The sequence below is a fragment of the Streptomyces sp. NPDC101234 genome, assembly GCF_044767525.1.
GTDB classification, from domain to species: Bacteria; Actinomycetota; Actinomycetes; order Streptomycetales; family Streptomycetaceae; genus Streptomyces; species Streptomyces sasae.
In genome coordinates this window covers 271990-328058 of record NZ_JBIWOA010000007.1, presented here as the reverse complement: position 1 = coordinate 328058, position 56069 = coordinate 271990, and the positions used below count along the sequence as shown (strand labels likewise).

At 71.8% G+C, this 56069-nt stretch carries 53 protein-coding genes and 1 pseudogene (1 of these 54 running past the window's edge); 28 read left to right on the top strand and 26 right to left on the bottom strand.

Features of this window, described 5'->3' with window-relative positions; translation table 11 throughout:
- Positions 1 to 306 carry the 3' portion of a lytic polysaccharide monooxygenase gene (locus tag ACIRR9_RS15960; RefSeq protein WP_403751592.1) on the top strand. 639 nt of this gene lie to the left of the window's left edge, so 306 of the gene's 945 nt are visible here — the last part of the coding sequence; its start codon lies beyond the left edge, outside the window; its stop codon occupies positions 304 to 306.
- A 17-nt stretch (positions 307 to 323) separates the two neighbouring features.
- Here ACIRR9_RS15960 and ACIRR9_RS15955 read toward each other — a convergent pair whose 3' ends face one another.
- Positions 324 to 968: a Tat pathway signal sequence domain protein gene (locus tag ACIRR9_RS15955; protein WP_403751590.1), complete on the bottom strand. Its 645-nt coding sequence runs from the start codon at positions 966 to 968 to the stop codon at positions 324 to 326.
- Positions 969 to 1575: 607 nt separating this feature from the next.
- Here ACIRR9_RS15955 and ACIRR9_RS15950 point away from each other — a divergent pair.
- The 3 genes from ACIRR9_RS15950 to ACIRR9_RS15940 all read left to right on the top strand — a co-directional run bounded on the left by ACIRR9_RS15950 (position 1576) and on the right by ACIRR9_RS15940 (position 3889).
- Positions 1576 to 2274, top strand: coding sequence for a DUF6230 family protein (locus ACIRR9_RS15950; RefSeq protein ID WP_365351956.1), 699 nt, complete (start codon positions 1576 to 1578; stop codon positions 2272 to 2274).
- Positions 2274 to 2726: a DUF6114 domain-containing protein gene (locus ACIRR9_RS15945; RefSeq protein ID WP_403751588.1), complete on the top strand. Its 453-nt coding sequence runs from the start codon at positions 2274 to 2276 to the stop codon at positions 2724 to 2726. Before ACIRR9_RS15950 ends, ACIRR9_RS15945 begins: the two co-directional genes overlap by 1 nt.
- Before the next feature lie 197 nt (positions 2727 to 2923).
- The gene (locus ACIRR9_RS15940; RefSeq protein ID WP_403751586.1) at positions 2924 to 3889 is read left to right on the top strand and encodes a sporulation protein; all 966 of its coding nucleotides are present in this window, start codon (positions 2924 to 2926) and stop codon (positions 3887 to 3889) included.
- Between the two features lie 40 nt (positions 3890 to 3929).
- Here the strand turns inward: ACIRR9_RS15940 and tatA are convergent, their stop codons facing one another.
- From tatA to ACIRR9_RS15925, 3 genes are all read right to left on the bottom strand, one after another.
- Entirely contained in the window at positions 3930 to 4190 is a 261-nt protein-coding gene (tatA, locus tag ACIRR9_RS15935; RefSeq protein ID WP_403751584.1) for a Sec-independent protein translocase subunit TatA, read from the bottom strand.
- Between the two features lie 90 nt (positions 4191 to 4280).
- The gene (locus ACIRR9_RS15930) at positions 4281 to 7061 is read right to left on the bottom strand and encodes an HAD-IC family P-type ATPase (protein ID WP_403751582.1); all 2781 of its coding nucleotides are present in this window, start codon (positions 7059 to 7061) and stop codon (positions 4281 to 4283) included.
- Positions 7051 to 7413: an ArsR/SmtB family transcription factor gene (locus ACIRR9_RS15925; RefSeq protein WP_384569728.1), complete on the bottom strand. Its 363-nt coding sequence runs from the start codon at positions 7411 to 7413 to the stop codon at positions 7051 to 7053. The genes ACIRR9_RS15930 and ACIRR9_RS15925 overlap by 11 nt, the downstream gene beginning before the upstream one ends.
- Before the next feature lie 150 nt (positions 7414 to 7563).
- Between ACIRR9_RS15925 and ACIRR9_RS15920 the strand changes: the two genes are divergently transcribed.
- Positions 7564 to 8019, top strand: coding sequence for a TerB family tellurite resistance protein (locus ACIRR9_RS15920; RefSeq protein WP_365351944.1), 456 nt, complete (start codon positions 7564 to 7566; stop codon positions 8017 to 8019).
- Between the two features lie 298 nt (positions 8020 to 8317).
- Here the strand turns inward: ACIRR9_RS15920 and ACIRR9_RS15915 are convergent, their stop codons facing one another.
- On the bottom strand, positions 8318 to 9802 hold the full coding sequence (locus ACIRR9_RS15915) for an aromatic amino acid lyase (RefSeq protein ID WP_403751579.1): 1485 nt from the start codon (positions 9800 to 9802) through the stop codon (positions 8318 to 8320).
- Between the two features lie 24 nt (positions 9803 to 9826).
- Entirely contained in the window at positions 9827 to 10792 is a 966-nt protein-coding gene (locus ACIRR9_RS15910) for an ABC transporter substrate-binding protein (protein WP_403751577.1), read from the bottom strand.
- Positions 10793 to 11111: 319 nt separating this feature from the next.
- Here ACIRR9_RS15910 and ACIRR9_RS15905 point away from each other — a divergent pair, with 319 nt between their 5' ends.
- Genes ACIRR9_RS15905 through ACIRR9_RS15890 form a run of 4 tightly spaced genes read left to right on the top strand, consistent with a single transcriptional unit; the run spans position 11112 to position 15141 of the window.
- The gene (locus ACIRR9_RS15905; protein ID WP_403751575.1) at positions 11112 to 13634 is read left to right on the top strand and encodes an ATP-binding protein; all 2523 of its coding nucleotides are present in this window, start codon (positions 11112 to 11114) and stop codon (positions 13632 to 13634) included.
- A complete protein-coding gene (locus ACIRR9_RS15900) occupies positions 13631 to 14107 on the top strand; it encodes a roadblock/LC7 domain-containing protein (RefSeq protein WP_365351939.1) in 477 nt (158 codons plus the stop codon). Before ACIRR9_RS15905 ends, ACIRR9_RS15900 begins: the two co-directional genes overlap by 4 nt.
- A 34-nt stretch (positions 14108 to 14141) precedes the next feature.
- Entirely contained in the window at positions 14142 to 14558 is a 417-nt protein-coding gene (locus ACIRR9_RS15895; protein ID WP_403751573.1) for a DUF742 domain-containing protein, read from the top strand.
- Entirely contained in the window at positions 14545 to 15141 is a 597-nt protein-coding gene (locus tag ACIRR9_RS15890) for an ATP/GTP-binding protein (RefSeq protein ID WP_123973141.1), read from the top strand. The genes ACIRR9_RS15895 and ACIRR9_RS15890 overlap by 14 nt, the downstream gene beginning before the upstream one ends.
- Before the next feature lie 93 nt (positions 15142 to 15234).
- On the opposite strand, the gene ACIRR9_RS15885 is transcribed toward ACIRR9_RS15890, so the two are convergent.
- The 4 genes from ACIRR9_RS15885 to ACIRR9_RS15870 form a co-directional block, all read right to left on the bottom strand.
- On the bottom strand, positions 15235 to 15900 hold the full coding sequence (locus ACIRR9_RS15885; protein WP_403751571.1) for an ABC transporter permease: 666 nt from the start codon (positions 15898 to 15900) through the stop codon (positions 15235 to 15237).
- Positions 15897 to 16547, bottom strand: a complete 651-nt coding sequence (locus ACIRR9_RS15880; RefSeq protein ID WP_365351934.1) for an ABC transporter permease subunit — start codon at positions 16545 to 16547, stop codon at positions 15897 to 15899. The genes ACIRR9_RS15885 and ACIRR9_RS15880 overlap by 4 nt, the downstream gene beginning before the upstream one ends.
- A complete protein-coding gene (locus ACIRR9_RS15875; protein WP_403751569.1) occupies positions 16544 to 17674 on the bottom strand; it encodes an ABC transporter ATP-binding protein in 1131 nt (376 codons plus the stop codon). Before ACIRR9_RS15875 ends, ACIRR9_RS15880 begins: the two co-directional genes overlap by 4 nt.
- Before the next feature lie 152 nt (positions 17675 to 17826).
- Entirely contained in the window at positions 17827 to 20475 is a 2649-nt protein-coding gene (locus ACIRR9_RS15870; protein ID WP_403751567.1) for an ATP/GTP-binding protein, read from the bottom strand.
- Positions 20476 to 20877: 402 nt separating this feature from the next.
- Here ACIRR9_RS15870 and ACIRR9_RS15865 point away from each other — a divergent pair, with 402 nt between their 5' ends.
- Positions 20878 to 21153: a hypothetical protein gene (locus ACIRR9_RS15865; RefSeq protein ID WP_403751565.1), complete on the top strand. Its 276-nt coding sequence runs from the start codon at positions 20878 to 20880 to the stop codon at positions 21151 to 21153.
- On the opposite strand, the gene ACIRR9_RS15860 is transcribed toward ACIRR9_RS15865, so the two are convergent.
- Positions 21146 to 21904: a zeta toxin family protein gene (locus tag ACIRR9_RS15860; protein WP_403751563.1), complete on the bottom strand. Its 759-nt coding sequence runs from the start codon at positions 21902 to 21904 to the stop codon at positions 21146 to 21148. The two genes, ACIRR9_RS15865 and ACIRR9_RS15860, sit on opposite strands and share 8 nt — an antisense overlap.
- Positions 21905 to 22381: 477 nt before the next feature.
- On the opposite strand from ACIRR9_RS15860, the gene ACIRR9_RS15855 reads away from it, so the two are divergent.
- Both ACIRR9_RS15855 and ACIRR9_RS15850 read left to right on the top strand, forming a co-directional pair.
- On the top strand, positions 22382 to 23227 hold the full coding sequence (locus ACIRR9_RS15855; RefSeq protein WP_403751561.1) for a dolichyl-phosphate beta-glucosyltransferase: 846 nt from the start codon (positions 22382 to 22384) through the stop codon (positions 23225 to 23227).
- The gene (locus ACIRR9_RS15850; protein WP_403751559.1) at positions 23224 to 25407 is read left to right on the top strand and encodes an ArnT family glycosyltransferase; all 2184 of its coding nucleotides are present in this window, start codon (positions 23224 to 23226) and stop codon (positions 25405 to 25407) included. Before ACIRR9_RS15855 ends, ACIRR9_RS15850 begins: the two co-directional genes overlap by 4 nt.
- 63 nt (positions 25408 to 25470) lie before the next feature.
- Here the strand turns inward: ACIRR9_RS15850 and ACIRR9_RS15845 are convergent, their stop codons facing one another.
- From ACIRR9_RS15845 to ACIRR9_RS15835, 3 genes are read right to left on the bottom strand one after another with little or no spacing between them, the layout of a single operon-like run.
- On the bottom strand, positions 25471 to 26193 hold the full coding sequence (locus ACIRR9_RS15845; RefSeq protein ID WP_403751557.1) for an FAD:protein FMN transferase: 723 nt from the start codon (positions 26191 to 26193) through the stop codon (positions 25471 to 25473).
- 2 nt (positions 26194 to 26195) lie between these two features.
- A complete protein-coding gene (locus ACIRR9_RS15840) occupies positions 26196 to 26915 on the bottom strand; it encodes an FMN-binding protein (protein ID WP_403751555.1) in 720 nt (239 codons plus the stop codon).
- Positions 26916 to 26925: 10 nt separating this feature from the next.
- Complete coding sequence (locus tag ACIRR9_RS15835) at positions 26926 to 28263, bottom strand: ferric reductase-like transmembrane domain-containing protein (RefSeq protein ID WP_403751553.1); 1338 nt, start codon at positions 28261 to 28263, stop codon at positions 26926 to 26928.
- Positions 28264 to 28414: 151 nt separating this feature from the next.
- Here ACIRR9_RS15835 and ACIRR9_RS15830 point away from each other — a divergent pair, with 151 nt between their 5' ends.
- Both ACIRR9_RS15830 and ACIRR9_RS15825 read left to right on the top strand, forming a co-directional pair.
- Complete coding sequence (locus ACIRR9_RS15830) at positions 28415 to 29110, top strand: response regulator transcription factor (RefSeq protein WP_365351513.1); 696 nt, start codon at positions 28415 to 28417, stop codon at positions 29108 to 29110.
- Entirely contained in the window at positions 29107 to 30561 is a 1455-nt protein-coding gene (locus ACIRR9_RS15825; RefSeq protein WP_403751551.1) for a sensor histidine kinase, read from the top strand. Before ACIRR9_RS15830 ends, ACIRR9_RS15825 begins: the two co-directional genes overlap by 4 nt.
- A 46-nt stretch (positions 30562 to 30607) precedes the next feature.
- Here the strand turns inward: ACIRR9_RS15825 and ACIRR9_RS15820 are convergent.
- The 4 genes and pseudogenes from ACIRR9_RS15820 to ACIRR9_RS15805 all read right to left on the bottom strand — a co-directional run.
- Positions 30608 to 31576: pseudogene (locus ACIRR9_RS15820) on the bottom strand (sigma-70 family RNA polymerase sigma factor); the annotation flags it as partial.
- 19 nt (positions 31577 to 31595) lie between these two features.
- The gene (locus tag ACIRR9_RS15815; RefSeq protein ID WP_403751549.1) at positions 31596 to 32336 is read right to left on the bottom strand and encodes an SDR family oxidoreductase; all 741 of its coding nucleotides are present in this window, start codon (positions 32334 to 32336) and stop codon (positions 31596 to 31598) included.
- A gap of 145 nt (positions 32337 to 32481) precedes the next feature.
- Positions 32482 to 33792: a PP2C family protein-serine/threonine phosphatase gene (locus ACIRR9_RS15810; RefSeq protein WP_403751547.1), complete on the bottom strand. Its 1311-nt coding sequence runs from the start codon at positions 33790 to 33792 to the stop codon at positions 32482 to 32484.
- A gap of 115 nt (positions 33793 to 33907) precedes the next feature.
- Positions 33908 to 34300, bottom strand: coding sequence for an ArsR/SmtB family transcription factor (locus ACIRR9_RS15805; protein ID WP_403751545.1), 393 nt, complete (start codon positions 34298 to 34300; stop codon positions 33908 to 33910).
- 97 nt (positions 34301 to 34397) lie between these two features.
- Between ACIRR9_RS15805 and ACIRR9_RS15800 the strand changes: the two genes are divergently transcribed.
- Positions 34398 to 35663 carry an MFS transporter gene (locus ACIRR9_RS15800; protein WP_403751543.1) on the top strand — a complete coding sequence of 422 codons (1266 nt, stop codon included), beginning with the start codon at positions 34398 to 34400 and terminating at the stop codon, positions 35661 to 35663.
- 59 nt (positions 35664 to 35722) lie between these two features.
- Here the strand turns inward: ACIRR9_RS15800 and msrB are convergent, their stop codons facing one another.
- The 4 genes from msrB to ACIRR9_RS15780 all read right to left on the bottom strand — a co-directional run bounded on the left by msrB (position 35723) and on the right by ACIRR9_RS15780 (position 39127).
- The gene (msrB, locus tag ACIRR9_RS15795) at positions 35723 to 36130 is read right to left on the bottom strand and encodes a peptide-methionine (R)-S-oxide reductase MsrB (protein WP_316772161.1); all 408 of its coding nucleotides are present in this window, start codon (positions 36128 to 36130) and stop codon (positions 35723 to 35725) included.
- A 13-nt stretch (positions 36131 to 36143) separates the two neighbouring features.
- Complete coding sequence (gene murC / locus ACIRR9_RS15790) at positions 36144 to 37532, bottom strand: UDP-N-acetylmuramate--L-alanine ligase (protein WP_403751540.1); 1389 nt, start codon at positions 37530 to 37532, stop codon at positions 36144 to 36146.
- 208 nt (positions 37533 to 37740) lie between these two features.
- Positions 37741 to 38214, bottom strand: coding sequence for an indole-3-glycerol phosphate synthase (locus ACIRR9_RS15785; protein ID WP_123973156.1), 474 nt, complete (start codon positions 38212 to 38214; stop codon positions 37741 to 37743).
- 154 nt (positions 38215 to 38368) lie between these two features.
- Positions 38369 to 39127: a pyrimidine reductase family protein gene (locus ACIRR9_RS15780; RefSeq protein WP_403751538.1), complete on the bottom strand. Its 759-nt coding sequence runs from the start codon at positions 39125 to 39127 to the stop codon at positions 38369 to 38371.
- 235 nt (positions 39128 to 39362) lie between these two features.
- Here ACIRR9_RS15780 and zapE point away from each other — a divergent pair, with 235 nt between their 5' ends.
- From zapE to ACIRR9_RS15745, 7 genes are all read left to right on the top strand, one after another.
- Positions 39363 to 40469, top strand: coding sequence for a cell division protein ZapE (zapE, locus tag ACIRR9_RS15775; RefSeq protein ID WP_403751536.1), 1107 nt, complete (start codon positions 39363 to 39365; stop codon positions 40467 to 40469).
- A gap of 194 nt (positions 40470 to 40663) precedes the next feature.
- On the top strand, positions 40664 to 41059 hold the full coding sequence (locus ACIRR9_RS15770; RefSeq protein ID WP_403751534.1) for a hypothetical protein: 396 nt from the start codon (positions 40664 to 40666) through the stop codon (positions 41057 to 41059).
- Between the two features lie 92 nt (positions 41060 to 41151).
- A complete protein-coding gene (locus ACIRR9_RS15765; protein ID WP_384576034.1) occupies positions 41152 to 41730 on the top strand; it encodes a carbonic anhydrase in 579 nt (192 codons plus the stop codon).
- 8 nt (positions 41731 to 41738) lie between these two features.
- On the top strand, positions 41739 to 43238 hold the full coding sequence (locus tag ACIRR9_RS15760; protein WP_403751532.1) for a SulP family inorganic anion transporter: 1500 nt from the start codon (positions 41739 to 41741) through the stop codon (positions 43236 to 43238).
- A 161-nt stretch (positions 43239 to 43399) separates the two neighbouring features.
- Positions 43400 to 44230, top strand: coding sequence for a slipin family protein (locus ACIRR9_RS15755; protein WP_403751530.1), 831 nt, complete (start codon positions 43400 to 43402; stop codon positions 44228 to 44230).
- A 52-nt stretch (positions 44231 to 44282) separates the two neighbouring features.
- Positions 44283 to 45134, top strand: a complete 852-nt coding sequence (locus tag ACIRR9_RS15750; protein ID WP_403751528.1) for a polysaccharide deacetylase family protein — start codon at positions 44283 to 44285, stop codon at positions 45132 to 45134.
- Between the two features lie 18 nt (positions 45135 to 45152).
- The gene (locus tag ACIRR9_RS15745; RefSeq protein WP_403751526.1) at positions 45153 to 45344 is read left to right on the top strand and encodes a hypothetical protein; all 192 of its coding nucleotides are present in this window, start codon (positions 45153 to 45155) and stop codon (positions 45342 to 45344) included.
- Here ACIRR9_RS15745 and ACIRR9_RS15740 read toward each other — a convergent pair.
- Positions 45336 to 46007 (bottom strand): ABC transporter, encoded by a 672-nt coding sequence (locus ACIRR9_RS15740; RefSeq protein ID WP_403751524.1) that lies wholly within the window; start codon positions 46005 to 46007, stop codon positions 45336 to 45338. The two genes, ACIRR9_RS15745 and ACIRR9_RS15740, sit on opposite strands and share 9 nt — an antisense overlap.
- Positions 46004 to 46876 carry an ATP-binding cassette domain-containing protein gene (locus ACIRR9_RS15735; protein ID WP_403751522.1) on the bottom strand — a complete coding sequence of 291 codons (873 nt, stop codon included), beginning with the start codon at positions 46874 to 46876 and terminating at the stop codon, positions 46004 to 46006. Before ACIRR9_RS15735 ends, ACIRR9_RS15740 begins: the two co-directional genes overlap by 4 nt.
- A gap of 131 nt (positions 46877 to 47007) precedes the next feature.
- On the opposite strand from ACIRR9_RS15735, the gene ACIRR9_RS15730 reads away from it, so the two are divergent.
- The 6 genes from ACIRR9_RS15730 to ACIRR9_RS15705 all read left to right on the top strand — a co-directional run bounded on the left by ACIRR9_RS15730 (position 47008) and on the right by ACIRR9_RS15705 (position 53850).
- Positions 47008 to 47724, top strand: a complete 717-nt coding sequence (locus tag ACIRR9_RS15730) for a peptidyl-tRNA hydrolase (RefSeq protein WP_403751520.1) — start codon at positions 47008 to 47010, stop codon at positions 47722 to 47724.
- Positions 47725 to 47829: 105 nt separating this feature from the next.
- Positions 47830 to 48621, top strand: coding sequence for a DUF4142 domain-containing protein (locus tag ACIRR9_RS15725; protein ID WP_403751518.1), 792 nt, complete (start codon positions 47830 to 47832; stop codon positions 48619 to 48621).
- Between the two features lie 128 nt (positions 48622 to 48749).
- Positions 48750 to 50039 (top strand): DUF692 domain-containing protein, encoded by a 1290-nt coding sequence (locus ACIRR9_RS15720; RefSeq protein ID WP_403751715.1) that lies wholly within the window; start codon positions 48750 to 48752, stop codon positions 50037 to 50039.
- Between the two features lie 335 nt (positions 50040 to 50374).
- Complete coding sequence (locus tag ACIRR9_RS15715; RefSeq protein ID WP_403751516.1) at positions 50375 to 51178, top strand: DUF4142 domain-containing protein; 804 nt, start codon at positions 50375 to 50377, stop codon at positions 51176 to 51178.
- A 96-nt stretch (positions 51179 to 51274) separates the two neighbouring features.
- On the top strand, positions 51275 to 52054 hold the full coding sequence (locus ACIRR9_RS15710) for a TIGR04222 domain-containing membrane protein (RefSeq protein ID WP_384576003.1): 780 nt from the start codon (positions 51275 to 51277) through the stop codon (positions 52052 to 52054).
- 152 nt (positions 52055 to 52206) lie between these two features.
- The gene (locus ACIRR9_RS15705; RefSeq protein ID WP_403751514.1) at positions 52207 to 53850 is read left to right on the top strand and encodes an alpha/beta hydrolase; all 1644 of its coding nucleotides are present in this window, start codon (positions 52207 to 52209) and stop codon (positions 53848 to 53850) included.
- Positions 53851 to 53863: 13 nt separating this feature from the next.
- On the opposite strand, the gene hemQ is transcribed toward ACIRR9_RS15705, so the two are convergent.
- Positions 53864 to 54595 (bottom strand): hydrogen peroxide-dependent heme synthase, encoded by a 732-nt coding sequence (gene hemQ / locus ACIRR9_RS15700; protein WP_365351538.1) that lies wholly within the window; start codon positions 54593 to 54595, stop codon positions 53864 to 53866.
- Between the two features lie 5 nt (positions 54596 to 54600).
- Positions 54601 to 56052, bottom strand: coding sequence for a protoporphyrinogen oxidase (gene hemG / locus ACIRR9_RS15695; protein WP_403751512.1), 1452 nt, complete (start codon positions 56050 to 56052; stop codon positions 54601 to 54603).
- Between the last annotated feature and the right edge of the window lie 17 nt (positions 56053 to 56069).

Sequence of the window (56069 nt, the reverse complement as noted above, 5' to 3'; positions counted from 1 at the left end):
AAGGACACGCAGAAGAACTCGAAGGACGCGGGCGGGACAGGCGCGTCGACGGCGAGCTCCAAGCCGCGGACAAGTGCCACTCCCGCTCCCGGCACCGCGGGGAGCACCGGCTCCCCGGCACGGCAGACGACGGCGGCGACCCCGGTCGCCCCAACGACCGGAACCGCCGCCGCCGACAGCACTCCCGTGGCCTCCGACACGAACTCCGGTTCGGGCCCGTCGGCGCCACTGATGGCGGGCGGCGCCGCCGCGGTGTTGGTACTCACCGGGGGCGTCGCCCTGGCCTTGCGTCTGCGTCGACGCTAACGGCCTTTGTAACAAGGTTAGTTGGTGTAGACGGCGGCGCCGTTGTCGGTGACCGGGGCGTACTTCGCGGTGAAGTAGCCGGCGGACGGGCAGAGGATGGAGCCGGAGCTCTTCGTGAACGCCTGGCTGCTGAAGTTGACACTGGTGTCGCTGTTGTCGGTCGTGCCGGTCAGGCTGGAGGCCTGGTAGACACAGGTGATGCTGCCCAGCAGGGTGGTCAGCTTGACCGTGGTCTGGATGGTCGAGCCGCTCGCCGGGGTGACCGTGAGCGCACCGCCCGAGGCGACCGCGTTGGTGTACGGCAGGTTGTCGACCGTGATGCTGGAGACGCCGGTCACACCGGTCACGTTGCTGGTGCAGCTGCTGAAGGTCTGTCCGGTGACCGACTCGGTGGCGGTACCGGGGGCGGCGGGGTTGTCGGTGACCGTCGCGGTGAAGGTCGAGGCCGAGCAGGTGATGCCGCTGGTGCTGGTGGCGCTGGAGTAGAGGGTGGCTTTGGTGCCGCTGGCCAGCGACGCGCTGAGGGTGTCACCGACCGCGACGGCGGTGCCGCCGGCGCTGCCCGTGGTGAGCACGGCGCCGTCGGCGGAGGCGGGAACGGCGACCGCGAGCGAGAGGGCGGCGACGGTTCCGGCAATGGTGAGAATGGATCGCGTACGCATGCGGGATTGCCTCTTTCTTCGGGGGACTTGCGTGAGGTGGGGGGCTTCGGGGGGCGCGTATACGACGCCAGCCGTTGCCGGCCCGTGACGCCTTCTCCGTACGTGACGGACCGGCAACGGCAGCCGAGCCGGTCACCGGCCGAAAGCCTGGGGGGGTTAGGCCTCCGGCCGGGCCGGTTGATGGCGATCGGGCACGGCCCCTGGGGGGAAGCGACCGTGCCGCCGCCGTTGATGCCGAGCGGACATCGAGGAGGCCGGGAAGCGGCCGATGCCGCTCGGCGGATCCGGCGCCACGGATCCGAATGAAACCAGGGAGAGTTGTAGACCTGATCAACCGTCAACGTCAAGGCCGATCAAGGGAGTTGAGAAACCGATCAAGGGAATGCAAGGTCGGAACACAACTGACGCATATTCAACACCCTTTTTTCACAACTGCCTTGACCCTGAAAAGTAACCGCCGGTAACTTTCGGCATGGCTACTGCTGCGTAACGAGAAAGCCCTTGCGTCCGCCGGGAGTTGTGAGGAGGCGTGCGCGGCAGCCGCTGTCCGCGCCAGGACAACGGGCCAGTGAAGCCCAACCCGCGTGACTAATGCATGGGAGCAGACATGGCCTCGTCCCCGGACGTTCCGTCCGCCGACAACACGCCAGAGAACCCGGGAAGCGGTTCTCTTTCCGACACATCAGAGACCACCGGAACCACCGGGGGGCAGCAGAGACGAGGACGGGTCCGGGCCCGCCGGGCCGCCGTCATGGCCGTGCCGGCCACGCTGGGCCTCGCCGGCCTCGCGGTCCTGACCGCCCAGGGGGCGCTGGGGGTCTCGTTCTCCATCTCCGGCATGCCCTTCACGGTCACCGCCAAGTCGCTCGACGGCACCGGCTTCGAGCAGTTCGGCGCGCTCGACTCCATGGCCGACAACAGCCCGAACGCCGGTGACACCGGCGGTCAGGTGCTGGTCGTCACCTCCGCGATCAAGAACGCGACCCTGGACAGCCTGTGCCAGAGCGTGGACCTCGGCGGCACCAACCTGCTCATCAAGGCGGGCAGCGGCTCGTCGAAGGTGCAGGCGACCAACCTGACCACCGACTCGACCGAGCTGTCGGGTGACGCGTCGTTCAACAACATCGAGATCGGCAACGACGCGAGCACCCTCACCAAGGCCGGGGTCAAGGGACCTCTGGGCGTCTTCAGCCAGCAGGCCGACACCGTGCACATCGACAACCTGCGGCAGACCAACTACGCCACCACCGCCGGTGTGTTCAAGCTTCCCGGCCTGAAACTGAGCTTCAGCAGCTCGGGTTGCTGATGTCCGGCACAGACACTCCCCATGAGGGGTGGCGGCCCGCCTTCCGCGGTTGGCGGGCCCGTCGGCCGTTCCCGGGCGGGCTGCTGCTGACCCTGGGCGGCGCGTGGATCCTGCTCACGGAGAAGGCCTCGCTGAAGGTCGTCATCCATATCGGCATGACGGGTCTGGTGGGCTATCTGCTGCCGGTGGTCATGGTGGTGTGCGGCCTGCTGACCCTCTTCAGCCCCTCGCAGCGCCTCTTCTACTCCATCCTCGGCGTCCTCTGCTCGCTGGGCTCCTGGGTCACCTCCAACATGGGCGGTTTCTTCATCGGCCTCGCTCTCGGGGTCGTCGGCAGCTGCATGATCTTCGGCTGGCTGCCGGACCAGGAGCCCCGCGTGAGCCGCCGGCAACGCCGCAAGGCCGCGCGGGCGACCGTGCAGGGCATCGGAGACGGTGCGGAAGCAGTCTGAGGCCACGAATGAGGCGGACCGATGTGATTCGGTCCGCCTCTTCTGTGTGTACGGGGGCCTGCCCGGCGCCGGGGCGCGGGTACGCCGAACAGGTGACTTGGGAACTTCTTTGCCGTTGTGGTGAGTTCATCGGGCAGCCGGGTGGCGTGGTGCCGTCCGGGTGTGAGTGATGAGTGCGGCGAAGGAGCGGCGGCTTCATGGTGTTCAAACGGCTGCTGGGGGCGATCGGGATCGGCGGGCCCTCGGTGGACACGGTGCTGGACGGCGGTCCGGTGGTGCCCGGCGGGTCGGTGTCGGGGCGGGTGCGCCTGAAGGGCGGCTCGGCGGCGGTGGAGGTCGAGCACATCGGCCTGGAACTGCTCGCGCGCGTGGAGGCGGAGCACGAGGAGGGGGAGAGCGAGGGCGCGGTCGTCTTCGAGCGGTTCACCGTGGGCGGCGGGTTCCGGCTCGGGGCGGAGGAAGAGCGGGAGGTCCCGTTCAGTGTGCCGCTGCCGTGGGAGACGCCGGTCACCGAGCTGTACGGCCAGCCGCTGGGCATCGTGCTCGGGGTACGCACGGAGGTCGGGGTGGCCGGCGCCCGGGACAAGGGCGACCTGGACCCGCTCACCGTCGCACCGCTGCCGGTCCAGGAGGCGATCCTCGAAGCCCTCGGCCGGCTGGGCTTCGGCTTCCGCTCGGCGGATCTGGAGTACGGCCGGATCGGCGGCACGGGTCAGCAACTGCCGTTCTACCAGGAGGTCGAGCTGACCCCGGCGCCGCAGTACGCACACGCGGTCGGCGAGATCGAGCTGACCTTCCTCGCCTCCCCCGCCGGCCTGGAGGTCGTCCTGGAGGCGGACAAGCGCGGTGGCCCGTTCTCCTCCGGGCATGACGCACTGACCCGCTTCACTGTGCGCCACGAGGACGCCCACGCCCTCGACTGGAGCGCCGAGGTCGACGGCTGGATCCACCAGCTGATCGCCCACCGCGAGGCCTACGGCGCCCATGCGACCTACGGTCACGGCCATGGCGGACACCGAGACGGCCACCACGACTCCGGTCCGGGCCTGGGCACGGCGGTCGCCGCGGGTGCGGCAGGCCTGGCCCTGGGCGTGGTCGGCGGGATGGTGGCGGCCGAGGTGGCCGACGAGATCGGGGACTTCTTCGAGGGGGACGAGGACTAAGGGGGACTAAGGGGCACTAAGGGCTGTCCGGCGCCCGGTGTCAGCCGGCGGTGGTCGTCGGCTCGGCGGCCGGCCTGGGCCGCGGCTGCACCGGGGTCGCGGTCGGCTCCCCCGCCATCTGTACCGACGTCGGCTCCACCGGCGCCTTGTCGGACTTCATTGCCTTCGCCTCGCTCTTGAGGACGCGCAGCGACTTGCCCAGGGCCCGGGCGGTGTCGGGCAGCTTCCGGGAACCGAAGAGCGCGATGAAGACGATCGCGACGACCAGCAGGTGCCAGGGTTCGAGTCCGTTGCGGAACATGACCGCCCCCTCCGTTTCTCACGTTGTCCGGTACGTGCGCGACTGTACAACCCGGGTGGGAAACGGTTCCCGAACACTGGGCTACGACTGTCAGCGCCGACGGCGGCCGTGTCGTGCCCGCAGCGCCCGCAGCGCCAGTGCGTACAGCCCCAGGACGGCGGCGAGCAGCAGATGGTAGGCGGGCGGCAGCCCGGTCATGCCCAGGGCCGCGCCCAGCGGGCTGGGCGGGAGCAGCAGGCCGACGGCGGCGAGTGCGGTGGCGGCCCGGCCGATGGGGCCGGGGCGGGTGCCGCCGCGCAGCAGGAACATCACCAGGGACTGGGTGAGCAGGTTCTCGGTGAACCAGGCCGAGTGGAAGACGGCCTCGTCGTTCAGGGCGTCCGGGCCGCGCAGCGCCAGGGCGAGGACGCCGAAGGTCGCGAGGTCGGCGATCGCGTTGAGCACACCGAAGCCGGTGATGAACCGCAGGAAGGCGCGTGGTCGCAGCGCGGTCGGGCGGCGCAGTGCCGCCGGGCCGGGGTGGTCGTGGGCGAAGGCGAGTTGGGCGGCGTCGAAGCAGAGGTTCTGGGCGAGCACCTGGGCCGGCAGCATCGGCAGAAAGGGCAGGAGCAGGCCGGCGGAGAGCATCGCGAGGATGTTGCCGAGGTTGGAGGAGAGCGTGACGCGGAGATAGGTGGCGATGTTGGCGCTGCTGCGCCGGCCGGCCGTGACGGCGTGCCCGATCGCGCCGAGGTCCTTCTCGGCGAGCACGACGTCGGCGGTCTCACGGGCGAGGTCCACGGCGGTGCGGGGCGCGATGCCCACGTCGGCCGCGCGCAACGCGGGAATGTCGTTGACCCCGTCGCCGAGGAACCCGACGGTGTGCCCGGCGGCACGCAGCCCGGCGACGATCCGGGCCTTGTCCTCGGGAGTGCACCGGGCGACGACGGTGGGCACATGGACCGGGCCGACGCCCTCCGGCACGGCGCCTTCCGGCCCGGCACCCTCCGGCCCGGCGCCCTCCGGCCCCGACACGCTCCCGGCCCGCCCGGCACTGGCCCGCCCGGCACTGGCCCACTCGGCACTGGCCCACTCGGCACTGGCCCACTCGGCGTCTGCCCGCACGGCACCGCCCCGCCCGGCACTGGCCCACCCGGCGTCGGCCCGCCCGGCACCGTCACCGTCACCGGCACCGGCACCGGCCGCAGCGTCTTCCACCCCTCGCCGCAGCACATCCGCCGCAGTCCCCACCTCCACAGCCCTCAACCCCAGGTCGCGGCAGGCCCGCGCGGCGGTGGCCGGGTGGTCGCCGGTCAGGATCCGGACGGTGATGCCGAGGTCTGTCAGGCCGCGCAGCGCCTCGGCGGCGCCGGGAGCGAGGGCGTCGCGGAAGGTGAGCAGACCTCGGAAGGTGAGGCCGTGCTCGTCGGCGGCGGTGTAGGGGCGGGTGCGGGCGGGGCGTTCGGCGGTGGCGACGGCGAGGACGCGCAGGCCGGCGTCGGCCTCGCGGGCGGCGAGGGCGAGCAGGCGCTCGCGTTCGGCGGGGTCCAGGTCGCAGCGGTCGAGTACGTCCTCGGCGGCGCCCTTGGTGACCAGGGCATGGGTGCCGAGGGCCGCGCCGGTGACGACGGCCGTCGCGGTGCGCCGCTCGGGGTCGAAGGGAACGGCGCCGATGCCGTCGTGCTCCTCCCCCACCGGCCCGGCCGCCGTGAGCAGGGCCTCGTCAAGGGCGTCGGGAGCGGGCAGTTCGGCGAGCTGGAGGGTCCACCAGGCGCCGACGGCGGCCCAGCGCAGAACCTCCGGATCGTCCTCGCCGTCGGGGCCGAGCGCACGTTCGACGACGGGGCGGTCCTGGGTGAGGGTGCCGGTCTTGTCGAGGCAGAGCACATCGGCCGCGCCCAGGTCGTGCAGCGCGGGCAGTCGTCGTACGACGACCCGGTGGGCGCGGGCGAGCAGGGCGGCGCCCCGTGCCAGGCAGGTGGTGACGATCACCGGGAGCATCTCGGGGGTGAGCCCGACGGCGACGGCGACCGCGAACGGCAGGGTCTCCAGGCCCCGGCCGCGCAGGGCGGCGTTGGACATCAGGACCATCGGCGGGGTGAGCAGCATGAACCGGATGAGCACCCAGGAGATGCCGTGGACGGACCGGTCGAAGGCACTCGCCTCCCGCCGCCCGCCCGACTCGCCCGGTACGGCGGCGAACCGGGTCCGCTCCCCCGTCGCCACCACGACCGCCGTGGCACTGCCAGAGGCCACCCCGCTGCCCTGGAAGCAGAGGTACGGCTCGTCGAAGGGGCCGCGGTCCGCGGGTTCGGGGACTTCGGAAACCTCGGGAACGTCGACGGCGGCCTTGGCCACGGGCGCCGACTCACCGGTGAGCACGGCCTGGTGCACGGTCAGCCCACGGGCGCGCAGGAGTCGTACGTCTGCCGGGACCAGGTCGCCGGGGCCCAGCCGTACGACATCGCCCGGGACGAGCTCGGCGACCGGGACCTCACGGGCCTGCGGCTCCGCGTCCTCCTGGCCGCGGCGCAGCACGGTGGCGGTGCCGGCGACCAGTTCGCGGAGAGCGGCCAGTGAGCGGTCGGCGCGGTGTTCACCGGCGGCTCGCAACCCGCAGCTGACCGCGACCAGGGCGAGGATCACGACGGCCGTGCCCCAGGAGGCGACGAGGGCGGAGACCAGGCCCAGGGTGAGGAGGACGGCGGTGAAGGGGTCGCGCAGGGCGCGGGCACAGCGACGCGGCCAGGAGGCGGTGTGCGGGCGGGGCAGGGTGTTCTCGCCGGCGTCGGCGAGCCGGGCCGCGGCCTCGGACTCGGTCAGCCCGCGCGGTCCCGTGTCCAGCCGGCGCAGCACCTGCAGCGAGGTGGCGGCCCCGTGCTCAGAGGCCACGGAGCCGGCGGGGGGCCGGAACCTCGGCGCCGGTGGTACGGGCGGTGAGGCGGTCGACGAGGAGTCGTACGACGTCGACGACGTCCGGGTCGTCCACCAGGTACACCTGGCGGCGGCCCTCCCGGCGGGAGCGGACGAGGCCGGCGAGTTTGAGCTTGGTGAGGTGCTGGCTGACGGCGGGCAGCGCGCCGCCGACCCGCTCGGCGAGGCCGGTGACATCGCTCTCGCCCTGCGCCAGGGCCCAGACGATGTGCAGCCGGGCGGGCGAGGCGAGCAGTCCGAAGGAGGCGGCCGCTTCCGTGAGCACGTCCACGGAGGGGTCCTCGTAGCCGCTGCCGGGCCCTGTCGCCACCGTCGTACTCCTCCTGTCCCCACGTCCGGGGGAACCGTCCCGATCGAAGGCACCAGTCTAGGGCGCGGGAACTTATCGGCCGCCGCATCAGTTTCTACGTTGTTGTAGAAGTTGTTTTCTGGCAAGCACAGATGAGACCGAGGAGTTCGCATGGCCCTGTGGGACCGCATCAAGGATTCCGCGACGCAGATGCAGACCCAGCTCGTGGCGAAGAAGAACGACCTGAAGAGCGGTGCGTTCCGCGACGCGAGCATGGCGATGTGCGCGCTCGTGGCGGCCGCCGACGGCACCATCGACCCGGCGGAGCGGCAGCGGGTCGCCCAGCTCATCGCCACCAACGAGGTGTTGCAGAACTTCCCGGCGGACGACCTGCGCCGCCGTTTCGAGGAGAACCTGAACAAGCTGACCACCGACTTCGCCTTCGGCAAGGTGAGCGTGCTCCAGGAGATCGCCAAGGCGAAGAAGAAGCCGGCCGAGGCGCGTGCCGTCATCCAGATCGGCATCGTGATCGGCGGCGCGGACGGCGACTTCGACAAGACGGAGCAGGCCGTGGTGCGCGAGGCGTGCTACACGCTGGACCTGCCGCCGCACGAGTTCGACCTCTGACCGGCACCGCCGGGACGAGGACGTCTCGCATCCGTCGGCCGTCCAGGTAGGTACTGCCCAGGACGGCCACGCCCAGTGTCGCCCCCAGTTGCTGTACGGCGTTCAGCGCTCCCGCCGCCGAGCCGGCCTCCTGGGGGCGCAACGGCTTCAGGGCCGGGCCGTACGGCATCATGCGGCGCCGGGCACCGCGCCGGCCCGACAGCCAGGACGACACCGCGAGCCCGAGGGGGCTGGTCGCGCCCACGCGGCGGAGCCGCGTATCGGCAGAGCCCCACGCCCCTGGAAGAGGGCCGGCTGCTCAGATGTCGGCCAGGAGTGGCAGCAACTCCAGCGCCGTCGTCACGTCCCCCGTCAGGGCCCGGTCCTCCATATCGGAAGGCAACGCTCCCGCCGCCGCCTCGAAAGCCGGGATCCTGGGTTGCACCGGTGCCAGTCTCAACGCCCTTACCGCCACCACCAGTTCGCACGCCAGGACCACGCCGTACGCGTCGGTCGCCCGTTCCGTCTGGCTTGCCGCCTGGCCCGCGAAGCTTGCCGCTTCCTCCAGGCCGTGGGAGAGGACGGTGTGGCCGGCCGATGCCGGGGTTGCGCTCGAACGGATCTCGGCCAGGGCCGAGTTGGCCGTGTACTCCAGGATCATCGTGCCCGAGCTGCTCGCCGGGCCCGCGGTCAGGAAGGGCGGGAGGCCGGTGAGGTCGGCGCGGCTCAGGGCCTGGAGGCGGGCCGCGGAGAGCTGGGCGGTCTGGAGGACGGCGAGGTCGAGGCCGTCCAGGGCCAGGGCGAGCGGTGCCGCGAAGAAGCCGCCGTGGTGGTAGACGTTGCCGTCGGGGGCCAGCACGGGGTTCTCCGTGGGGCAGTTGATCTCCGTCTCGATGATGTGGCGCAGGGCGTCGGCCGCTTCGAGGGCTGCCCCGTGGACCTGCGGGAAGGCGCGGAAGCCGTAGGGGTCCTGGATGCGGCGGCCGGTGGTGAGGGGTTGGTCGGGGATCGCGAGCAGGCGTCGTATCTCCGCCGCCACCCGGGCCGGGCCGGGGTACGGGCGCAGGGCGTGCACCTCGGCCGCGTAGGCCTCGGGAGAACCGGAGACTGCGGCCAGGGAGAGCGCGGCCACCGCGTGCGTCGCCCTCAGGAGGACGTCCAGGTCGTGGCAGGCCAGTGCGGCCCGGCCCAGCGCCAGGGCGTTGCTGCTCAGCAACGCCAGCGAGTCGCCGGGGCGGAGGGCGACGGGGGTGGGCAGTTCGGCGTCGGGGGACGCCGTGAGCCAGGGGCGTTCGCCGATCAGGGTCAGCCCGGTCTGGGCCAGGGCCGTCAGGTCGCCGGTGCCCACACCGCCGTACGCGTTGACCGCGGGGTGCACGCCGAGGCGAAGGGCTTCGGCGAGCGCCGTGACGAAGGACGGGTGGATGCCGGAGCCGGCGGCGAGGAGCTGGTTGGCCCGGACCGCCATCAGCGCGCGGGCCTGGCGGGGCGGGAGCCGGGGGCCGGCACCGCCGGCGTGGCTGCGCAGCAGGCGCAGGGTGTGGCCGGCCGCGTCGGACGAGTCGACGGTGACGGAGCGGTGGGCGCCGACGCCCGTGCCGCGGCCGTACCAATGCCCCTGTGCGGCGATGTCGTTGGCGGTCTCGTGAGCGCGACGGACCCGGTCGAGCGCCTCGGGCGGTACGACCGGGTCGGCAACGGCGTCGGCCAGCCGGACGAGTCCGGTCAGGCCGAGGCCGTTGCCGTCGAGCACGACCGAGGAGTGCGGGGGCACCTGTCTCGGTACGTCGGTGATGCTGTCCAAGGGAGAAGGGGAGTCGGACGCCGGTCAGCTGCTGAGGCCGACCTTCTTCAGCCAGGCCTGGGCGACGTCCAGCGGGTCCTTGCGGTCCGACTGCACCTGGGTGTCCAGGTCCAGCAGGGCCGCCGTGTCCAGCTTGGCGGAGACCGCGTTGAGGGCGTCGGTGGCCGTCTGGTTCAGGGCGCTCTTGTAGACCAGGGGCTGAACGTTCTCGAAGCCGAAGAGGTTCTCCGGGTCCTGGAGGACGACGAACTTCTCCTTGGTGATGGTCGGGTCCGTACTGAAGATGTCGGCGGCCTGGACCGCGTTCTTCGTCAGGGCGGCCTCGGTGAGCGGGCCGCCCGCGTCCAGCGCCTTGAAGGACTTGAACTCCAGGCCGTACACGGACTTGAGGCCGAGCAGGCCCTGCTGGCGGGTCTGGAACTCCGGCGAGGCTCCGATGACCAGGTCCTTGGCGATGGTCTTGAGGTCGGCTATGGAGGACTTCTCGGTGAGCTTGTACTTCGCCGCGGTCGCCGCGTTGACCGTCACCGTGTCCTTGTCCTGCGCCGAGGCCGGGTCGAGCAGCGTCAGCTTGGAGTCGAGCTTGGCCTCGACGGCCTTGGTGGTCTCCTCGACGCTCTTCGGGGTGGCCTTGGGGTCGAGGTAGGCGAGCAGGGCGCCGTTGTACTCGGGCAGGACCGAGATCGTGCCGTTCTTGAGCAGACCGTAGGTGGTCTCGCGGCTGCCGATGTTCGGCTTGTAAGTGACCTTGACGCCCTTGGCCTTGAGCGCCTCGCCGTAGATGTCGGCGATCAGGGTGCTCTCGGCGAAGTTGTTGGAGCCGACGACGACGGTGTCGCCGCTCGCCTTGCCGCCCGACAGCGGATCGGACTTGCTGTTGTCGGAAGAGGAGGAACAGCCCGCCAGCAGGGCCGTCGTCGCGGCGAGCGCGACGGCCGTCACGCCTCGGTATGTCCGGATTGACCTGCTGGGAAGGGTGTTGGAAGTCACGGTTGCCGTTCCGGGAGCTGAGGGAAGGGTGGGGGTGTTGCGAACCACTCCCGACGATCCAATCCAGCCCGTTCTTGGTGAGTCAAGTGTCTCCGGGTCACCGATTGGCTTCGATCCGTGGCCAGTTGTGGACTCAGCGGGGTCTTTTTGTAACGGATTCTTGATAAACGGCGAGCGGAATCGCGCTTCAAGAACGCTGTAGTCTCACCGCAGTTGATATCGGTCACAGCGGTGCACGGGGCCCGCTACTCGGTGTCGTTCCGCAACAGCTCGGGGTGAAGACGCCCCCCAGACCAGACACCCTCATGAAGGAGGCCCGGTGTCCACGAACCAGGTGGACGCGCCCGTCCGGTCCGCCCCCGCACGGGGCGGGATACGGGGATTCGCCGACCGTTGGCCTTTCCGGCGCAAGCTCAACCTGCTGGTCGGTGTGCCGCTCGCCGGCATCGCCGTACTGCTGGCCTATGTCTTCACCGACCTGGTGCAGCAGTCCACCAGCGCGGACTCCGCGGCGCAGGTGGTCCGGGACAGCACGCAGGTGGCGCGGCTCGTGGACAGGGTCGAGCAGGAGCACCAGCAGGCGATCCTGCTGTCCGTGCGGTACGAGTCCGGGTACTCCAAGCCCTCGCAACAGGCCTACCGCGCGGCCCAGGAAGCGGTGAACTCCCAGGTCCAGACCGTCCGTGAGGCCTTCGGCGACCGGCTGCCGGACACCGAGGCGGCCGCTCTGCGGCAGATCGAGGGCCTGTCCAGCCTGCGGGAGTCCGTCGAGCAGTCCTATCTGCCGGCCGACAACATCGACCCGGCGTACTCCAACGCGGCCAACGACCTGATCGACGGCCTCGGTCTGGACCGCAACACCGACCTCGCCTCCACCTTCATCGGCAGCATGCTGGACTCGCTGCTGCGCGCGGACGCCGCCCACGGCGCGTTCGAGACCAACGTGCTCGCGGCCAGCACCGGGGACACCAACGCGCTGATCGAGTTCACCAACGCGGTCGGCGCCTACGACCTCTACCAGCACCAGGCCGACCGCTTCGCCCGGTTCGCGACCGAAGCACAGGCGCAGCAGCTGGGCGGGATCGACCACACCATGGCGCAGGCCGCCATCGAGACCTCCTACGCCGAGTTGCAGGTCGACCCGAGCAAGCTGGAGGCGGGCAGCAAGGACGAGATCCGGCAAGCGGTCAAGGACGCACTGGCCGACTACCCCGACTACCCCGACCAGGCCGCCGCCCGGCTGAAGATCACCACCTCGCTCATCGGCCAGATCTCCGACCAGGCCAACGCCGCTGCCGACTCCGCGCGGTGGCGCGCGATCTGGCTGCTGAACGGCTCGCTGCTCGGCTTCGTCCTGTGGATCGCCTTCTCGGTGCTGGTGCGCCGCTCCGTGATCCGCCCGGTGCAGGCCCTGACCGGGGTCGCGCACGAGGTCGTCGAGGTGGCGGGCCGCGAACTCGCCCGCGTCGCCGACGACGACACCGAGGACGACAGCCCGCCCCGGCTGCGGGAGATGCCGGTCACCGCCCGCGACGAGATCGGCGACCTCGCCGAGGCGTTCAACCAGGTGCAGACCACGGCCGCGGCGCTCCTCGAACGCCAGGTGCTCAGCCGCCGCAACACCGCCGAGATGTTCGGCAACGTCGGCCGCCGCGTCAGCAACCTGACCACCCGTCAGCTCGCCTTCATCGACGCGGTGGAGCGGGCCGAGACCGACCCGGCGCTCCTGGAACGCCTCTACTCCATCGACCACATCGCCGTCCGCCTGCGCCGCAACGCCGACAGCCTGATGCTGCTGGCCGGCATCCGCGAGACCGTGCTGGCCGCCGGCCCGACGCCGGTGTCCAACGTGGTCCGGGCCGCGCTCGGCCAGATCGAGGGCTATCAGCGGGTACGGCTGTACGCCGGCACCGACGCCGTGATCGAGCCGGACATCATCGGCGACCTCACCCTGATGGTGGCCGAACTCCTGGAGAACGCGGTGTCGTTCTCGCCGGCGGGCAGCCCCGTCGAGGTGACCGTGCGGTCCAGCGACGCGGGTGCGCACATCGTTGTCACCGACCACGGTCTGGGCATGAGCGCGGAGCGGCTGGCCGAGGAGAACGCCCGGCTGATCCGCCGTGAGCGCCTCGACCTGGTGCCGACCAAGGTGCTCGGTCTGTTCGTGGTGGGTGCGCTGGCCCGGCGCTGGGAGATCGGCGTCGAGCTGACCCGGACCCCGGGCGGCGGTGTGACCGTCGAAGTGACGCTGCCCTCCCGGCTGTTGCTGACGATGAGCGCGGTGGCCGACACCGCCGGCACCCCGCTCGCCGTGGAGCCGACGGCCCCGGCGGCAGCGGCAGCACCGACGGCAGGGGCGGCGCCGGCGCCCGCCGAGCAGGCCGTGCGGACCGGGCCGACCTGGGCCACCTCGGTGCAGCCCGCCGACGAGCCGGACGGTCCGCTCCCCCGCAGGCTGCCGCGCCGTGATCCGGCCGTCGAGGCCGAGGACCCGGCCGAGGCGGCGGCCCCGCTGATCCCGGCCGCCCGCTCCGGCGAACCCCCGGCCGGTTCCCCGGCCGGTCCCCTGGACTCCGACTCCGCCGACGGGACCCGCCCGCTGCGGCGCCGGGTACGCGGCGCGACCCTTCGTACCACCGTCGGCGCCGCCCAGGCCCTTTCCCAGGCGCCGCGCGCCCGCGACGCCGAGGCCGAGCGGGACGCGCTGGACGAGTTCGAGGCGGCGGTGGCGCGCGCCAAGCGCGACAGCGACACCGGAAGCCACGAGCGGCCCCGGCCGCGCATCGACCCCCTGCACCCCCCGCAGGACCAGAACCACCTTCCGGAAGGAGCCGAGCAGTGAGCACGTCGACAGGTGACACCCCGACGGGCGGCATCACGCCGACCGACCTGCAGGCGGCCGCAGCCGACTTCACCTGGCTGCTGAACCGCTTCGCGACCGAGACCGCCGGTGTGGTCGACGCGATCGCCGTGTCCTCCGACGGTCTGTTGATCGCCGTGTCGGAACTGCGTGAGCGCGCCCACTCCGAACGGCTGGCCGCGATCGTCTCCGGCATCACCAGCCTGGCTGCCGGCGCCTCCGGCAACTACGGTCTGGGCGGCCTCAACAAGGTCATCATCGACCTGGAGGGCGGCCATGTGATCGTCTCCGCGATCGGCAACGGCGCCGTACTCGGCGTGGTCGCCGACAACGAGGCCAAGCTCGGCAACATCGCCTACGAGATGACGCTGTTCGCCAACCGCGCCGGCACGGCTCTCAGCCCGCAGCTCGTGCTGGAACTGAAGAACAGCGTCGGCGTCCCACAGACGCGCTGACCGGCGGCGCCGGTCGAGAGAGGAAGACACAGCCATGGCGGACGGCTTCCCGCCCCCGGGCCCGGACCCGGTCGGCCCCGCCCCCGCCGTACGGCCGTTCCTGGTCACCGCCGGCCGGGTGGCGGACAGCGCCTCCGGACCGGCGATGCCCGTCGAGACCCAGGTGGTGGCCACCACCGCCGGGCTCGCCGTGCTGGACCGGCTCTCCTTCGAGCAGCACGACATCGTCGCCGCGTGCCGGATTCCGCAGTCGCTCGCGGAACTGGCCGCCCGGCTTCGGCTGCACCTGAACGTGGTCCGGGTACTGGCCGAAGACCTGCGCGAGGCGGGGCAGTTGTCCGTGCACGTGCCCGACTTCGAGGCCACCCACGACTCGTCCGTCCTGCGCAGGGTTATCGATGGCCTGCGGGCCATCCCCGACTCCCGAGGGGTACTCCGTGACACCGACTGACTCGCTGACCCGGGGCACCGGGCGTACGGCTGTACGGCCGCCGCTGCCGGTGAAGATGGTCATCGCGGGCGGTTTCGGCGTGGGCAAGACCACCGCCGTCGGCTCGATCTCGGAGATCGAACCGCTGACCACCGAGGCCTCGATCACCGAGGTCGCGGCGGGGGTGGACGACCTCTCGCTCACCCCGCGCAAGACGACCACGACCGTGGCGATGGACTTCGGCTGCATCACCATCGACCCGACGCTGAAGCTGTACCTGTTCGGCACGCCCGGGCAGGAACGGTTCGGCTTCATGTGGGACGACATCGTCGAAGGGGCGCTCGGCGGTCTGGTGATCGTTGACACGCGTCGCCTGGACGACTGCTACGCCGCGGTCGACTACTTCGAGCACAAGGGGATTCCGTTCGCCGTCGCGATCAATGCGTTCGACGGGAAGGTCGAGCACACACTGGACGAGGTCCGGTGGGCGCTGGACGTTGCCGAGGGGACGCCGCTGGTCGTCTTCGACGCGCGTGAACGGGGTTCTGTGCGGGATGCGCTGCTTGTCGTGCTGGAACTGGCGCTGGCGCGTAATGGAGGGTAGTTCGGGGGGTGGGGAACGGTCCGCCGCGTGAGGCTGGTCGCGCCCACGCGGCGGAGCCGCACATTGATACAGCCCCGCGCCCCTGACGGGGCGCTATCCCCGGCGTACTCCGGGGGAGACCGTCAGTCTCTGTACCGCCCAGAAGATCCCCAGGGTGGCCAGGGCCATGGCCGCCACCAGCGTGGCGCCGCCCACCACCTTCTCGTAGTTCTTCTGGTAGAGGCCGTCGATGATGTAGCGGCCCAGGCCGCCCAGGCTGACGTATGCCGCGATCGTCGCCGTCGACACGATCTGGATGGCCGCCGAGCGCAGACCGCTGAGGATCAGCGGGAGCGCGACCGGGAGTTCCACCTGGAAGAGGACGCGTGACTCCGGCATGCCCATGCCCCGCGCCGCGTCCACCGGGGACGGGTCGACCGAACGCATCGCCTCGTAGGTCGTCACCAGGATCGGCGGTACGGCGAGGATCACCAGCGGGATCATCACCGGCAGCATGCCGAAGCCGAGCCAGATGAACATCAGGACCAGCAGGCCGAAGCTGGGCAGGGCCCGGCCGGCCGTGGCGATCAGGGCGAGGATGTTGCCGCCGCGGCCGTAGTGGCCGGTGATCAGGCCGATGGGCAGGCCGATGGCCGCCGCGTAGGCGAGGGCTTTCAGGGAGTACTGGATGTGCTCCCACACCCGGGTGGGGATGCCGTCGTAGCCGTGCCAGTGGGAACTGTCGCTGAAGAAGGCGTGGATGAAGTTGAGGACGTTCACCGGGTGCTCTCCTTCGGCATCCAGGGCGTCAGCACACGGCGTACGAGAACGAGAAGGGCGTCGGCCAGGATCGCCAACACGGCTGTGGTCACGACCGAGTTCACGGCCAGCTCTGGGCGGTGGTAGATGTTCGCGTCGTTGAGCAGGTTGCCGAGGGCGCCCTGGTTGCCGATCAGCATGCCGACGCTGACCAGCGAGATGCTGGAGACGGTGGCCACGCGCAGACCCGCGATGATGGCGGGGACGGCGATCGGCAACTGGACCTGGAAGTAACGGCGTACGGGGCCGAGGCCCATCGCGGTCGCGGCGGCGAGGGTCTCCGCCGGGACCGAGCGGACGCCGTCCACGATGGCCGGGACCAGGACCACCAGGCTGTAGACCGCGAGCGGGATCATCACCGTCGTCTCGGTCTGGCCCGTGTAGTCGATGAGGACCACGAAGAAGGCCAGGGACGGGATGGCGTAGAGGATCGTGGTCACGCCGAGGACCGGCGGGTAGAGCCAGCGGAAGCGCACGCAGAGCTGGGCGATGGGGAGCGAGACCAGAAGGCCGGCCAGTACGGGGACGAGGGCCTCGCGGAGGTGGAGGCCGATCAGTCCGAAGTAGGTGTTCTGGAGGTCGCTCGGGATGTCGAAGAAGCCGCTCATCCCCCGACCCTCGCGTCGTCGCAGCCCTCGGCGTGGGCGGTGCGGATCGCGGCACCGATGACCTGCTGCGATACGACACCGATCGCGCGGCCCTCGCCGTCCACGGCCACCGCCCAGCCGGTCGGCGAGAGCACCGAGCCGTCGAGGGCGGCACGCAGCGAGTCACTGCCGGGCACGAAGGGGCGCCCGTACGAGAGCAGTTGCGCCGGATCGATCGAACCGGCGGTCAGGGCACGCGGATCGCCCCAGCCGAGGGGCCTGCCGTCCAGATCCGTCACGAGGAGATAGGGAGCGTCGGCGGAGGTGCGGGCGCCGAGCTTGGCGGCGTCGGCGTCGACCGGGACGATCGGGGCCCGCTGCAACTCCAGTGCGCTGGAGGGGAAGAAGGAGAGCCGCCGGATGCCGCGGTCGGCGCCGAGGAAGTCCTCGACGAAGGCGTCGGCGGGGTCGGTGAGCAGTTCGGCGGGCGGGGCGTACTGGGCGAGGTGACCGCCGGTGCGCATCACGGCGACCATCGTGCCGAGCTTGATCGCCTCGTCGATGTCATGGGTGACGAAGACGATCGTCTTGCCCAACTCACCTTGAATGCGCAGGAGTTCGTCCTGGAGGCCCTTGCGGACCACGGGGTCGACGGCGGAGAACGGCTCGTCCATCAGAAGCACCGGCGGGTCGGCGGCGAGCGCCCGGGCCACGCCGACGCGCTGCTGCTGGCCGCCGGAGAGCTGGTAGGGGTAGCGCTTGGCGAGGGACGAGTCGAGCCCCACGCGCTCCATCAGCTCGGCCGCGCGGGAGCGCGCCTTCTGCTTGCTCCAGCCGATCAGCCTGGGCACGGTGGCGATGTTGTCGATGATCGTGCGGTGCTGGAAGAGACCGGCGTTCTGGATGACGTAACCCATGGACCGGCGCAGGGTGTTGACCGGCTGGGCGTGGATGTCGGCGCCGTCGAGGAGGATGCGGCCCTCGGTGGGCTCGACCATCCGGTTGATCATCCGAAGGGTGGTCGTCTTGCCGCAGCCGGAGGGGCCGACGAAGACGGTGATCGAGCGATCCGGTATCTCCAGGGAGAGCCGGTCGACGGCGACCGTACCGTCCGGGTACCGCTTGGTGACTGAATCTATCCGTATCAAAACGCCGAATACCCTTCGGGTTTGGCAGAAAGTGCCCAGTTTTCGACCACGGTCGCCGTGGTACAGGCCGTTGCGGGAGAGTCTAGACCGGAAGTGTTTCAGCACTTTGGCGGCTGACTGATCCTCTTCAGTTTGTGATCTACCGGCCGCCGTCAGCCGCGTCGGACCGTGGCCAGGGTGCGCCAGCGGGCCCGGGTGACGTCCTCTCCGTCCACCCACCGCGCCCTGCCATGGGAAGGGGCGGGCGGTTCGAGGCCCGCCATGAAGCACACCAGGTCCGGGTAGTAGACGTAGTCCGGACCGGGGCTGAGGTCCCGCAGGCGTGCGACGGCCGCCTGGGCCTGCACCCGCTCGTCCAGGACCGCATGGTGGAACCCGAGGGCGAGTTCGAGGGTGAGTCGGGCGGCGGTGATGCCCGCGACCCCGGCCTCGGCGCGCAGCATGTCGGCGCGGTCGGCCACCTCGGCGCCCGGGGTGCCGGCGTCCCGGACGAGGGCGGCGATGCGTGCGGTGAGCCGGGTGGCACGCAGATCGAGGCCGGCCAGCAACTGCTGGGCCAGGTCCAGCTCGTCCGCGGCGGCCGCCGGGTCGGCGAAGGCCAGCACGAAGGCCCGCTGGGTCTGGGCGGTGGCGCGTTCGCCGGCCACCGCGTGCCGCTCGGCCTCGTCCCGCGCCGCCGCGTATGCCGCGGCGGCCCGCGCCATGTCGCCCTGCACCCACCAGACGTCGCCGAGCACCCGGTGGTGCCGCCCGGCCCAGCCCAGGGTGGCGGCGGCGCTCAGCGCGGTCGGGAAGTCCCCGGCCAGCCGGGCCAGATGGGCGAGGCCCCGCCGGGCGGCCGGGGCGAGCCGGCCGCCGCCCTCGGCGACGGCCCGCATACCGCTGCGCGAGTCCTGCGAACGGCCCAGGTCCCGCTCGGCCTTGGCCCGGTAGTACACGGCCATGTCCCGTAACTCCGGGGGCAGCAGACCCGAGTCGACGACCGCCGTGAGCCTGGCCACGGTGCGCTCCCGGTGCTCGTGCTGACGGCGGGCGAGCGTGCTGAGGGTCTCCACCAGGGCGTCGGCCGCCGTACGCAGCGGGGCCGGCGGGCCCCCGGCCAAAGCGGGCGGGGCGAGCGGTTCCCACACGGAGTCCCCGACGTAGCTCCAGGCCGCGTCGGCCAGCCAGCCGAGCCCGAGGCCGAAGTCGCGGGCGAGGCGCAGTCCCTGGCGCAGACAGTTGACGAGCCGGTCGCGGTCTCCCGCGGGAGCCGCCGCCCAGCGCTCCCCGACGGACTCGAAGGCCCGCTCGGCGGCCCGTTGCCAGTCCCGCGCCGACCAGCGGTCGTCCGCCTGGTCGTCCGCCGTTCGGATGGTGGAACGGATGACCCCGTGCAGATGGTACGGCCAGACGGCGTGCGGATCCGTGTGGACGAACGGCCGCTCGACCAGGCGCAGGGCGGCCGCCTCGTAGGTCATCCCGGCGGCGCTGGCGGCCAGGGCGATGTCGAAGTTGTCGAGGAGCGAGACCGAGCGCAGCACATGCCGTTCGTCCGGTGTGAGGTCGCTGAGGGTGCGGCTGATGAGGGCCGGGAAGGCGACGTCGAAGTCGGCGGGGCGGGGTTCGCGCCCGGTACGGCGGATGGCGAGGAACCGCTGGACGGCCAGGTCGAGATGGAGCGGCAGTCCGTGCGACCGGGCGGCCATCACCGCCCGGATCTCCGGTGCGAGGACCGGGCGGCCGTCGCGGGTCAGGCGCCGGGCCAGGTAACCGTCGCAGTCCTCGGGTGAGAAGTCCCCGATCAGGACCTGCCGGGTGGGCCCGTGACCGGATCCGCTGGGCTCGGCCAGGCCCGGCCAGGCGGCGGGGCCGGTCCAGTCGAGCTGGCCGTGCAGTGCCTCCTCGGCCCACTGCAGACGGCTGCGTCCGGTGATGACGAAGAAGGCGTTGGGCATCAGCCAGACGACCCGCTGCAGCAGCCGTTCCAGATCGCGGTGGACGCGGTCGCCGACGTCCTCGAACGTGTCGAGCAGGATCACCGGCAGCACCGCACGGCCGGGTGGCAGCCGGGCGATCTCCCAGGCCAGCAGGTGCGCGTAATAGGAGAGGGCGTCCAGGTCCGGCTCGGCCTCCAGCAGGTCGGCGAGCCGGGCGCAGCCCGCGAGGGCGCGTACGGTGGCCCGATGGTCGCGCAGGGCGCGGATCAGGATGCCGGAGACCTGCCCCACCACCGCGCCGACCGTGCCCGGCAGCAGCAGGGCCTGGGCGACGTCGTTGAGCGCGGACTGCATCTGCTCCGGGACCGCCTTGCCGAACCGCCGGCCGAGGCCGCCGCGGCGCAGGAACTCCTCCAGCGGCTCACCCGGGTGGACCTGCTCCCAGTAGCGGCGCAGCGCCAGGTCGAAGGCGGGCAGCGGGCGGCCCAACTCGGCGAGGGCGAGACGGATGGTGAGGATCACCCGTTCGAAGTCCGTGCCCGCCGAACGGGCGAGGTCGATACGGACGGGGAGGACCCGGGCGTTCACCCGGACGGGCTCGCCCCACTGGGCGGGCCGGTGCTCGGCGTGGGCGAGGGCCGCCTCGACCGTCCGGGACAGCGTGGACTTCCCGATGCCTCCGATGCCGTGGAAGACGAGGACGTTGTCGCGGGGTGCCTCCAGGTCCTCCACGTCGAAGCCGGGTGCCGCGAGGGCGCGCGCGTGCGCGGCAAGGGCGGCGGTGACGGCCGCCCACTGCTCCTGGCGGTTGGTGAAGTGTTCCTCGACCTGGATTCCCCGATCGTTCGAACCGAACAGCGCACGAAGATCCCGTCCGCCCACGACACCCCCCGGATATACCAGAAGGTTAGGTAAAGGCGCGCAGGGTGACCATTGCGGAATCAGCCATTCCACGAGAATCCCGCGTGTTCCAGAAGGTCTACGAGTGTCCCTCGCGATCCATGCCCCCTAAGCTGGGCAACCACGGAACGGGGGCGCAGCACAGGCCTCTCCATGCCCCGGCTCCCCCACCTTCGGACAGGGAGAGAAACGGTGTGGTCGACCACCAGGCATGCGGCCCGGCAGTTCGGCGGGAGTGGCGCCGAGCGAAGTCCCACGCAGTTCCGTCATCTGTGGAACGCCGCATTAGGAACGCTGCGGAAACGCCGGACCGCGGAGGCCGGGAAAGCGGAGGTCCACAGAACGGCCCTGCCGTCCGATACGGAAGTCCGGCAGCGCACGGCCGTGAACGACACGTACAACCCCGACGCCCTCGGGCACGCGGCGGCCCTGGAATGCGTACGACTGGTCATCGCCTGGTACAACAGGGCGATCCATCTCGAAAGATATGCCCTGCCGCCCGACCCCATGCGGCTGGACGAGCTGTTGACGGAACGCCAGAAGTGCCTGGCCGAACGGAAATACCTCGACGAGGCCACCCCCGAGCAGGCCGACCGCATGGCGCAGAACTACAGCACTCTGTTCCGGGAGCTGACCCGCCGGAATCCGGAGCTCAGTTGACCGATGTGATCAGCGGTGCGGCCAGTCCGGCGATCTCGCGCCACTCCTCGGTGTACTGGGGCAGCTGCCGGTGCAGCAGTCCCTGGTTCGCGACGAAACGCGCCGCCTCCTCGGTGCTGTAAGGCCGCCGCCACTCGCCCTCCATGGCCGCGACGGCCCCGCCCGCCGGCCGCCCCGCGTCGCCGCGCTCGCTGCGGTGGAGCACCGTACCGTCGCGCCGTACCACCCGGAGTGCGTGCACCGACGACTCCCGCTCGACCGCCGCCACGACCTCGGGGAGCGCCTCGAAGCACGCGTCGTGCCCGGCGGTCTCGGTGAACCGGGCATGCGTCGGATTCTTGCGGAGCACCCGCGCATAGCGCAGCCCGATGCCCTGCCGGCTGTCCGCCTCGCGCACGGCGAGCACCACGAGTTCCACCCGGTAGTGCGCGGCACGGAAAGCGGCGACCTCGCCGAGGAAACACCGGATGGGGAACCTCGGGCTGATCTCGATCACAAGATGGCCCGCCATCTCGCGTATCCCGGCGACCACCCGCGCCTGCCACTCCTGATAGACGGACCGGACCAGGGTGCCTGCGGTGCGCGGATTGTCCTTCAGGGCCGGCAGATAACGGGGATCGTTGATCTTGAAGTCGTCGCCCGAGATCCGCGTCGCCTTCTCCAGGCCGTCCGAGACCAGGTGGCGGTTCTCGGATTTCCCGGCCCCGGGCTGCCCCATGACATAGACCACGACCGGAGCCGCCTGCGACACGACGTGTTCGTAACAGGGCCAGATGAGTTGGGTGAAAATCCACTCTCTGTCGTCCTGCGACAGATCGTCGAGAGTCAAGGGCGTCCCGATCTGTGACTCATGGGCGGAGCGGCGAGGCGCACCATCAGGCTATCCGTCTTTCACCTGATCCCCAGCAGCCTCAGGAACATCTTGCGATGCACACAGCCAGGACCGCAATGGTTGTCGTGAGTCATTCGCATACGGAACATCGACGCGCACTGACCGAGCGAGTGAACAAGAATCACCATTTCCGCTCGGAAAGCGAATTGAGTGTGTCTCAGATCGCTTCCACCAGCGCGCGGCCGCCCGCTCCGGCCCGGCTCGGGCTCGGTTCCGGGCCGGTACCTGGGACTCCGTCCGGTGCCCACTGTGCGGAACCTGTGAGTTCCCTGATTCTCATTCTTCGCTCAGTGAAGCCTCACGACCGCCCCAGACAGGGGTCCGATCGTCATGGTCATGAACGAAACGAACGCGGGAGGCGTCCGGCGCCGGTCGGTCGAGATCGTGGTGCCGGTCTACAACGAGGCACACGTCCTCGCCGACAGCATCGGCCGTCTCCACGCATACCTCGAAGAGTCCTTCCCGTTCCCGTTCCGCATCACGATCGCGGACAACGCGAGCACGGACGCCACCTGGACGGTGGCGACGAACCTGACCCTGCACCTGCCGCACGTGCACGCACAGCGGCTGGAGCAGAAGGGCCGGGGCCGCGCCCTGAAGCACGTGTGGAGCCGGTCCACGGCGGATGTCGTCGCCTACATGGACGTCGATCTGTCCACCGGGCTCGAAGGCTTCCTGCCCCTGGTCGCGCCACTCCTGTCCGGGCACAGCGACCTCGCCATCGGCAGCCGGCTGCACCGGCAGTCGGCCGTCGAACGCGGCCCGAAGCGGGAGTTCATCTCGCGCTCCTACAACCTGCTGCTCAAGGCAGGCCTCGGGGCCCGCTTCTCGGACGCGCAGTGCGGCTTCAAGGCCGTACGCACCGAGGTCTTCCGCGCCCTCGCCCCGCACATCGAGGACACCGCCTGGTTCTTCGACACCGAACTGCTCGTGCTCGCCCAGCGCAACGGGCTGCGCGTCCACGAGGTCCCGGTCGACTGGGTCGACGACCCCGACAGCCGGGTCGACATCGTCCGCACCGCCGTCGACGACCTCAAGGGCATGGGCCGCATGTTGCGGGCCACCGTCACCGGCCGTACCCGCATCCACGCCGTACCCCGCCGCACCACCGTCCCCCAGAACGTCACGGCCCTGCCCACCGCGGCAGCCACCGCCTTCGAGCCCATGGAGTACGCGTCATGACGACCCTCGCCCCGCCGCCCGCCCCGGCCCAGGAAGGCCGGCACCGGGCCGGCATCCCGCCGGTCTCCCGCGCCAGAAGGCTGTTCATGGGCGCCCCCGAGGACCCGCGCTGGGCGCGCCCGGCCCTGTGGGCGATCCTGCTCCTGGCCACCGCCCTGTACGCCTGGAACCTCTCCTCCCTCACCGGCAACACCTTCTACGACGCGGCGGTCTACTCCGGCACCAAGAGCTGGAAGGCGTTCTTCTTCGGCGCCCTGGACTCCGGCAGCTTCATCACCGTCGACAAGCCCCCCTTCGCCCTGTGGGTGATGGGCCTGTCCGCCCGCGCCTTCGGCTACGGCACCTGGCAGTTGATGCTGCCGATGGTGGCCGTCGGCACCGGCTCGGTCGCCCTGCTGTACCGGCTCGTCAAGCGGGACTTCGGGGTCGTCGCGGGCACGGTCGCCGCGCTGGTGCTGACACTCACGCCCATCACCGTCGCCATCGACCGGGACACCAACCCCGACCCGATCCTGGTCTTCCTGATGCTGCTCGGCGCGGCCGCGCTGCTGAAGGCCGTACGCACGGGCAGGTTGCTGCCGCTGGTCTGGTCGGCGGTCGCGATCGGGTTCGCGTTCAACACCAAGATGATGCAGGCGTACGTCGTGCTGCCCGCGTTCTTCCTGGTCTACCTGTGGGCCACGGACCTGTCGCTGGGCAGGCGCATCCGCAACCTCGCCGTCGGCACGGCCGCCCTCGTCGTGAGCAGCGCCTGGTGGATGGTGGTCGTCGACCTGATCCCGGCCTCCTCGCGGCCCTACATCGGCGGCTCCACCGACAACACGGTGTGGGACCTGGTCATCGGCTACAACGGCTTCGGCCGGATCTTCGGGGCGAGTTCCTCGGTGGGCTCGGCCGGCAACGGCGCCAGCTTCGGCGGCAGCGCGGGCCTGTACCGGATGTTCAACGAGATCATGGGCGGCCAGATCTCCTGGCTGATCCCGTTCGCCGCGATCGCCCTCGCCGGCGGACTGGTGCTGCGCGGCCGGGCACCGCGCACCGACGCCAGGCGGGCCGCGCTGATGCTGTGGGGCGGCTGGTTCGTCCTGCACTTCCTGACCTTCTCCCTCGCCGAGGGCACCTTCCACCCGTACTACGTCACCGCCATGGCGCCGGGGATCGCCGCCCTGGCCGGCGCGGGCGGTGTCATGCTGTACAAGGCCTTCCGGGAAGGCTCGGCGGCCAAGTGGGGCTGGGTGCTCCCGGCGGCCGTCGCGGCCAGCACGGTCTGGGCGGTCGTCCTGCTCCAGCGGGTCTCCGGTTCCGGCACGGTGTACACGGTCGCCGAGGTGGTCGCCGGTGTGGGCGGTGCGCTCGCGGTGACCGGGCTGCTGGTCGGGCGGTTCATGAAGCGGCAGAAGCTGATCGGCTTCGCGGCGCTGGCTGCGATCGTCGCCCTGCTGGCCGGCCCGGCCGCCTACTCCGTCTCGGCGGCCACGACCGCGAGCACCAACGGCACCAACCCGACGGCCGGGCCCAGCACCGGCGGCATGGGCGGTATGGGCGGCGGCGGTGGCCAGCGCCCGAGCGGCAGCGCGCCGAGCGGGACCAAGAGCGGCAGCGGAAGCACCCCGAGCGGCGGCTTCCCCGGCGGCTCCAGCTCCAGCAGCTCCGGTTCCAGCTCCAGCTCCAGCGGTCAGTCGATGGGCCAGCCCCCGACCGGCACCGGCTCCTCCTCGTCCGGCAAGTCCACAAGTGAGGCCGGTCAGATGGGCGGAGGCGGCGGCATGGGCGGCGGCTCCCAGGTCACCTCCGAGATGATCACGTACCTCAAGAAGCACCAGGACGGCGCCACCTGGCTGGTGGCCGTGGCCACCGACCAGACGGCCTCCTCGATCATCCTGGAGTCCGGCCAGCCCGTGATCTCCATGGGCGGCTGGTCCGGCAGCGACAACGCGATGACCCTCGCCAAGCTCAAGAGCCTGGTGAAGGCGGGCAAGCTGCACTACATCATGGTCAGCAGCGACGGCGGCCAGGGCACCGACTCGGAGATCGCCGCCTGGGTCAAGAAGCACGGCACGGTGGTCAAGTCCTCGGCGTACAGCAGCGGTTCGAGCTCGTCGACCTCGACCTCGACGTCATCGACCTCGACCTCGACCAGCAGCGGCCTGTACCGCCTGGACGCCTCCGACGTCAGCTGATCCCCGTCCCCAACGAGAAGGCGGGCCGCCAGGAGCGGCCCGCCTTCTCATGTGTTCCCGAGGTCACGCGGCGACCGGCAACCCCGCCGTCCGCAGTACGGCCCGCTCCGCGTCCACCACGAACACCTCGCAGCCCGGGCGGGCCGCCGCCCATGCGGCGCCCTCCGTGCCCATCGCGAAGGCGGCCGTCGCCGCGGAGTCGGCCTCCGTCAGGGTCGGGGCGACGACGGTGACGCTGAGCAGGCCGGTCGCCGGGCGGCCGGTGCGGCCGTCGACGATGTGGTCGCCCCGCTCGTAGCGCCCGGAGGTCGCGACCGCCCCGTCCGTGATCTCCAGCACCAGGCACAGCTGATCGGCCTGTTCCGGGTGGCGTACCCCCACCCGCCAGGGTCCGCCGGCCGCGACCACGTCTCCCCCGGCGTTCAGGCAGAACCTCCGTGCCCCCGCCGCCGACAGCAGGTCCGCCGCCCGCTGCACCGACCAGCCCTTGACCACCGCGCACGGGTCGAGACCCCGGCCCGGCAGCCGTACGTCGAACGCGCCACCGGTCGCCAGCCGGTACTCCTCGCACAGCGCGAGCACCTCGGCGAGGTCCGGACTCAGCTCGGACTCGGAGAGTTCACCCCGGTCCAGCCGGGAGACCTCGCTGTCCGGCCGGAAGGGGCTGAACCGCTCGTCCACCTCGCGCAGCCATGCGAAGGCGGCGTCCGCGGCCTCCTCGAAGTCCCCCTCGTCGTCGATGCGGAGCGAGACCGGGAAGCCCATGACGTGTTCGACTCGGTGCATGATCAGCCCTTCGCGTCGATCGCGGCCTGGAGGGACTCCTTGTAGCCGTCACTGGTGATCGTCGCGCCGGACACGGTGTCGATGTCCGCGCTCTGTGCCTTCAGTGTCTCAGCGATGAGCACGGGCACGGCGGCCGTGGTCTGCGGGTGGTCCGGCTGCTGGAGCATCTTCACGGCGGAGATCTTGTCGCCGGAGAAGGTCACCTGGACCTGGACGGGGCCCTTGTCGGTGTTCACCGTCGAACCGGCGACCACCTTCGAGGATGCAGACGCCGAGGCGGAGGCGGAAGCCGAGGCAGAAGCAGAAGGTGACGCGGACGCCGACTTCGCGTTCTTGTCGATCGCCGCCTGGAGCGACTTCTTGTACGCGTCGCTGGTGATCGTCGCACCCGACACCGTGTCGATGTCCGCGCTCTGCGCCTTCAGCGTCTCCGAGATCAGCACCGGCACGGCGGCCGTCGTCTGCGGATGGTCCGGCTGCTGGAGCATCTTCACCGCGGTGATCCTGTCACCGGAGAAGGTCACCTGGACCTGGACGGGACCCTTGTCCGTGGTGATGGTCGTGCCCTTGACGACCGTGCCCGAGGCGGCGGTCGTGGAGGCGGAGGGGGTCGTGGCCGACTCGGCCGTGGAGGACGTCGTACCGCCGATCGACGGCTCGTAGCGCCAGACGGGGATGAGGCCCGCGATGCTCAGGGCGACGACAGGTATGGCTCGCTTCACGGTGTCTCTCTCATCCCGCCAGGCTGAAACGCTCGAAGTGGATCTGCGGCTTGGGCACGTCCAGGTCTCCCAGGGTGCGCAGCACCGCGTTCATCATCGGCGGCGGTCCGCAGAGGAAGACGTCCCGGTCGGCGATGTCCGGCACCAGCTGGACCAGTTCGCGGGGGCCCAGCTTGTCGGGGACCGGCGGGCCGGTGACCAGGTGCAGTTCGGCTCCCTTGGCGACGGCGAGGTCACGGAGTTCGTCGTAGAGGACGGCGTCGCGGTCGGTGCCGACGCGGTAGATGACGACCGCGTGGCCCTCGATGTCCTCCAGGAGCGCGCGGATCGGGGTGACACCGACGCCGCCCGCGATCAGCAGGGACTCGGTCTTCTGGCGGTGCAGGGTGGTGAACGCGCCGTAGGGGCCCTCGGCGAAGACCCGGGTGCCGACCTTCAGGTGCCGCAGGGCTGCACTGCCGTCACCGGCCGCCTTGGCCGTCAGACGCAGGGTGCGGCCGTCCGGGGCGGCGGAGAGGGAGAAGGGGTTGGCCTGCCACCAGCGGTCCTTCGTCAGGAAGCGCCAGAGGAAGAACTGGCCGGCCTGCGCGCCCAGCTTGTCGAGGTCGCGGCCGGTGATCTGGACCGAGACCACGTTGTCCGACTCGGGGACGACGGCAAAGACGCGGAACTGGTGACGGTAGTTGCGCCACAGCGGGAGGACGGCACGGCCGAGGACCACCGAGCCGAGGGCGACCGCCCACACCGCGTACCAGTAGGCCGTCGCGGCCGACGAGGCGGTGAAGGTCGTACCGACCGCGACCTGGTGGCTGAAGGCCAGCACCACGGCCACGTAGGTGTACAGGTGGATGAAGTGCCAGGTCTCGTAGGCGAGGCGGCGGCGGGCGTAGCGGGCGGAGACGGCGCCGACCACGATGATGATGCCGAGGGCGACGGTCGCGCGGAGCACGCCCTCCGTCGTCTCGGCGAGGTCGACCAGCTCGCCGACCGGGCCGACGCCCGCGCCGTCGGCGTAGCCGAAGCTGATGAAGACGGCGTGTGCGAGCAGCGTCCACAGCAGGGCGAAGCCGGTCCAGCGGTGCCAGGAGGTCAGCCGGTCCATGCCGATCCGGCGGTCCAGCCAGGGCAGCCGGGCCACCAGCACCAGCTGGAACGCCATGACGAGAGCGCCGTAGAGGCCGAAGAAACGGCCGATGACGATCAGGGCGTTGGAGGCGAAGCCCGCCTGGGCGAAGAAGTAGGCGACCACGGCCGCGTTCACGGCGAGCACGGCGTACAGGCCCGTGCGGGCCACCACCCTGGGGCGTATCGCCGTGGGGGGCGCAGGGCGTGATTGGACGGTCGTCACGGGTCGGCAGCTCCTTGATCGGGTCCTGGGAGTCGAGCTTCACCCGCGACTGCTGTCGTTTTCCTGTCGGACTGCTTTCAACTGGTTATCGATGTGTTTTCTGTGTGAGCACGGGTCTGGCGTCCACGGCCGGGTGGCGCAATATGAGCGGGTGGAAAAAGTACGACTCCTCGTCGTGGACGACGACCCGCCGATCGCCGACCTGGTCGCGACGGTCGCACGGTACGAGGGCTGGGAGGCGGTCACCGCGTACTCCGGTGAGGACGCGCTGGCCAGGGTCGCCGAGTTCCGGCCGGACATCGTCGTGCTCGATCTGATGCTGCCGGACCTGGACGGTTTCGGGGTCCTGGACCGGCTGCGGCAGTCGGGCGCGATGGTGCCGGTGGTGTTCCTCACGGCGCGCGACGGGGTCGCCGACCGGGTCGCGGGGCTGACCCGGGGCGGGGACGACTACCTGGTCAAACCGTTCGCGGTGGAGGAGCTGATGGCGCGGCTGCGTACGGTGCTGCGGCGCAGCGCCGGACCCGGCTTCCAGCGCTCGGTGCTCCAGGTCGCCGACCTGACGATGGACGAGGACACCCGGGAGGTGCGGCGCGGCACCCGGCTGCTGTCCCTCACCCCCACCGAGTTCGAGGTGCTGCGCTATCTGATGCGCAAGTCACCGACGGTGCTCACCAAGGCACAGATCCTCGACCATGTGTGGGAGTACGGCTTCGGCGGCCGCTCCAACGTCGTCGAGCTGGTCGTCAGCCGGCTGCGCCGCAAGATGGACGAGACCGGCGGGGAGTCGCTGATCCACACCGTGCGCGGCTTCGGGTACGTGATCCGGCAGCAGGCGGCGGAGTGATCGGCCGGCTGCTGCGCTCGTACCGGAGCACCCGTCTGGGCACCCGGCTCGCGCTGGGGCTGGGGGCGCTGGCCCTGGTGGTCTTCGCTGTCGTCGGCACGGCCCTGACCACCTATATGCGGGACTACCTGTCGGCCCAGCTCGACGACCAGCTCGGGCTCGCCCAGACCGCCCAGTCGAAGAGCATCGAGCAGAACGGCACCCTCCAGGGCAAGAAGTACTACCGCTGGTACTACGCCGTGTACGACGTCTCGAACGGCACCCCGGTGCTGCGCAAGCCCGAGGAGACCACCGACCTGCCCCCGGACATCGGCGACCTCACCTCGGTGGCGAAGGCGCAGATAGCCGCGGGCACGGAGGTGCTGCGCACCAGGAACCTGACCGGCGAGGGCGAGTACCGGCTGCGCGGCTGCGAGGTGGAGCCGGGGGTGGTGCTGGTCAGCGGGGCCCCGATGGACAGCATCGACGACACGGTACGACAGCTGGTCACGGTCCAGGTCGTCGCCTTCGGGCTGGCCCTGCTGGCGCTGGTGGTGTTCGGCCGCCGGCTGCTGCGCAACGGCCTGCGGCCGCTGAGCGACATGGCGCACACCGCGCACGGGATCGCCTCGCACAATCTGACGGAGTCGGCGGCCCGGCTGCCGCTGCGCGCGGACAAGCGGGGCGGCGGCGCCGAGGTGGAGGAGCTGCGCACCGCGTTCAACACGATGCTGGAGCACATCGACCACTCGCTGGCGGTCCGTGCCGAGGCGGAGCAGCGGCTGCGCCGGTTCGTCGCGGACGCCTCGCACGAGCTGCGCACCCCGCTGATGTCGGTACGCGGCTACGCCGACCTCTTCCAGTACGCGGCCGCCAACCAGCCCGAGGAACGCGACAAGCACCTGGCCCGGCTGCGCGCCGAGGCGGCCCGGATGGGCGTCCTCCTCGACGACCTGCTGCTCCTCGCCCGCCTGGACGCGGCCGAGGTGGAGACGCCGCTGCGCCCCGAGGACACCGACCTGACGGAGCTGGTCCGGGAGGCCGCCGACGCCTTCCGCGCGGCCCACCCCGACCATCCCCTGACGGTGTCCGTCGGCCCGGAACCGGTGCCGGTCCGTCTGGACCCGGTCCGGATCCGCCAGGTCCTGGACAACCTCCTCACCAACGCGGCGGTGCACACACCGACGGGCACACCGGTCTCCGTGACGGTCGCCGTCGCCCCCGACTCGGCGTCGGTGACCGTGACCGACCAGGGCCCCGGCATCCCGCCGGCCGACCGCGCCCAGGTCTTCGACCGCTTCTACCGCGTCGACAAGGCCCGTAGCCGCGACCGCGGCGGCAGCGGCCTGGGCCTGTCGGTGGCACGGGCGCTGGTGGAGGCACACGGCGGAACCATCGCGCTCGGCGACGCCTCAACGGACACGACGGACACGACGGCCTTCACCCTGACCCTGCCCCGGCTGAGCAGGTGAGCACGGACCGGCGGACCCGACCGCGCCCACGCTCGTTCCACCCCCCTCACCCGGTGAGCGCCGGCGCGAGGCCGAACGTGAGAACCAGGGACGGATCGTTGAACGCGGTGATACGGCTGACGCGGGCGCCGACCAGGGTCAGGACCTGGATGCCGTACGCCTCGTAGCGGTCGCCGTCCGTGCGCCGGTGGACGACGAAGGCGGGCTGGCCGTTGGCGTGGGTGGGCGTCATCCGCCACAGGCCGGGCCGGAGCACTCGGCCGGAGAGGAAGCCGACGACGGCTGGGCGTCCGGTGAACCAGGTCGGGGTCGGCGGCATCTCCAGCTCGACGTCGACCCGCAGCAGGTTCACCAGCGTGTCGGCGTCGGCCCGGGTGAACGCGTCCACGTAGTCGTCGAGCAGGGCGCGGCGGGCCGCTTCGTCGGGTTCGGCGAGGTCGTCCTCGACCGGTCCGGCCTCGGCGAGCCGGGAGCGGGCCCGGCGCAGCGCGCTGTCGACGGCGGCGGTCGTGGTGTCCAGGATCTCGGCGACCTCGGCGGTACGGAAGGCCAGTACGTCGCGCAGGGTCAGCACGGCGCGCTGCCGGGCGGACAGGAACTGGAGCGCGGCGATGAAGGCGAGCCGCACCCCGGTCCGCCCGGCCACCACCGTCGCCGGGTCGGCGGCGCCGAACAGCGCGTCGGGCGCGGGCTGGAGCCACGCCATGGACGGCTCACGGGGCGCGACGGCCACCCGGTGATCGTCCTCGGGAGCGCCGAGGCCCGACGGCAGGGGCCGCCGGGCGCGGGTCTCCAGTGCGGTCAGGCAGACGCGGGTGGCGATGGTGTAGAGCCAGCGCCGTACCGAGGAGCGGCCCTCGAACCCGTCGTACGACCGCCAGGCCCGCAGGTAGGTGTCCTGCACGAGATCCTCGGCGTCGTGCACCGAGCCGAGCATCCGGTAGCAGTGCGCCAGCAGCTCCGGCCGGTACCGCTCGGTGGCGGCGGCGAAGTCGGTGTTCGAGGGCATCGTCGCTTCTCCCTGTCGTGTCCCGCTATTCGCCGAGCGGGGTCAGCCCGGTCCCGCCGATCCGGTACTCCGGGGCGCTGTCCCGGTTCCCGGCGACCTCCACAACGGCCCTGCCGACCTGCTCGGCGGTGAGGAGGGTCCCCCTGCCCCTGAGGAAGGTGTCACGGTCCACACCCTGGCGCGCGGCGTAGCCGGCCACCCCGACGGCCCCGACGCCACCGGCCGGGGTCATGTCGGGCAGCAGGGTGACGAACCGGATGTCCAGGCCGGCGCGCTGCGCCTCGTCGGCCCCGTACCCCCGCAGATAGCGGACGGCGGCCTTGGCGCTGGCGTATCCGCCGCTGAGCGGGGAGCCGAACAGGGCGGCCCCGCTGGACATGGAGACGACCACGCTGCCCGCCGCGAGCGGCTCCCGCAGCGCGGCCCGGGTCCAGGTGAACACATGCCGGGTGTCGACCTCCCAGTTGCGGCGGAAGGTCTCCCAGGTGTGCTCGTGCACGGGTGCCATATGCGGTTCGGCACCGGCGTTGAGGACGAGCAGACCCGGCCGGTACGTGCGGATCACGTCCTCGGCCACCGTTTCGTCGGTGGCGTCGGCGGCGACAGGGGTGAAGCCGTCCTCGGCGACGGCCTTCAGGCCGCGCTCGTCGCGGGCGATGCCGACGACATGGGTGCCCTCGGCGAGCAGGGCGGCGGCGACCGCCCGGCCGAAGCCGCGGCTGGCGCCTGTGACGACGGCGGTCTGGAAGGGATGGTTCTCGGTCATCGCACTCTCCGCGGTGGCGATCGGACTCGGTCCGTATCAAGACCGGCCGCGGCCGGAAAATCCGTCGTCGCACCCTCGGGAAGTCCTGCGGAAGTCCCTCAGAAGTCCCTCGGAGGGACCCTTCGAAGGTCCCTCGGCGGAGAGTTCAGGCCACCTCCATGTCCTCGTCGCCCTCCTGCTGCTCGGTGGGGCCCTGCCGGGCGTGCGGGCGGGCCGCGAGGACCGCGACGTCGTCCTCGGCGTTGCGGGCGTCGAGGCGGGTGAGGATGGATTCGAGGAGGGCGTCGATGCTGACGGCGGGGCTGAAGTGGAGGTCGGCGAGCCGGCGCAGGGAGCGGTCGATGTCCTCGCCCCGGTGTTCGACGAGGCCGTCCGTGAAGAGGACCAGGGCCTGGCCGGGTTCGAGCTGGTGGGTGGCCGCCTCGTAGCCGCCGAAGCCGGTGCCCAGGGGTGGGCCGACGGGGACCGGCAGGAGGGAGGTCCGGCCGTCCCAGGCGACCAGGGCGGGCGGGAGATGGCCGGCGCTGGCCAGGGTGACCTGGCCGCGGCTGGGGTCGACTCGCACGAGCAGGCAGGTGGCGGGTCTTCGGTCCGCCTCGGTGGCGGCGATGTCGTCCATCTGGCGCAGCACCCGGTGCGGGGGCAGTTCGGAGGAGGCGATGTAGCGGAGCAGGGAGCGGTAGGCGTTCATGTCGACCGCGGCTTCGAGACCGTGGCCCATCACGTCGCCGACGACGAGCAGCGTGCGCCCGAAGTGCAGCCGTACGGTCTCGCACCAGTCGCCGCCGACCAGCACCCGCCGGCCGGCCGGAAGATAGCGGATCGCCACGTCCAGGTTCGGGTGCGGCCGGCCGGGTTCGGCGAGCAGGGCGCGCTGCAGGTCGCCGGCGGTGCGGTTGACCTGCTCGTACTCCCGGGCGTGCCGGATGTGGGACGCGGCGCGTTCGGCGAGGAGGGCCAGCAGCTCGGCCTCCGCACGGGCGAAGGCGATCCCCTCGCGGGCGCACACCAGGACGCCGTACTGCTCGGATCCGCTGGTCAGGGGCACACACAGGGCCGGACGGGTACGGTCGGCGACCGGGCGGGACAGCCAGGGGTCCGTCCAGTGGTCGGCCGCCGGGGTCCCCGCGTCCCGGGCCACCGCCGTCGCCCAGCGGGCGTCGGGCAGCAGGTCGGTGTGGCCGGTGATCGCCTCGTAGCCGGAGACGGTCTCGCCGACGCGCCGGATCACGGCCGCGCCGCCACCGGCGAGCCGTACCACCGCCCGGGTCAGTTCCGCGCAGGTCGTGGGCTCGTCGAGGGTGGTGCCGACACCGGCCGCCGCCGTCCGCAGCGCCTTGAGCGACGCGGCGGGACCGGCGCCCGCGGCGGCCCCGCCGCGTCCGCCTCGCCCGCCCGGACCGTCGGCAAACGCGGGTCCCCTACGGGACTGGAACCATCGCGCGACACCCGACACCCTCACAGAATCTCAAACAGCGCCGAGACGGGCACCAGCCGCCCGCACCGGCACCCGCCGCCGCCCCCTGCGCGCCGCCCTCGCCCCGGCAGCCCCGGCAGCCCCGCCTCTCCCGTCAGGCCCCGTCGGGCGTCCACGCCGCAACCAGGTCCAGCAGACCGGGGAAACGCGCGTCGAGGTCGTCGACACGGACGTGGCTGCGCCGCTCCAGACCGTACTGGCGCTGCCGGGTGACACCCGCCTCGCGCAGGGCCTTGAAGTGATGGGTCAGCGAGGACTTGGGGCGGTCCAGGCCGAACCAGCCGCAGGTGTGGTCGAACCGCTCGGACTCCAGCAGGAGTTTCTGCACGATACGCAGGCGCAGCGGGTCGCTCAGCGCGCCCAGCACCGTCTCCAGGCGCAGGTCCGCGACCGAGGGCTCCGGCAACGGCTCGGGCAGGTCCGCGGGTTCCGGCAGCACCTTGAACTCCGGCACCCGCAGGGACGCCGGACGCGCCATCGACGGCATGGGCAACTCCTCAGGACCCGAATCGCTTGTACGACTCCGATCGTACTGCATGCTAAGTTCGAGAAAACTCGTACTGCATCAGCGGGAGGGACCTGTCATGCCTGAAAGCCGAACGGCGTCCGCGAAGGCGGTGGGCGCGCGGGAAACCGCGGTGGACGAGCCCTCACGGGCCACCGCCTCACCCCCTCCCACCTGGTGGGTATGGCTGGCCGCATGGCCGGTGACCGCGGTGTTCGTGCTGTCCAACGCGGCGACGCCGCTGTACGTGCTGTGGCAGCGCGAGATCGGGTTCTCCAAGGGGACCCTGACCGTGGTCTTCGCCTTCTACATCGTCGGTCTGCTCGGGTCGCTGCTCGTCTCCGGGGTCGTCTCCGACCGGCTCGGCCGCAGGACGGTGCTGCTGCCCGCCCTCGGTCTCGCCCTGGCCGCCTGCGTCGTCTTCGCGACCGCGGCCGGCGTGACCGCGCTGATCGTGGCCCGGCTGTGCACCGGAATCGCCGTCGGCGCGGTGGTCTCCGCAGGCATGGCCGCCGTGACGGACGTGGCCGGGCCGCACCGCAAGCGCCTCGCGGCACTGGTCGCCTCCTGCGCCATGGTGTTCGGGGCCGGCCTCGGCCCGCTCCTCGCCGGCGTCCTGTCCGAGACCCTGCCCGCCCCCACCGTCACCGTCTTCGTGGTCGAGACGGTACTGCTCGCCACCGCGGTCCTCGCCGTGCTGCGCATGCCCGTGCGCCGCCCGGCCGCCCCCGCCGGGGGAGCCTGGATCCGCGTACCGGGCGTCCCGCACGGCGACGGCCGCCGGCTCGCCCTCGGCATCGCCGTGTTCGGGCCCGGCATCACCGCGACGTCGTTCGTGCTCTCGCTCGGCCCGTCGCTGCTGTCCGGTCTGCTCGGTACGGCCGGCCGGATCGTCGCAGGGTCCATGGCGTTCGTGATGTTCCTGACCGCGACCGGCGTGCAGTTCGCGGTGCAACGGCTGCCGAGGGGCACGATTCTCATCGCCGGAGCGGTCGCCACCGCGCTCGGTATGGTCGCGCTGGCCACCGCCGTACACACCGAGTCGGTCCCCGCCCTCATGGCCTCCGCCCTGCTGGCGGGGGCCGGCCAGGGCATGGGCCAGCTCGGCGGCCTCTCCCTGCTCAACTCCACCGTGCCGCCACAACGCCTCGCCGAGGCCAACGCGGCCCTGAACGTGGGCGGTTACCTCCCCGCGGGCCTCCTGCCGGTCTCGGCCGGCTACCTGAGCGACGCGGTCGGCCTGCCCACCGGTACGACGGTCTTCGCCGCCGTTCTACTGGCCCTCGCCGCCGTCGGCGGCCTGACCGTCGTGGTCTCCCGGCGCAAGGTGGCCGATCTCGCGTGAAAGGCCGGCGCCGGGCCGGGCGCTCCCGCCCGGCCCGGCGCACCTTGCCGCGCCTGCGGTCAGCTCTCGTCCTCGGTCAGCCGCAGCGAGATCGAGTTGATGCAGTACCGCTGGTCGGTCGGGGTCGCATACCCCTCGCCCTCGAAGACGTGCCCGAGGTGCGAGCCGCAGCGGGCGCAGCGCACCTCGGTGCGGACCATCCCGTGGGTACGGTCCTCGACCAGCTCGACCGCGTCCGTGTCCTTCGGGTCGTAGAAGGACGGCCAGCCGCAGTGCGACTCGAACTTGGTGGTGGAGGTGAACAGTTCGGCACCGCAGGCGCGACAGGAGTAGACGCCCTTGGTCTTGGTGTCGGTGTACTCACCCCTGAAGGCCGGCTCGGTCGCCGCCTGACGCAGCACGGCGTACTCGGCCGGCGTCAGCTCCGCCCGCCACTGCTCGTCCGGCTTCTCGACGTCGTACGACATGACTCTCAGCCCCTCACTTCGCCAGGCGTTCCAGGATCCTCGGGCCCAGGTCGGTCACATCGCCCGCGCCCATGGTGAGAACCAGATCGCCCGGCTTCGACATTCCCGCGATCACGGTGGGCACCTCGTCCTTGTCGTGGACGGCGGTGACGTCGGCGCCGGCGGCCCGCGCCGCCTCGATGATCAGCTCGCTGGTGATCCCGGGGATCGGGTCCTCGCGGGCCGGGTAGATGTCGAGCACGACCGAGGCGTCCGCGAGGGCCAGCGCGTCGCCCATCTCCTTGCCCAGCTCCTGGGTGCGGGAGAACAGGTGCGGCTGGAAGACGACCAGGATGCGGCTGTCACCGGCGGCGCCGCGCATCGCCTCCAGGTCGGCGGTCATCTCGGTCGGGTGGTGGGCGTAGGAGTCGATCACCTGGACGCCCGCCGCCTCGCCCTTGAGCTGAAGGCGCCGCTTCACGCCGGTGTACGCGGCCAGGGCGGGTGCGAGTTCGGCGGCCGGGACCCCGAGGGCCACGCCCGCGGCGAGCGCGGCGACCGCGTTGTGCGCGTAGTGCCGGCCGGGGACGGAGACCGCGAAGGTCAGCTCGGTGCCGTCCAGCAGGACCGTGACCTGGCTCTTCAGGCCCTGTGGTACGACCGACAGCACACGTACGTCGGCGTCCGCGGCCTCGCCGTACGTCACCGTGCGCACCTTGCCGGCGACCCGCCGGGTCAGCTCCCGGGCGCCCTCGTGGTCGGCGTTGACCACCAGCGTGCCGCCGGGCACGATCCGGCCCGCGAAGGTCTCGAAGGACTCGTAGATCTCGTCCATCGAGGCGTAGTTGGCGTGGTGGTCGAGCTCCACGTTGAGGACGATGGCGACCTCGGGCGCGTACTTGTGGAAGCTGCGGTCCGATTCGTCCGCCTCGGCGACGAAGATCTCGCCCTCGCCGTGCAGGGCGTTGGAACCGGGGGCGTCCAGGTCGCCGCCGATGGCGTACGAGGGCTCGCGGCCCAGCTCGGTCAGCGACACGGCCAGCATCGAGGTGGTCGTGGTCTTGCCGTGGGTGCCCGCGACCGCGATCGGCCGCAGACCGTCCATCAGGGCGGCCAGCGCGTCCGACCGGTGCACCACGGGGATGCCCAGCTCGGCCGCGCGCGCCAGCTCGGGGTTGTCCTTCCGGATGGCCGACGACACGACGACGCAGCTGGCGTCGTCCGCGAGGTGCTCCGCCGCGTGCCCGATGTGCACGGTGACACCCAGTGCGCGCAGCGCCTCGGCGGTGGCCGACTCCTTGGCATCACTGCCGGCCACCGCGGCCCCGCGCTGGGCGAGGATCTTGGCGATCCCCGACATCCCGGCGCCGCCGATGCCGATGAAGTGCGGTCGGTCCATGGCGGAAGGAAGGCCGGGTGCCATGTAGTTCTCCCCAGAGACGGTACGTGCGAAAGCGTGCCTAGCCTATGCGCTCGGACCGCGGGAGCTTTGCAAGGGGCGCAGGCGTCAGCGCCCCGTCAGGGGCGCTGGGGGTACCCCCGGCCGAAGGCTGGGGGAGGAACTGCGCGACAAGCCACGCCGAAGCCGCACCCGCCGACGCACCGCACCCCGACGGCGCCCGGGCGAACCCCTACGCCTTGCTGTGCGAGAACAGCTTCAGCACCGGCACCCCCACCTTGTGCCGCGCCCGGGACGCCCAGTCCCGGTGGAAGAACTCCTCCACATAGTGCGGATCCGTCAGCACGATCACCTCGTCCGCACCGACCTCTTCCACCAGCTTCTTCAGCGCGTCCAGCGGATGGTCCTCGACCAGCCGTCCCTCAGCCGCGCTCCCCGCCGTACGCAGAGCCGTCAGGGACACGTCCAGCGCCTGCTCGGCGGGCTCCTTCGCCGCGTCCCCCTCCGGCGTCTCCCGCTCGCGCGCGGCCTCGTCCAGTTCGCCGAGCGCGATGTCGTCGATGGCCCGCAGCAGACGGTCCGCCTGGTCGCCGCGGGGCTGGAGCAGCACATGGAAGGAGACCTGCTCGTCCCCGTGCAAGGTGGTGACGAACTCCACGTCGGCGGACGTCAGGGCCTTCTCGATCATCAGAACGCTTGTGAACACCAGGCGCCTCTTCTCCTTAGAGGGCCGCTTCGACCCTCTGTCCTCCGTGGGGCCCAGCACCCCTGCGGAAACCATCCTGCCCCGCGATCGCACGGGTAGTGCCGGACTTAGTGTGCCCGTCCGAAGCTAAGCGGAACGACTGATTCCGCTCATTTCAGGACCGGCGGTAGCGACCGAACAGGAATCCGGTCTCTTCCAGTAGGGACACTAGTTCGAAGCGGTGGGGCACGGCCACGCGGGGTCCCCCGGAGATCCGCTGGGCGTCCCCCGCCGTGAGCATCGGGGAGATCGTCAGGCACAGCTCGTCGAGGACGTCCGCGGCGACGAACTGCCCGAGCAGCCGGGGACCGCCCTCGGTGAGCAGCCGGGTGTGGCCGAGGCCGGCGAGGGCGCGTACCGCGCGGGCGGGGTCGACGCCCTTGCCGTCACCGGCGATCACCACCCGGGCCCCGGCCTGCTCGGCGGCCGCGACCCGGTCGGGGGCCGCCGCCGCGCCGGTGAGGACCAGCGTGGGCACGAGGGGCGAGGTGAACAGCGGGACCGAGAAGTCGAGGTCCAGGCTCGCGCTGACGACGGCGACCGCGGCGGCCTGGGCCTGCCCCGCCGCGGTCCGGGCCGCGGCGAACTCGTCACGCGCGCGTACCGGCCGGTACCCCTCCTGCCGTACCGTTTCCGCACCCACGAGGACGACATCCGCGAGCGCCCGCAGGGTGCCGAAGATCCGCATGTCGGCCGCGCCGGAGATGGGCTGCGACCGCCCGTCGTGCTGACCGGCCCCGTCGAGCGTGGACACCATGTTGGCCCGCAGCCAGACCTCCCGCCCGGCGGACTCCGGGTAGGCATAGGCGAGGGCCAGCTCGGCGAGGCTCCACTCCCGGTCGACGAGATCGGCACCGACCGCCGCGGCCGTCACCGCGGAGCCGCCCCGGCCTCCCTCGGACCCGCCGCCGGCACCACCCGGACCCACCTCGGCCCCACCACCGGGCCTCGCCCCCGGAGCCCCCGGAGCCTCCAGATCCCCCGAAGCCGCAGTCCCCTCCTTCACGGCCGATCCGCCGGAGGCCCCGGCCCGGGCTGCTGTCTCTTCGGTCACAGGGAACAGGCGTCGCATGCCGTGCAGTGTGGCACGGCAACTAGCATGGGCAACCGTGTCCTCTTCTCCCGCCACATCCGAGGTCAGCCCCATAGCCGACACGGGCCCGCTGGCCCTGTGCGCCCGCTCGCCGCACGTTCCCGCGGACCGGCTGGTCGCCGAGATGGTGCCGCCACCCCGCTTCGACTCGGTCCGCTTCGCCACCTACCTCCCGGACCCCGACCAGCCGAGCCAGACCGAGGCCGTACGGGTCCTGGAAGGCTTCGCCGGCGGTCTCGGCGGGGCTCACGCGGCGGCCGGCGGCAAGCGTGGCTTCTTCGGCTTCGGCAAGGCCAGGGCCCCGAAGACCCCGGCCGGTCCCCGCGGGGTCTACCTCGACGGCGGGTACGGCGTCGGCAAGACCCATCTGCTCGCCTCCCTCTGGCACGCCACCCCGGCCGAGCCCGCCCTGAAGGCGTTCGGCACCTTCGTGGAGCTGACCAACCTGGTCGGCGCCCTCGGCTTCCAGCAGACCGTGCAGACCCTCTCCGGCCACCGGCTGCTGTGCATCGACGAGTTCGAGCTGGACGACCCCGGCGACACGGTCCTGGTGTCGAGCCTGCTCGCGCGGCTGGTCGACGCCGGGGTCGCGCTCGCCGCCACCTCCAACACCCTGCCGGGCAAGCTCGGCGAGGGCCGGTTCGCGGCCGTCGACTTCCTGCGCGAGATCCAGGGCCTGTCCGCCCACTTCCGCGCCCTGCGCATCGACGGCGAGGACTACCGCCACCGCGGCCTGCCCGAGGCGCCGGCGCCCTACTCCGACGAACAGGTGACCAAGGCGGCGTACGCCACGCCGGGCGCATCGCTCGACGACTTCCCGCACCTCCTGGACCACCTGGCCAAGGTGCACCCCAGCCGGTACGGCGCGCTGACCGACGGCCTGACGGCGGTCTGCCTGACGGACGTCCAGGCCGTGCCGGACCAGTCGACCGCACTGCGGCTCGTGGTCCTCGCGGACCGGCTCTACGACCGCGAGATCCCGGTCCTGGCCTCCGGACTGCCCTTCGACAAGCTGTTCAGCGAGGAGATGCTGAACGGCGGCTACCGGAAGAAGTACTTCCGCGCGATATCCCGGCTCACCGCCCTGGCGAGGGACGCCAAGGGGTTTGTGAGCGCCGGATAAGCGCCCTTTAGTTGATCAAGCCCCCAAGGTCAAGAGCCTGATCAGGCCACATCACCGGCACTTTTCACGCTCTCTTCGGCTCGCAACACCGATTTAACCCTGCAAACAACTTTGCAGGGTTAACGTGTTTCTTGACCAACCATTGACCTGTGCTTGATGTGCACAAGAGGCGCGAACTGCTGCGAGGGGGGCTCATGTTCCGAGGTACGACGGCCCGGACCGTGCTCTCGCTCCTGGCCGCCGCCCTGCTCGCCGTCCAGTTCTTCGCGCCTGCGGCAACCTTCGCAGCCGCGCACACCCTCAGTCATGTCGAGGCCAAGGCCCAGCCCGGATTCAAGCCCCCGGTGAAGGCCGTGCGCGACGGCTCGCACACCCTCCGCGACCACGGCCGGTGCGGGGAGCCTCCCAGCCCGCCGCCGGCCGCCGACCGCCATCGCACCTCCCCCGCCGGCTGGGCCGACGACCGGCCGCTCGCCGCCCGGCACACCACGGCCATACACGCCTCGGTGCCGCCCGCCGCCAAGCACCGGCACGCGTCAAGACCGTCGAGAGCCCTCACACCGGCCGCGCTCCAGGTCTTCCGCTGCTGACAGGCGGGTTCCGCCTCGGCTCTTCACCCCCCCCACGACCGTCGTGCAAGCCCGACGCGCCGTCGCGGCGCGCCAGGAGGAGTCCACACAGCATGCAGCCCCTCATCGACAACGCCCGTACGTTCGGACAGCGCCCTGAGGAGTTCGCCAAACTCGCCGAAGGCCAGTCCCCGCAGGTGCTGTTCATCACCTGCTCCGACTCCCGGGTCGTCCCGGCCCTGATCACCGGCGCCCGCCCGGGTGAGCTCTTCGAGCTGCGCACCGCGGGCAACATCGTCCCGCCGTACGCCTCGGAACACCCGACCGGCGAGGCGGCCACCATCGAATACGCCGTGGAGGTGCTCGGCGTCCGCGACATCGTCGTCTGCGGGCACTCGCACTGCGGCGCCGTCGGCGCGCTGGTGCGCGGCGACGACCTGACCGCCGTACCCGCCGTACGGGACTGGCTGGCGCGTGCCGAGCCACGCCCGACCGGGACGGCGGAGGACCCGGCCGTGGCCGAGGGCGTGCAGAGCCATGTGCTCGCCCAGTTGCTGCGGCTGCGCTCCTACCCGTTCATCGACCGGAAGCTGACGGAGGGTCGGCTGACCCTGCGCGGCTGGTACTACGAGGTCCACACCGGTGCCGTGCGCGAACACCGCGCGGAGACCGACGCGTTCGAGACCCTGTGAGCGTCGCGATGACCAAGTTCCCCCACATCAGGTTTCCTTACATACGGCAGGACTTCGCTGCCTCTCTCGTCGTCTTCCTGGTCGCGCTCCCGCTGTGCGTGGGCGTGGCCGTCGCCTCCGGTGTCCCGGCCGAACTCGGCCTGGTCACCGGCATCGTGGGCGGCATCGTCACCGGGCTGCTGCGTGGCAGCAGCCTCCAGGTGTCCGGTCCGGCGGCCGGACTGACCGTGCTCGTCTTCGAGGCGGTGCACGAGTTCGGGCTGCCGGTGCTCGGCGTGATCGTGCTGGCCACCGGCGTCCTGCAGATCACCATGGGCGTCCTGAAACTGGGACGGTACTTCCGGGCCATCTCGATCTCGGTCGTGGAGGGCATGCTGGCCGGAATCGGTCTGGTCCTGATCGCCGGCCAGCTGTATCCGGCGCTCGCCACCAAGGCCCCTGCGTCGGGCCCCGGCAAGATAGCCGGACTGCCCGGGGCGTTCCTGGACGCGCTCGGGGACGGGAAGGCGCTGGCCTCGCTCGCCCTCGGCGCGGGCACCGTCGCCGTCCTGGTGCTGTGGAAGCACGTCCCGGCGAAGGTGCGGACGGTCCCCGGACCGCTGGCCGCCGTCGGTCTCGCCACCCTGGCCGCGTTCTTCCTGAGCCTCCCGGTCGCCACCGTCGAGGTGCGCGGGCTGCTGGGCTCCGTCCAGCCGCCGCCGCTGAGCGCCTTCGGCGAACTGGCGGGCCTGGGCGTGATCGGCACGATCGTCGCGTTCACACTGATCGCGTCCGCCGAGTCGCTGTTCAGCGCGGCGGCCGTGGACCGGCTGCACAACGGTCCGCGCACCGAGTACGACAAGGAACTGGTCGCTCAGGGCGCGGGCAACGCGCTCTGCGGGGCGCTCGGCGCGCTGCCGATGACCGCGGTGATCGTGCGCAGCGCGGCCAACGTCCAGGCCGGCGCCCGGACGAAGGCGTCCCGGGTGCTGCACGGCGTCTGGCTGCTGCTCTTCGCGGCTCTGCTGCCGGGAGTCCTGGGTTACATACCGATCCCGGCCCTCGCCGGGATCCTGGTCTACTCGGGCGCCAAGCTCATCCCGGTGCGCGCGCTGACCGCGCTCTGGCGCGAACACCGGGGCGAGGCGCTGATCCTGGTCGTCACCGCGGTGTCGATCGTCGCGGTCAGCATGTTCGAGGGCGTGCTCATCGGGTTGGCCCTGTCGATCGTCAAGACCGCCTGGGAGGCCTCGCACCTCAAGCTGGAGATCGTGGACAAGGGCGCGGGCCCGATCGACGCCCATCTGTCGGGCAACGCGACCTTCCTGCGGCTGCCCAAGATCCTGGACAGCCTGGAGGCGCTGCCCCAGGACCGCCCGATCCGGGTGGACCTGTCCGGGCTGCACCACCTCGACCACGCCTGCCGGACCGCGCTGGAGAGCTGGGCCGCGCGGCACAGCGCCGCCGGTACCGAGCCGGTGAAGGTCACGACCGCCGAGGCCACGGCCACCCCGGTCACGACCCTCTGAGTCACGGCCGCCTGAACCGGCGGCCGCTCCCGGGCCGGGATGCCGACGCCCCTCGGCATCCCGGCCCGGACCCGCTTCCCGGGGGCCGTGGCCCCGAGCCTCCTACCGGGCATATCGTTGAAGCATCAGACATATCGGACCTCTTCATCTGGGGGGTCGTGATGGTTCAGGAGCTGCTGGTCGCGGTGGTGGCGGCGCTGTGCTTCGGCACGCTGTACCTGGCCGCCGGCGCGCGCGTCGTCAAGCAGTACGAACAGGGTGTGCTGTTCCGGCTCGGCCGCGTCACCGGTGACGTACGGACGCCCGGCTTCAACCTGGTGATCCCGTTCGTGGACCGGCTGTACAAGGTCAACCTGCAGATCGTGACCCTGCCGATCCCCGCCCAGGAGGGCATCACCCGCGACAACGTCACCGTGCGGGTGGACGCGGTCGTCTACTTCCGGGTGGTCGACGCGGTGAGCGCGCTGGTCAAGGTCGAGGACTACAAGTTCGCCGTCTCGCAGATGGCCCAGACCTCGCTGCGGTCGATCATCGGCAAGAGCGATCTGGACGATCTGCTCTCCAACCGCGAGCAGCTCAACCAGGGCCTGGAGCTGATGATCGACAGCCCGGCCGTGGGCTGGGGTGTGCAGGTGGACCGGGTCGAGATCAAGGACGTGTCCCTGCCGGACACGATGAAGCGCTCGATGGCCCGCCAGGCCGAGGCCGACCGGGAGCGCCGGGCCAGGATCATCAACGCCGACGCCGAGCTGCAGGCCTCGAAGAAGCTCGCCGAGGCGGCCCAGCAGATGGCCAGCACCCCCTCGGCCCTGCAGCTGCGGCTGCTGCAGACGATCGTGGCGGTGGCGGCCGAGAAGAACTCCACGCTGGTCCTGCCCTTCCCGGTGGAGTTGCTGCGGTTCCTGGAGAGAGCCCAGCAGCCGGCACCGAACGGCGACACCCGGCCCGAGGTCACCGAGAGCATGCCGAAGGGAGGGCCGCCGCTCGGGTGACCCGGCGCCGCGCCCACCGGAAAACACACATATACCGACCTACGTTCATACGGTGATCCGATCAGTACGCCGTCTTGCCGGTACGACCGCCGTCTGCGTGGCCCTGGGCGCCGCGCTCGCCGCCTGTGGCTCCGCCCAGGCCCCGCAGGCGGGCCGTCCGGCCCCCGCCAGGCCCGCTCCCGCCGCCAAGCCGCCCACTCTCCCCGCGGGCCCCGGCGGAGCGGCGCCCGTCTTCTTCCACGGTCCGCGCACCCGGGGCAAGACCGTCGCCCTGACCTTCGACGCCGACATGACCGCCGACCAGGGGCCGCGCGCGGCCGCGGGCGAGCACTTCGACAACCCGGCGCTGATCGAGACCCTGCGCCGCCTGAAGGTACCGGCCACGATCTTCATGACCGGCCGCTGGGCCGACCAGTACCCGGAGCAGGCCCACTCCCTCGGCGGCGACCCGCAGTTCGAGGTCGCCAACCACTCCTTCAGCCACTACGCGTTCACCGACGACTGCTACGGCCTGCCGACCGTCTCCGCCGCGAACATGAAGTCGGACGTGCAGCGGGCCCACACCGCGCTGCTCCGCGCGGGGGTGCCGCACCCGATGCCGTACTTCCGCTTCCCCGGCGGCTGTTACGACCAGCAGGCGCTGCGCGCGGTCGGCAAGCTCGGGGTCACCGCGGTGCAGTGGGACGTGGTGAGCGGCGACGCGTTCGCGACGGACGCCGACGCGGTCACCAAGCAGGTGCTGGACGGGGTGAAGCCCGGTTCCGTGGTCGTCATGCACTGCACCCGCAGCGCCGCCCCGACCACCGATGAGGTGGTCCGCACCGTCGTGCCGCAGCTGCGCAAGCAGGGCTACCGGTTCGTGAAGGTGTCCGAGCTGATCGGCGAGACACCGGGTCACCGGTGACCGTCCTACGCTGGAGGCATGAGCGACGAGGGCCACGAGGGCTGCTGCACGATCACCGGGGCCGCGAAGCCGCCGACGGCGGACGGGCCTCCGTACGCGGAGTGTGTGCTGTGCCGGGAGCCGACGGAGTATCCGGAGTCGTACAAGGGGATCACGATGTGCCCCGTGTGCGAGTGGCAGGAGGCGCAGCGGACCGCCTGTTCAGGGTGAGCGGCGGCCGTTGAGGGCGCAGGCCGCGGCGAAGGCCGCGGTGGTGAGCAGGGCCGCCGCGGCCACCGGCAGCGGGGAGACCGGGATCCGGCCGGATTCCGAGCCGGTGACCAGGCCGCTGACCGCCGCTTGCGCCGGGGAGCCGGCCGCCACCGTCGAGAGCAGCGCGGCGAGCAGCATCGCCGGCACCGCCCGGCCCGGCGAACGCAGCAGCGGCCGGTTGGTGAGCGCGCCGACGGCGCTGCCGAGCAGCGCACAGGCGAGAGTCGCGAGGAGACCGGCGGCTCCGGCCCGCAGGGGCGGTACGGGGAGCCGGTGGTCGTTGGTGGCGTGCTGACTGATCACCGTCACGAGCAGGGTGGCCGCCGTACCGAGCACCACAGCGGCGGACAGGGCGGTGAGCAGGGCGGCCAGATGGGCCCTGGCCGGGCCACGCGCCGCCACGACGCAGGCCCGGGCGGCGGGCGGCTCGCTCGTGACACAGATGCGTACCAGCCAGGCGGCCACCGGCAGCAGCCCGGCGGCCGTGTAGCCGAGCGAGTCCAGCACCGGCTGACCGCTCTGCACACCCACGCCCAGGAACACGGCGTACAGGATCACCGGCGGCAGCCAGCGCTGGGAGCGCAGGAGGAGAGCGGTCTGGTAGCGCAGGAGTGCGGTCATGGGCGGTCTTTCTCGTCCGGTGGGACGTCCGGGGCGCTGACGGTGACCACGTGCCAGGGCGGCTGGGCCGTGAGCAGGGCACGCAGGACCACGTCCGAGTGGGACACGGGAACCGTAAGACGGTAGGTGCCGGGGGCCGGTTCCTCGGCCGAGGCCGCCGTACGGGTCGCGTCGGCGGGGAGACGGCCGCCGGCCGGGCCCCGGACGATGACGACGGTGTGCGGGCCGACGGGTGGGGTCGCTTGCCCGGTACGGGGTCTGAGGGTGCCGTCGACGACCTGGTGGGTCGCGTCGGGTACGCCCGCGAGGCGCCGTGGATCGTGGTCGACGAAGACCACGGCACCCCCGGCGGCGGTGCGCTCCGCGACAGCCCGCTCCAGCTCCGCCCGCGCCTCGGCGTCCAGTCCGGTCCACGCCTCGTCGAGGACGAGGAGTCCGGGGTCGGCGAGAAGGGCCTGGGCGACCGCGACCTTCTGGCTGGTGCCCTTGGAGAGGTGGGCCATGGGGGTGGCCGCGTAGGCCGCGGCGCCGAACCGCTCCAGCCAGTCCGCGGCGCGGGCGGCCGCCGTACCGCGGGAGAGGCCGTGGACGGTGCCGAGGTGGGTGAGGTAGCCGACGGGGGTGAAGGGGAGGGCCGACGGGAAGCGCTCGGGCACGTACGCGGTGCGCGGGCGGCCGGTGATACGGCCCTCGGTGGGGGTGTCTATGCCGGCGACGAGGCGGAGCAGGGTGGACTTGCCGGTGCCGTTGGCTCCCTCCACGCGGGTGAGGGAGCCGGGGGTGATGGTGAGGTCGACGCCTCGTAACACCCAGGGGCCGCGTATGCCGTAGCGGCGGCCTACGCGGGCCAGTTCAAGATCACGGTGCATGGAGGTATTGTCGTGCGGTTTCGCCGCGGAGGTGCGCAGCGTCTCGGTCTGCGGGCCGGTGGGGGCTGGTCGCGCAGTTCCTCCCCCAGCCTTCGGCCGGGGGTACCCCCAGCGCCCCTTAGGGTGATGTGGTGAGTGTTGATTCGAAGTCACCCGGCGACAGTCCCTTTCGAACCGAACCCACGGCACGCGACGAAGCACCCCAGTTCGTGCTGCCGCTCGTCGTACGGATAGAGAAGTCGGCTCCTCCGAACCGCACCGATGCTCTTGAGACGGCCGCCCGGGCCGTGCTGACCATGCTCGGTGATGAGCGTGCCCTCGGGGACGGGGAGTGGGCGCAGGCCGTTCGGGACTGGGAGGACGCCCGGATCCGGAAGGTCGTGCGGCGGGCCCGGGGCGCCGAGTGGCGGCGGGCCGAGGGGCTGCCCGGGATCACCCTCACGGGGAAGTCCGCCGAGGTACGGGTGTTTCCGCCCGTTCCCCTGGACGGGTGGCCCAAGGAGCTGGCCAAGTTGCAGGTGTCGGGGACGGAGTTGGAGGACCCCGAGCCGCCCGTCGGCGCCGACCGGTCCGAGGCCGTGCTCTGGATGAACCCGGAGTTGGAGATGTCGGCCGGGAAGGCGATGGCGCAGGCCGGACACGGGGCCCAACTGGCCTGGTGGGAACTGTCGGAGGAGGAACGGGAGGCCTGGCGCGAGGCCGGGTTCCCGCTCGCCGTGCGGACCGCGGACCCTGCCGAATGGCCTCGGCTGACGGGCAGCGGGCTGCCGTTGGTGCGGGACGCCGGGTTCACCGAGATCGCGCCGGGGTCCTGCACGGTGGTCGCGGACCATCCCGCACTGCGCTGACCTCGGTTCTTTTACCTATCGTTGGAAACTTTGCCGTTTGTTTGAACACCGCCGCCGTCACACCCGTACGTCCTGGCACCGAACCAGCGACACCGGGAGGCAGCCTTGCGGCGTTTCACCAGTACGGCCATGATCACGGCGGCCCTCGCCACCACGATCGCCGCGGTCGCCTTCCCCGTCTGGTCCTACTCGGACCGGGCGGGCACCGGGGAGTCGAACCTGGCGGCGGGGACCGTGGCCACCCAGTGGGGCCCGCTGAGCGCCGCAGACCGCGACCTGATCGTGCGGGTCCGGCTGGCCGGGCTGTGGGAGCTGCCGGCCGGGCAGCAAGCCGTCCAGCGGGCGCCGAGCACGGCGATCCGGGAGGCCGGCGACCATCTGATCGTCGGCCACACCGACCTGGACAAGCGGGTGCGGATCGTCGCCGCGCAGCTGGGCGTCGAGCTGCCCAACGTGCCCAACGAGCAGCAGCAGGGCTGGCTGCAGGAGATGTCGGCCGCGAGCGGCGCGGAGTACGAGTACAAGTTCGTCAACCTGCTGCGGGCCGCGCACGGCAAGATCTTCCCGGCGGTCGGGGCGGTGCGGAACAGCACCCGGAACAGCCTGGTGCGGCAGCTGGCCTCGGACACCAACCAGACCGTCCTCGACCACATCACCATCCTGGAGAAGACCGGCAAGGTCGACTTCGACGCCATCGCCAACGAGGTCGCGGGCGCGAGCACGGCCAGCCCGACCGGTCCGGCCGCGCCGGTGCCGGGGCAGGTGGTGCCGTCCGCGCCGGTCGCACAGGCCAGCGGCGACGTGCGGACGACGTCCAAGCCGTCGCCCGGTGCGCCGGGCACGGTGAACACCTCGCGCCCTGACCCGGCGGACACGCTGGGCGTGCTCGGCCAGTAGCCGACGAGCTCCCCGGAGCGCGGCCCCGAACCTCAAATGTTGCTCTGAAGCGGCAGGCAACGCGGTTCGCGGGCGCGCTCCGGGGCCATACCCCCGTCACTCGGAGCAGGAGGGGGACGGTCATGACCTTGGAGCGGCTGGGGACGGGCATCGGCTGGCGGCCGGAGATCGCGGACGCCGTGGAGCGGATGCCGGGCATCGACTGGGTCGAGGTCGTGGCCGAGAACACCTGCCCGGGCCACCTCCCGGAGTCGCTGCGGCGGCTGCGCGGGCGCGGGGTGACCGTCGTGCCGCACGGGGTGTCGCTGGGGCTCGGCGGCGCGGACCGCCCGGACGAGGGACGGCTCTCGGCACTCGCCGAGCGGGCGGAGGCGCTGGGCTCCCCCCTGGTCACCGAGCACATCGCGTTCGTCCGCGCGGGCGGCCCGCTCACCGCCTCGCCGGTCCTGGAGGCCGGCCATCTCCTCCCCGTGCCGCGCACCCGCGACGCGCTCGACGTCCTCTGCGAGAACGTCCGCATCGCCCAGGCCGCGCTGCCGGTACCGCTCGCCGTCGAGAACATCGCCGCGCTGATCGCGTGGCCGGGCGAGGAGATGACCGAGGGGCAGTTCCTGTACGACCTCGCCGACCGGACCGGGGTACGGCTGCTGATCGACGTGGCGAACCTGCACACCAACCATGTCAACCGCGGCGAGGACCCGGCGAAGGCGCTCGCCGAACTCCCCGTCGAGGCGATCGCCTACGTCCATGTCGCGGGCGGCTTCGAACGTGACGGCGTCTGGCACGACAGCCACGCCCATCCGGTGCCCCCGGCGGTCCTGGACATCCTGGCCGAGCTCGCGTCCCGGGTCGCGCCACCCGGTGTCCTGCTGGAGCGGGACGAGAACTTCCCGGATCCGGCCGAGCTGGAGCGGGAACTGGCGGGGATCCGGGCGGCGGTGGCGGCGGGGTGTGGGGTTGCTCACGCCGACGACCGGGCCGGCGGGCCGGAGCCGACGGCCGCCGTCGCCGTCGCCGTCGCCGACACCACCCGGCAGCGGGTCGGGCTCGCGCAGGCGGCGGTGCTGTCGTCCCTGGTGGCGGGGACGCCGGTGCCGGAGGGGTTCGACCGGGTGCGGATGGGGGTGCAGGCGCGGGCCCTGGCGGCGAAGCGGGCGGACGTGGTGGCGAAGGTGGCGCCGGAGCTGCCGGAGATTCTGGGGGACGGCTACCGGGCGGCGTTCCTGGCGTACGCGCAGGAGCGGCCGATGACAGGGGGCTATCGCCGGGACGCGCTGGAGTTCGCGGGGCGGTTGCTGCGGGAGGGGTGGGCGGAGGACAACGGATCCCATCGGCGATTGCGGAAGTGGTGGCTGGACCGGTCGGGGCCGGAGCCTCGGCGATCGGTCGTACGGAGGGCGTTGCTGCGGAGGGGATGACTCGCTGACCAGGGTGGGGCTGAGGGCGGGGGGTTTCGCTTACCGGCGCTGACAGGGTGCCGCCTGCGCCCACCCGTGCCGCCCTGGGGGTCCCCCTCTGGGGGAGGCACGACTGCCCGCAGCTGGAAACAGGCGGCTGGCACAGCGCCCCTTCAGGGGCGCGGGGAACTGCGCGCCCAGCCCCCAACCACCCGCACTCCCCCACGGCCCGAACCCACCTCGGCCCAAAGCCACCCCCGGCCCGAACCCACCCTCGGCCGGACCCCCCGCGGCAACCCACCGGTAATATGCCAAATCCGCGCGGCGAAGCCCCACCGTGCGGTGCAGGAGGCATCATGCGTGCGCGTCCCCGACACCCCGTCCAAGGTCGAGGCATATTCAGCGGTACCGGGGTGATCATCGTCGGTCTCACCGCGACCATCGCCGCCCTGGTCTTCCCGATCTGGTCGTACGCCGACCGCTCGGACCCGACCGGTGCGGTGAACGTGCTCAGCGCGCAGACCGTGTCGACCCAGTACGGCCCGCTGTCCGCGCTGGACCGGGACTTCCTCGTCAAGGTGCGGCTGGCCGGGCTCTGGGAGCTGCCGGCCGGGGAGATGGCGGAGGAGAAGGGCACCACGGCGGCCGTACGGACGGCCGGGCAGCACCTCGTCGACGGGCACGCCGCCCTCGACGCGCACGTCCGCACCGTCGCCACCCGGCTCGGCGTGCCGATCCCCAACGGGCCCAACGCCCAGCAGCAGCAGTGGCTGGCCACGCTGACCGCCGCGCAGGGGCAGGACTTCGACCGGGAGTTCGCGAACATCGTGCGGCTGGCCCACGGCCGGGTCTTCTCCGTCGTCGCCCAGGTCCGCGCCGGCACCCAGAACACGCTGGTCCGCGAACTCGCCGACGACGCCAACGCCACCGTCCTGGACCACATCAAGGTCCTGGAGGCCACCGGGTACGTCGACTTCTCCACGCTGGCCCGGCAGTTGGCGGTCACTCCCGCCCCCGTCGCCTCACCGCCCGTCGTCGCCCCGCGCGACGCGACCCCGCTGCTGCCGTCACCGGCGACGACACCGACCCCGTCGCCGACGTCGTCGTACACCCTGCCGCACGCCACCACCAGCCCGCCGCCGGCCTCCGACAGCCCCTGACCTGCACGGGAAACGGAACGTCACATACCGACAACACTCGGTCCGGAATGTGAACAAGGCATGGCGATTCCCAAGCCGCTGGCATAGAAACATGTCATGTTCTGGGTCCTTCTCCTGCTCCTGGCCTGGGCCGTCGCCGGCACCGCCTGCACTCGGCTGTGCCTGGCCGCCGTACGGACGGCGGCCGCCGACGCGGACGCGGGCCGAGGACACGATCTGACGCTGTACGAGGCCGCGTTCCTGTCCGGCGGACCCGCACGGGTCGCCGATCTGACCCTGGTGTCCATGGCCCGGGAACGGCGGCTGCTGCTCGCCCACACCGGCTGGGCGACCGTCGTGGACCCGCGCGGCCGGGACGAGATGGAGCGGTCGGTGATAGGGGCCATCGGGCCCGAGGGGCAGTCGCGGATAGCACCGGTACGGTCGGCGGCGGCCGACGCGGACGCCGTACGGAGTCTCGGCGAGGGGCTGGTGCGGGCGGGCCTCGCGGTGCCCGACGCGGCGGCGCGTACGACGGTCGCGTCGGGCGTCCGGCAGGTCCGGGCCGCCGCGCTGGTGGTCTTCGGCCTGGGCGTGGCCGCGCTCACGCTGCCCACCCCGACCGAGATGCCCCGCGACCTGGTCGCCGTCTGGTTCGCGCTGCCCCTCACCCTGACGCTGAGCTGCCTGGGTATCGCCCGGGTCGAGGTGCACCCGTACTCGCGCTGGGCCTCCCCGGCCGGGCAGCGGCTGCTGGGCGTGCTGCACCGGCGGGCGAACCGTACGATCGACGACCAGTCGCTGCTGGCCTCCGTCGCGGTGCGCGGTATCCGGGCGATCGGTGAGCCGGAGCTGCGTGCGGCCTTCGCACACCGGGACCAGCTCCCGCGGGAGTGAGCGGGGCGCATAGGTGGATTGACGCCGACACCGGCCCGATGGTGCTTGCCTTCACCGGCAACCGGTCGAAATATCCCTTTTATTGCTGCCGTGCAGTCGCTGCGGTGCCGTAGCCGCCTCGCCACCGCAGCCGTGCACCGAAGGGATACGCCATGAGAGCCCCCGCCCTGTACTCGGCCGCCGGGTCCCTGTTGCTGACCACCCTGGCCGCCGCCCCGGCCGGGAGCGCCACCCGCGTCCCGGCCACGACGGCGGCCGAACTCCACGGCACCGCCGTGGCCGCGGAGCGCGCCCGGGCGCAGGGCATCGACTTCGGCAGGTGCTCCGCCGACCTGGAGGTGCCGGACTCCTTCCAGTGCGGCACCGTGAGCGTCCCGCTGGACTACGCGGACCCGGACGGCAAGCAGATCAAACTGACCGTCAGCCGGGTGCGGGCCACCCACAAGGACCCGCACAACAGCAAGCGCAAGGTGCCCCGGCAGGGCGCCCTGGTCTACAACCCGGGCGGGCCCGGCGCCTCCGGCATGGGCTTCCCGATGGTCGGTGTGCTGCCCGAGTGGAAGAACATCGCCGCCGCCTACGACCTGGTCGGCTACGCCCCGCGCGGTGTCGACCGTTCGGCGCCGCTGTCGTGTGTCGACCCCGGGCACTTCTTCAAGGCTCCGTCGGGGTCGCCGACGCACCCCTCCGAGTCGTACAAGATGGCACGGATCAAGGAGGCGAAGGCGTACGCGCAGGGCTGTCTCAAGCGCTCCGGGAGCAAGCTCCGCTACTACACCTCGCTCAACAACGCCCGTGACCTGGACGTACTGCGGGCCGCGCTCGGTGAGGACCGGCTGACGTTCATGGGCGCGTCGTACGGCACCTACTTCGGCGCGCTGTACGCGACCCTGTTCCCCTCGCACGTACGGCGGATGGTGCTGGACTCGGTGGTCGACCCGGACCCGGCGCAGATCTGGTACCGCGACAACCTGGAGCAGTCGGCCGCGTTCGAGAGCCGCTGGGCGGACTTCCGGGAGTGGATCGCCAGGCACGACGACGTGTACGGGCTCGGCGACACGGCCGCGAAGGTGCAGGCGAGTTATGACAAGGCGAGCAAGCGGCTGGCCAAGAAAGCGGCCGGCGGGAAGGTCGGGCCGGGACAGTTGCAGGGCGCGTTCCTGTCGGCCGGGTACTACGACGACTACTGGCCGAGCCGGGCGGAGGCGCTGTCCAGGTTCCTGAAGGGGGACTCCAAGCCGCTGGTCCGGCTGGCGGCGCCGGCGCCGGAGACGGCCGCCGAGGCGGAGAACGGCACCGCGGTGTACACGGCCGTCGAGTGCAACGACGCTCCCTGGCCGACGGACTGGAAGACCTGGGACCGGGACAACACCCGGCTCGCGCGCGTCGCGCCGTTCGAGACCTGGGACAACGCGTTCATGAACCTGCCGTGCGCCTACTGGCCGGTGCCCCGGCAGCAGGCCCTCGACGTGCGGACGGGTCCCGGTGAACTGCCGCCGACGCTGATCCTGCAGGCCGAGCGCGACGCGGCCACGCCGTACACGGGGGCGCTGGAGATGAACCGGCGCCTCGCCGACTCGGTGCTGGTGACCGAGCGGGACGCGGGCACGCACGGCGTCGCCGGCGGCCCCAACAAGTGCGTCAACGGGTACCTGGACGCCTATCTGCTGGAGGGCCGGCTCCCGGATCGGCGCGCGTCCTGCGCGGGGCATCCGGAGCCGAAGCCCGCGCCGGTCGACTCGGCCCGGCACAGGAAGCTCCGGGAGTCCCTGAAGGGCAAGGCCGACCAGCGCTGAGCCCGGAGGAGTCTCAGGCGAGGCCCGCGACCAGCTCCGCGATGTCCTTGCGGCGGCCCGTGTAGAACGGGACCTCCTCGCGGACGTGCATCCGGGCCTCGGAGCCGCGCAGATGGCGCATGAGGTCGACGATGCGGTACAGCTCGTCGGCCTCGAAGGCCAGCATCCACTCGTAGTCGCCGAGGGAGAAGGAGGCGACCGTGTTGGCGCGCACGTCCGGGAAGCCGCGGGCCATCTTGCCGTGGTCGGCGAGCATCCGGCGGCGGTCCTCGTCGGCCAGCAGGTACCACTCGTACGACCGCACGAACGGGTACACGCTGACGTAGTTGCGCGGGGTCTCGTCGGCGAGGAACGCCGGGATGTGCGAGCGGTTGAACTCGGCGGGGCGGTGCAGCGCCATGTTCGACCACACCGGCGTGAGGGCGCGGCCCAGCCTGGTGCGGCGGAAGAGGTTGTACGCCTCCTGGAGCTGGTCGCTGGTCTCGGCGTGCCACCAGATCATCAGATCGGCGTCGGCGCGCAGACCGGAGACGTCGTAGGTGCCGCGTACGGTCACGTCCTTGGCGGCGAGCTGGTCGAACAGCTCCTGGACCTCGTCGGCGTAGCCCGCGCGGTCCTCGGGCAGCACGTCCTTCAGTTTGAAGACGGACCACAGCGTGTAGCGGATGACCTCGTTGAGGTCCTTGGCCAGCTTGCCCTTGTTCGGGATCCTGCCGGACTCGGTGGTGGGGGCGTCGTCACTCATGGTCCCTATTCTCCCGCTCCGCCGTGCAGACTCTGCACCGGGTTGGCCGTCAGCTCCGCCACCCCGCCGAGGTCCCCTGCCAGCTGGTCCACGGCCGCGTTCGCGCTCGCGATGCAGGCGGGGATGCCGACGCCGTCGTACTGCGCCCCGCAGACCGCGAGCCCCGGGAGCTTGGCGACGTGCTCACGGAGGCGGGCCACGCGCGCGTGGTGGCCGACGGGGTACTGGGGCAGGCCGTCGGTCCAGCGGGTGACGCGGGTGGCGACGGGCGTCGCGGCGAGTCCGGTGGCCTCGCGCAGGTCGTGGCGGGAGACGTCGACGAGGTCGCCGTCCTCCCGCTGGAGGACCTCGGTCTCGCCGTACCGTCCGACCGAGGTGCGCAGGACGGCGACGTCCGGGTCCTCTTCCGCGATCCAGCCCCATTTCCGGGAGGCGAAGGTGGAGGCCTTGATGGTGCGGCCGTCGACGGGCGGGACGAGGAAGCCGCTGCCTTCGGGGAGGGCGAGGTCGGCACGGCGGTAGGCGAGGGTGATCAGGGCCATCGAGGCGTACTCGACGCCGGCCAGTTCGGCCGCGGCGGCGGGCGCCTCGGCGCGCAGCAGGGCGGCGGCGGCCGGGGCGGGAACGGCGACGATCACGGCGTCGGCGTGCAGTGCCCGGCCCTCGGTGACGACGCGCCAGCCCTCGGTGTCCCGGCGCAGTTCGGTCACCGGCGCTCCGGTCAGGATCTCGCCGCCCCGCGCCCGCACCGACTCGGCCACCGCGAGCGGCAGGGTGCCCACGCCCCCCTCGATGCCCATGAACACCGGCCCGGTCTGCTGGTTGGCGACCGCCTTCGCCTGGATCTCGCGGACGGCCTCCGTCAGCGAGTCGTGGGTCTGCGCGGCCTGGTAGAGCTGCGGGACCGCCGAACGCATCGAGATGCGGTACGCGTCGCCCGCGTAGACCCCGCCGAGCAGGGGCTCGACCAGCCGGTCGACGACCTCCCGGCCCAGCCGCGCGGCCACGTACTCCCCCACCGCCACATCGTCGCCGACCTCGGTGCGGGGCAGATCGGCGTCGCGCTCGATGCGGGCGAGGCCCTCGTCGGACAGTACGCCGGAGAGCGCGGCGGCGGTGCCGGGGACGCCCATGACATGGCCCTTGGGCATGGGGCGCAGGGCACCCCGGGTCCAGATCGACGCGGTGGCGGTGGCCGGCGGCTGCAGCCGGTCGGCGAGACCCGCCTCGCGGGCCAGGGCGACCGCCTCGGGCCGGCGGGCCAGCATCGACTCGGCGCCCAGGTCGACCCGCACACCCGCGATCTCACCGGGCAGCAGCTTCCCGCCGACTCGCTCCGAGGCCTCCAGCACGGTCACGCGCGCGCCGCGCTCCAGCAGCCGGTGGGCCGCGGCGAGGCCCGCGATCCCGGCTCCGATGACGACGACATGCCCCGTGCCCGTACCCGTTGCGCTCATGGCCCCACTCTCTCAGA

Coding starts and splice junctions, on each gene's coding strand:
- ACIRR9_RS15955 (WP_403751590.1), bottom strand. CDS start 968: ATGCGTACGCGATCCATTCTCACCATTGCCGGAACCGTCGCCGCCCTC.
- ACIRR9_RS15950 (WP_365351956.1), top strand. CDS start 1,576: ATGGCCTCGTCCCCGGACGTTCCGTCCGCCGACAACACGCCAGAGAAC.
- ACIRR9_RS15945 (WP_403751588.1), top strand. CDS start 2,274: ATGTCCGGCACAGACACTCCCCATGAGGGGTGGCGGCCCGCCTTCCGC.
- ACIRR9_RS15940 (WP_403751586.1), top strand. CDS start 2,924: ATGGTGTTCAAACGGCTGCTGGGGGCGATCGGGATCGGCGGGCCCTCG.
- tatA (WP_403751584.1), bottom strand. CDS start 4,190: ATGTTCCGCAACGGACTCGAACCCTGGCACCTGCTGGTCGTCGCGATC.
- ACIRR9_RS15920 (WP_365351944.1), top strand. CDS start 7,564: ATGGCCCTGTGGGACCGCATCAAGGATTCCGCGACGCAGATGCAGACC.
- ACIRR9_RS15895 (WP_403751573.1), top strand. CDS start 14,142: ATGGCGGACGGCTTCCCGCCCCCGGGCCCGGACCCGGTCGGCCCCGCC.
- ACIRR9_RS15880 (WP_365351934.1), bottom strand. CDS start 16,547: ATGAGCGGCTTCTTCGACATCCCGAGCGACCTCCAGAACACCTACTTC.
- ACIRR9_RS15855 (WP_403751561.1), top strand. CDS start 22,382: ATGAACGAAACGAACGCGGGAGGCGTCCGGCGCCGGTCGGTCGAGATC.
- ACIRR9_RS15850 (WP_403751559.1), top strand. CDS start 23,224: ATGACGACCCTCGCCCCGCCGCCCGCCCCGGCCCAGGAAGGCCGGCAC.
- ACIRR9_RS15845 (WP_403751557.1), bottom strand. CDS start 26,193: ATGCACCGAGTCGAACACGTCATGGGCTTCCCGGTCTCGCTCCGCATC.
- ACIRR9_RS15815 (WP_403751549.1), bottom strand. CDS start 32,336: ATGACCGAGAACCATCCCTTCCAGACCGCCGTCGTCACAGGCGCCAGC.
- ACIRR9_RS15805 (WP_403751545.1), bottom strand. CDS start 34,300: ATGCCGTCGATGGCGCGTCCGGCGTCCCTGCGGGTGCCGGAGTTCAAG.
- ACIRR9_RS15800 (WP_403751543.1), top strand. CDS start 34,398: ATGCCTGAAAGCCGAACGGCGTCCGCGAAGGCGGTGGGCGCGCGGGAA.
- msrB (WP_316772161.1), bottom strand. CDS start 36,130: ATGTCGTACGACGTCGAGAAGCCGGACGAGCAGTGGCGGGCGGAGCTG.
- murC (WP_403751540.1), bottom strand. CDS start 37,532: ATGGCACCCGGCCTTCCTTCCGCCATGGACCGACCGCACTTCATCGGC.
- ACIRR9_RS15770 (WP_403751534.1), top strand. CDS start 40,664: ATGTTCCGAGGTACGACGGCCCGGACCGTGCTCTCGCTCCTGGCCGCC.
- ACIRR9_RS15765 (WP_384576034.1), top strand. CDS start 41,152: ATGCAGCCCCTCATCGACAACGCCCGTACGTTCGGACAGCGCCCTGAG.
- ACIRR9_RS15760 (WP_403751532.1), top strand. CDS start 41,739: ATGACCAAGTTCCCCCACATCAGGTTTCCTTACATACGGCAGGACTTC.
- ACIRR9_RS15755 (WP_403751530.1), top strand. CDS start 43,400: ATGGTTCAGGAGCTGCTGGTCGCGGTGGTGGCGGCGCTGTGCTTCGGC.
- ACIRR9_RS15745 (WP_403751526.1), top strand. CDS start 45,153: ATGAGCGACGAGGGCCACGAGGGCTGCTGCACGATCACCGGGGCCGCG.
- ACIRR9_RS15740 (WP_403751524.1), bottom strand. CDS start 46,007: ATGACCGCACTCCTGCGCTACCAGACCGCTCTCCTCCTGCGCTCCCAG.
- ACIRR9_RS15735 (WP_403751522.1), bottom strand. CDS start 46,876: ATGCACCGTGATCTTGAACTGGCCCGCGTAGGCCGCCGCTACGGCATA.
- ACIRR9_RS15715 (WP_403751516.1), top strand. CDS start 50,375: ATGCGTGCGCGTCCCCGACACCCCGTCCAAGGTCGAGGCATATTCAGC.
- ACIRR9_RS15710 (WP_384576003.1), top strand. CDS start 51,275: ATGTTCTGGGTCCTTCTCCTGCTCCTGGCCTGGGCCGTCGCCGGCACC.
- ACIRR9_RS15705 (WP_403751514.1), top strand. CDS start 52,207: ATGAGAGCCCCCGCCCTGTACTCGGCCGCCGGGTCCCTGTTGCTGACC.
- hemQ (WP_365351538.1), bottom strand. CDS start 54,595: ATGAGTGACGACGCCCCCACCACCGAGTCCGGCAGGATCCCGAACAAG.
- hemG (WP_403751512.1), bottom strand. CDS start 56,052: ATGAGCGCAACGGGTACGGGCACGGGGCATGTCGTCGTCATCGGAGCC.